The sequence below is a fragment of the Mucilaginibacter sp. P2_A4 genome (assembly GCF_056405015.1).
The window spans coordinates 57,672-114,068 of the sequence record NZ_JBFUCX010000021.1 but is presented as its reverse complement, the minus strand read 5'-3'; the positions used below and the strand labels follow the sequence as shown (position 1 = coordinate 114,068).

Genomic DNA, 56,397 nt, shown 5'->3' with positions numbered 1-56,397 from the left:
GCTTAAAACGGTTATAATACTTTAAAAAACTTCTCGGATCGGTATCATGAGCTGAATAGAAATCTTTGGCAAACCTAAAAATAGTATGTTCACCACGCTTTACCTGTTCATATTCACCGATTAAAAAACGGTACTTGCTCAGGTAATTTCGCTTTAAGGTAAGATCGTTGTTTATGTTCCGCATAACTTTTAGCTTTATTAGTTAAAGCTAATTCTGTTACCGAATTATCTGACCTTTACAATCCCACATAGGCAAATCGAATAGTTAGGTTATACACTTTTCTGTTCGCTCTGTAGAGCAAAGAGATTGCTTCGTACCAATGACGGTCGGTTTAAATGGTTAAATTAAAACAAATGTGCCCGTATCTCACCCCGGGCACATAGGTTATCAAATACCTGATAACATCAACTAAATCCCGGTTACTCTCATTTATACCAGGATACTTTTATCATCTGCACATTTGAAATCTGAAATCTGCACATTTGATCCCCGCACATCAATAAACTATAAAACTCCCCCTCGCCCGGATATCTTCCGATGAACTGCCCACCATTATTTTAAACTCGCCGGGTTCAACAACCTGTTTCATTTGCCTGTTCCAAAGCATCAGTTCCTTGTTAGCCAGTTTAAAATGCACGGTGCCGCTTTCGCCCGGTTTCAGGGAGATGCGTTTAAAGCCCTTTAATGATTTTACGGGTGTAGTAACACTTGCAATAACATCGCGCAGGTAAAGCTGTACAACCTCGGCACCTTCAACCTTGCCGGTATTTTTTATGCTGACACTTACATTTACCGAACCATTAATCGGGATACGCGCCTGGCTGATATGCAAATCTGAATATTGAAAAGTAGTATAACTTAACCCATGCCCAAAAGGGAACAAGGCCGAAGTATCCTGATCAACATATACGTGCCTTGAGGTTGGCTTATGGTTATAATAATAAGGCAACTGCCCTACCGACCGTGGAAATGTCATTGGCAACTTGCCTGATGGGTTGATTTTCCCCAGTAAAACATCAGCTATGGCCAGCCCGCCGGTTTCGCCCAAAAACCACGACTCAACAATGGCCGGGATTTTTTTGGCTACCCAATTGATACATAAAGGCCGCCCGTTAAAAAGCACAACTACTGTGGGCTTGCCTGTTTTATAAATAGCTTCTATCAACCTCGATTGCTGATGATTCAGATCCAGATTGGAGCGATCTTTTCCCTCGCCCACTTCGTTAATATCTTCTCCCAAAACAACTATGGCAACATCGGCAGCGTTAACCGTGCTAATTGCTTTCTGCAGATTTTCGGCTTGCCCCACAGCCGAGGTATCAGCCGGTGAATAACCGGGCTCATATTTAATATCCAAACTATTACCTGCCCTTTGCTTCAAAGCGTTAATAATGGCAACACCCTTACCATCCTTATTGGCATATCCGCCCAAATAAGTACTGGCAGCCAACGGCCCAATAACTGCAATGGAATGCACGTTAGCACCAAGCGGCAACACCGAATTTTCATTTTTCAACAAGCTGATGCCTTCCTGTGCAGCCTGCAATGCTACTGCCCGGCTGGCCTCCGTATGGTTCACTTTTTGAAGTAATGCCTCATCTATATACGGGTTATCAAACAAACCCAACATAAATTTAACCCTCAATACGTTGGATACCGCCCGGTTAAGGCTGGCTATGGCCAATTGCTTACTGGTTAAAGCCTTTGTCATCGCATCCATAAACTGCTGATGCGGAAAATCATAAAACTGCATATCCAGCCCGGCAGTAAAAGTTTGCGCCAGTGCATCGGCCGGGTCTGTAGCTACCTGGTGACTATTCAAAGACATCTTGATGGCCCCAAGATCCGACAGTACGAAACCTTTAAAGCCCCATTCTTTGCGCAAAACATCCTGCAGTAACCAGCGGTTATCCACACAAGGGATACCGTCTATTTCGCTGTAAGCAGCCATTATACCTAAAGCCCCACCCTCTTTAACCGCTTTTTCAAACACATATAAAAATGATGAACGGGCTTCTCTCTCACCCATATTTACGGGTGCCATATTGCTACCCGCTTCGGGTACGCCATGTACGGCAAAGTGCTTGGGCTCTGCTACAACCGCATCCGGGTTGCTTAATTTATTGCCTTGCATGCCTTTTACCATAGCCACGCCATTGGCCGCGGCCAGGTATGGATCTTCCCCATAAGTTTCTTCAACCCTTCCCCAGCGCGGATCGCGCGGCAGGCAAAGTACAGGCCCCAATATCATATTAACACCATGCGCTCGTACCTCGGTAGCAATGATGCGCCCGGCCTTGTGTACCATGGCAGTATCCCATGCACCGGCCAGCGCCATCGGCGTAGGGAAGGTAGTGCTGCCCAGGCTTTCATAGCCATGCAACCCTTCTTCAATGAATAATACAGGGATGCCCAGCCTTGTTTTCTCCAGTGCATGCCGCTGAATCTGGTTGGTAACAGCCGCGGTTAATGGATAAAGATCATGCACCGAGCCGATGCCTTGTGTACCGATATTAATTTTAGCGCTATCAGAAACTGATTCGGCCTCGTGTCCTTTCATGTTGGCAACCTCGTGGCCCCAATACATATCCAGCTGTCTGATTTTTTCGGCGATAGTCATCCTGCTGAGCAGATCCGCTACGCGTTTTTCAACCGATAATTTAGCATCCTTGTAAGGAAGTTTTACCGGTTGATCCGGATTATTAAATGAACAAAAAGTCATCGTTAAAAGAGCCAAAATTGAGGCGTTCTTTTTCTTCATACTTTATAATGTGATAAGATTAATATTTGAATACAATCGATTGGCTTACCTAACAAGCAGGTTAGTTACTTGGTTTATACTTCGGCTAAGCTATGTGTGGACAACTAATAAGTAATTAATAAAGCATTAACAAGAGCTGAATTTTGAGATCTTGCCGATTTTATGAAGAATAATTTTCAAAATTCCACCTAACTTGTCTGCATTTTTTCAAACACGCAACACGCAACACGCAACACGCAACACGCAACACGCAACACGCAACACGCAACACGCAACACGCAACACGCAACACGCAACACCTACTTACCAACCGGCAACGGCACATTCTCCTGCAAAGGCACCTGATGCCTGAGCATTTTAGCAGCATAACCGGTTAGGTACAGGTAATAATCGTTGGGCACATCATCCTCATACTTAACAAAGGTGCTTAAGCCAACCGGTGGATTTTTTGATGCTTTCAGGATGGCAGTGCCTTCATCAACCTCATCAAACATAGCTACGTACAGCATGTCGGCACCGCTTTTTATGGCGCCGTTAATCTGTTTCCAGTAAAAGCGGCCCCGGTTGCGGGGGATTTGGTTTTGAGGACTACGCGGATTCATATTATGCCAGCTAAAGCCGGGAAAAACGGTGGGTACATACTCCACCTTATTGGCTTTGCACCAGGCAATATCATCAACAATCCGCGCCTCAAATTTGGGGTACGAATCTTCATTAAATCTGCCCACAAACCAGGGATGAACAATATCAACCTTCCGCAGCAGATTGTGCAGTTGAGAATCATTCTCTGTATCGTTTCCAAAATCGCGCCAGTAGGTTGGTACACCCAATAAAACAGCGCATCCACCATAAACAGGGTCGTTCTTTAAAAAATCAATGATCCTTTCAGCTTCTGCAAGGCCATATTTGCGGTTATCGTTAAAGCCAACTCCCCATACAGCAATAAGTGGTTTGCCGTTATGATACAGCCAGGTTTGGTTATTGCCACGGTTGGTTAATTTCATACTATCAACCAAATGCTTCCAGTCTTTAATAACCAATGAATCGCCACCGGCGCCCATTCCCGAAAGATCATACATTACCGAAATTGCCCGGTGGTATTTTTCAGAAAATTTAAGCGCGTTACCCAAAACCACATCGTTGTGGTTACGCCCCCTGCCCCGTTGCACATCGCCAATAAAGCGTTGTACAAATACACCATCAACGCCATATTGCTGCATCCATTTAAAATGTGTTTCAATAGATGATGCATCATAGGAGCTATAGAGGTAAGCGTCACTTCCATCGGCCAGCTTAAAGGGCGATTTATAGGTCTTTTTATATTCGCTCACATCGGGCCATACATCAATATTGGTAAAGCCCGGCTCAAACTTACCATGCGATGTATAATGATTCCAACCCCGGCCACCGCCATCTTCAGGCGCATTGAACCAGCCCTGGTAGCCGGCCATCACCAGCCCCTTGTAACTTTTAAATGCCGACGTTTTGCTGTGCTTTTGACCGTAAGCAACAGCGCATAGCAATAGCAGCAAGATGCTAAAAACTTGTTTTTTCATCAGGAGAAAATTTAATATGTTTTGTTTTTATTGGTTAAATCAGATGCCCCAGCTTTTATTTGGTTTTGGCCCCATCTCCAGTTCGAGGGTACCTCCGGAGGTTAATTGTTCATGTGTAAACCAGGGTTTATTTAAAACTTTGCCATTAAACTTTGCGCTTTGGATATACTTGTTGATCACCGAGCAATTATTGGCTATCATTTTAAACTGTTTACCATTTGATAAATTGATAGTAACCTTGCTAAAAACAGGGCTACCAATGGTGTACACCGGCTTGCCCGGCGTAATAGGATAAAAGCCCATAGAGGAGAACACCACAAAGGCCGACATACCGCCGCCATCCTCATCACCGGGGATACCGAAAATGTTATCCTTATACCATACATCAAGCAGGAAACGGATACGCTTTTGGGTTTTCCATGGAGCACCGGCGTAGTTATACAGGTACGGGATATGGAAACTTGGCTCGTTACCCATAGAGTACTGGCCAACTAAACCCGTTGCATCCGGAAATTTAGCCCAAAATTGGTATTTACTCCTATCTAAGCTCTCGCGAAATGTTTGATCAAGTTTAGCCTGAAAGTTATCGTTGCCACCCATTAAATTAATAAGGCCGGGTATATCATGCTGCACCTGCCACAGGTAAGTCCAGCCGTTGTTTTCATCATAAAAATCACGTCCGCCAAGGCCACCGTCAAATTTAGGGTCGATATTAATCCAGTTGCCATCCTTATCTTTAGGGATAAACATCTTTTTATCATCGTTCCACAGGTTTTTATAGTTTAATGCACGTTTGGCAAAAGTGGCCTCATCGTTTGTCTTTTTCAATTCAGTTGCCAGCTGGCCAACTGCCCAATCATCATAACTGCCACCAAGGGTTACGGCAACAGCCTGTCTTTTCTCAAACGAATGAACCAGGCTCACAGTTTCCTTTTCGCCTTTTTGCAGGGCCGGAAAAAATCCTTTGTCATAATAAAAATCATCCAGCTCGCATTTAGGGCCGTTTTCCCATGGCAGCATGGTAGCCTGTGTTGCATTTTTTACAATGCCTTCATATGCTTTTCCTACATCAAAGCCACGAATGCCCTTGCGGTAATCATCCAGGAACATCACGGTAGAGTGGAAACCATTCATGCAGGGGTTATCGCCAAACAATACCGGGAAGGTAGGCATCCAGCCGCTTTGCTGGTACATGTTCACGTAGGAGTTCAACATATCAGATTCCATGGCGGGGTTTAGTATGCTTCTTAGCGGGTGCAATGCCAGGTAGGTATCCCAAACCCAATCATCTACATAAAAAGGCCTGTTACTGTCATGCACCTTTTTATCATACCCGCTGTAATAATGCCCATCCTCGTTAATATTTACCATACGCTCATTACTGCGGTAAAGCGCTGTATAAAACGACCGGCGTTGTGCCACGGTACCACCCTCAATATTGATCTGGTTCACCACTTTTGCCCAGGCGCTTTTGGCCGATGCTTCCAACTTTGCAAAATCAACGCCGGTAAACTCATCCTTAAAATTCTGTTTAGCCTGCTCAGGACTTACGTAGGATATGGCATATTTAAATTCAATATGATCAGGAGCATCAGCCGCAAATGTGATAAATGACCGGGCCCCCTTACCCTCTACCGATGGCTGGTTAGTTAAAGCGCCATCCTTAATTATCCCTGCAGTTCCTTTAGTGCTAAACTGCCCGTAAACGTAAATTTTAATATCGTCATGATAAATTTCTGTACCGGTAAGCTCGTTACCATCTGTAAAGTTCCAGGTTGCAGTTCCCTCATTATAAACATTAAACAGCATACTTTTGGCGGCAGTTTTAGCAGGAAAGGTAAACCTGTACTCGCCAACCTTTTTGCCGGGTGTAAACTCCACAGTAATACCCTTATCAATAAGATAAGTGGAATAGTACCACGGCCGCGTAACTTCCAGGTCATGATCATAAGTCATTTTCTGGTTCCATGATTCAATAGTGAGTGGTTGATTATCGGGCTTTATGGCAAAAACCTCGCCCAACCTATGCGAAACCATGTTGAGCGGGAAGCTTGAAATCTGGTCATCAATATAATCGGCCCTTTTAGGGTACATCCTGATCATTTGATTGGGCAGGTGCATAGTTGGCCGGGTGGGCTCCAATAATTGCCCCACGTTGCCTATCCTTGGGTCAATATACACTAAATTGCCATCGGTGTTTTGCGCGTAGCTTGTACCGGCAGCTGCCATACTGCATAAAGCGCATAAAACAACCGGTTTTAATAAACGGGAAAAATGGTTAACCATCTGCAAAAATTTATAATTGGTTTATAGCCCAAAATTGTTCATAAAGCTTAATGAACTATTAATATTTGATTAATTGGGGAAGAAAAAAACCATTGTAACAGATTTATTCAAGAATTGAATGAAAATCACGATCAAAAGCTTCACCATAAATAACTTTATACTCTTTATTAAAGTTCTCGAAAGTATTTTTTGCAAGCGAGTGTTTGCCAATGTGCGCAAGGGCCTTGCACTTTAATATCATGGCCTCCTCGTTTACCGGATCGAAATAGAAAATATCGTTGGCCAGCTTTATCAAAAACTCAGGATCATCAGCTATCTGAACGCTGTTTGCAAATTGTATATAGGAATCAATGATCTCGTTAGATACTTCGGATTTAAAAGCATCAAGCCATTCGTATTCAATGTTCGATAAAAAATTACCTCTCTGGGTGATATGGGTAAGCTGAATTATCTTTTGTTTGTTAAGCTTGGTTTTGTTGGATACAATGTTGAGGTAATTGTGATAATCAACCAGGATGTTGCTATAATCAATCGCTATTTTCCAGTAACCGGTATCTTTTGATAAATGGCAATGCCCCATTTTATCCAACAACGATTTAAGCTTGGCAATATTTACCGACCGGTTATTACGGGCGCTTTTTTCTGATTTATCAAACCAAAGTATCTCATTCAGCTTTTCGGAGCTTACTCCTCTATCCAGTTTTACCGAGTAGAGCAAAATAACCAGGAACAACTCTTTTAGCAAGGGTGTAAAATACTTGGTGATCTCGTTTCCGTCCGGCGTAAAAAGCTGCAGATCGCCAAATAAAAATATGGCGTTACTGTTGTTGTTATTCCGGGTGTGATCGTCTGGAGCAATTATTATTTCCGGCTCAGGTTGATGAACGGTAACGGGCTGTTCTTCCACACTCTTGGATATCATCGCTGGTATTGCTGAAGCTTTTTTACGACGACGGCTGATCACAACCACCAAAGCTAAACCCAAACCAGCCACACAAACACCTCCTATCCATAGAAGATAGCTACGATTAATCTCTATTACCTTATCGGCCAATGGCTCGGGCGGACTTAAAAGCGAATAGATCTTGATTCGTGTTCTATCGTTTTCTCTAAAAAGGGTTACAGCCAAAAACTTACCGCTGTGCGCAAAATAACACAGATCGGCATAAGCGTGGATATCATGAAAAAGAAAGGGAATAGTATCGCCCACCATGTGGTAGCTTGCCTTATCTAAAGATCCTTCTATGAGTTGAAGACTTGAATTAAATTTGTGCTGCGGAAAAATAAGCCCATAGTATGACCTGTTTTTTTCGTTAACGACGAGGGAATTGGCAAATACAAAATCCTCATTTTTAACATCGATGCTAAACAGTTTTTTAAAGGATTTATCTTTAACAGAAAAGCGCATCATATCATACAAATTGCGCGGGTTTACTATCTGCTGCCCGGATGCACTCCCATAACCGCCAATTACGTAAGCCGTATCGCCGGTTGCATTGGTGCCCAGCCCGGCCAGGTAACGGGGGGTAAACGTATCGCCCTTAACCTTTACTTTTTGCCAGGTATTGGTGATCACATTATATCGTTTAACACTATCCTTATATATCAGCTGCCCATAGCCGCCAATAGTATATACAGAGCTATCTGATTTACTGTAAAACTTATTCAGGTGCCCGTTATTGGTTGCCAGGTTTTTGAAACCTTTGTTCCATTTGCCAGCTTTAAAATCATAGGTAGCAATAGCCATTTGATCTATGTACAAATAGTACAACTTATCGTTACCAAAAACGGCTTGGTCGCCGGGTACCAGCATTTGCCTGCCCGATTGGTAAGCCGTACTTTTTAGCTGCGGTGTTTTATTAACAGAAAAAGTAACCAGCGAATCTTGGGAGATAATGTGAACGGCTTCATTTGCGGCATCAAAGGCCAGGCTGGCATCGCCCGGTACCGTAAATTCCTTTTCCATTTGCCAGTTACGATGACGGGCCTTAATCCATAATGGGTTTGTTATTGTCCCGTTATTTTGGTTCACTGTTTCATTAGCAACACAGCCATCCCATTCATTAAGCGGCCAATTAGATAACAGTTTACCGCTTTGCGATACATTTACGTCCCTTAATTTTATAGGCGGAAGATCGGTTGTTTGATACTGGCGGTAGGCATTAGCACCAAAAAGCAATTTGTAGTTTCTGCTTGGCTTCAGATGAACACCCAATTCAGAAAATGATTCGCGGCCCGAGAACACGGTGATCTTATCATTCTTATAATCTATCAATAGCCGCAGTTTGTTCCAGTGCTCAAATAATAGTTTATCATCAATATTAAAGGAGATCTTGGAAAGCCGTTCGCCTATGATGATTTTAAAGTGCCGGGTATTTGCTTGGTTATCATATACCAGGTCGATATTTTGCTTATTATCGTCAACTATTCTTAATATATACCCAAAATAAATTTCACGATTGGGGATGAAAGACAGATCAAATGAAACTTCAAGGTTATCTTTTGGGGCAACATTACTCAGGCTAAGGTCTAAAGTGGTGCGTTTATCCTGTACTACTTCGTGACTATAAAACCCCAGCCCATACGATTGCGCATTGGCTGGCAATATGAATAGGATATTTAATAAAATAACCGTTATAGTTCCCGATAAAAAAAATCTCATGTTGAATAAGTACACATTAAGTATTGAAACTTAAGTACCCGGCGTATAGTTTAATAATTCAGGTTATAAAAACATGTAATATGTTTGGGTTACATGTGTTATGCTGGCTAAATTACAATAAAAACTATACACATTCAAGGAATATAACTTTATATAAAGTAACAATGCAGTGAAGGCCGGCCCAAAGTAACTGGTATAAATTTAACAAATATTAATACCAATTTACCACAAACATTAAGTGCCTTAACCTTTTGCTCAAACAAAAGCATGTTTCCGATGGGTCGACCCCCTCATCGGCTTATTAATGTTTCGACATATCAACCACATCGGCCATCCGGCTTTGGGGGATAACTTTCAGGTTAACAAGCTTTCCGTTTTCAACCCTCCCTTCTACCGTTGTGTTATAAGGCGCATTAAGTTTAAAATCAGCGTCCCAACCTTTGGGCCACGCAGGCAAAAGCATTATCTTTTTACCATCAACCTGCATCAGCATCAATTGCAGGCCGTTTTCTCCGTTACCGCCGTTATCTTCATCGGGCATGTAATCATTGGCTTTATCCCAAAAGGCCGGAAATTTAAGTTGAGGATCTTTACGGGTAAGCGCAAAACTCACATAGTCCTTGGCCACATCGGCATCGCCTATCATGGCAGCCTGTATGGGGTCCTGAACCCAGCAACCCTTCGAACGCTGTTTACGTGCATTAAATGTATTTACAGCAATATCCAAACCGGGCTTGCCTAAACCATAAATACGAAACGGGTATATGGCATATAATTCGGGATTTTCACTGTTGAAAGATTTTGCGGTTTGTGGGCCGGTGTAGGGCAAAAGCAAAGTTTTACCATTATCATTTACTGTGGGCAAAGCAGGCAGCTCATCATAAAACTTTTGCCATTGTGAACGTGTTTTATCATCTACAATACCGGCAGGTAGTTTTATCAAACGGCTAAGTACGGCATGTAAACCTGCAATATCGGGTGCGGGGTTATGCACTTTCCAAAACATTTCTATAGCGTTATCGGGATCAAGCAAAAGCTTCCCGGTGCTATCCCGGCCAAAATGCTGGTCAAAAAACTGTAGTCCGGCGGTGGCAATGGGCAATAAGGTTTTTTTAGCAAACGCGGCGTCACCGGTGTATTCATAATAATCAAGCATCATCATGCTTAATTCCAATATGGGTGTAAAGTAATGATTGGTATAATTGGCCTTTACATCGGGTCCCATGAAATTCAGTCCGCCCCAAAAAGGTGAGGTTTCTGCAAAATAAGCCCCGGCATGATGGTAATATTGCTGAACCTGGGCAGCATTGGCTGGCAAAATATTGGCATACATCCCAAATAACGGCAGCATCATATCAAAATCACCAGCCATAAGCCTTGGCCAGTACATAGCCCTGCTATTTTGAAACCAATATTGACCGCCCCAGGCACGGAAATCGGCATTTTCATTTTTGGCAGAGTTATCCACCACAAAAATAGACCCGTTGAATTTTATAGGATAAGCCCCCCTACCGGCGCATGCAGTAACAAAGCGCTGCAAAATGTAGCCCTGCGTAACATGATCGGCTTGCTCATCTCCCCGTACAAATACCCAACTGCGCTGCCAAAATTGCCGCCACCATTGCTGATGAGCCAGCCGTGTTTGTTTGAGTTTTAATTTTTCAATTTGGCTTACTTTATTTTGAAGTTTTGATAGCCATTGATCACCACTTTCGGCAACCGACGTTAATGGATAAATAGAGATCAATTGTGAAGAACTTGCCTTGCCCGACTGCAAGGTTGCATCATCCTTATTCACCAGGCCCTTACCTTTAATAATGGCTCCAAAAGTAACATTAGCTAAATGAGGATCGGCAGTTGCCGCGTTATGGTGATACCAGGCTATGCGCCCCTTTTGATTTGTTAAAACGGTATCCGTTAAACCCGAGCGCCAGTTTTCGAGTTTTACGCTTACTGTTCCGGGGGATGCACTATGGGTTTCCACCCTGATCACGGGGTTATTGGCATCAACCCAAACCCTGAGGTTAACCGCGGATGCACCCTCCCCTTCCTGTATCAATATTTCGCCTGTTTTTAGTTGGAGTACCTGTTTAAAAACCGAACCATTAGCTAAAGGATTGGGATTTACAGATACCCTGACAGCTCCAAGCTTCATCAGCACGCCGCCCTGTTTCATCCACTCATCTTTTTGAGCAGCCAATTCGCCGCCCCATGCATCCGTTTTGCTGATGTAGAAAACCAGGTCGCCATTTTTCTCAACCCATAAATTCAGGCCAATATCACCATTACCCAAAGGCATGGATTGCGCCGAACCGGGGCCGGGCGTATCCCAAAGAACATTATATTTATCAAGCAAGGTATCCCCCGGGGCTTTTGGTTTGGCAAAAACGGTGGTGGCAATAATTAAACACAGGAAAACATTAATCAGTACAAAAGGCTTTCTATTCATTTTTATTTAGGTAGATAATTATCCGAAGCATGAAACAATACGTCAGCAATTAACCACGAGCGTTTATACTGTAGTATTTAAACAGCAAAGGAATAAACAGAACTTTATAATGCAGCTTACCCGGTTAATTGATGGTACAAATAAACATCCGCAGCTTAATAAACCATTAAAAATTGATTAACCGAATAACTCTTTAAATGAAATAAGTTTTTTTATAAAGCACCGTAACCTTAGAAGCTCTTTAAAAATAGAGAAAAAGATCGTCATTGCGAGTCGTAAAATCTGGTGGCCTAGGAAGGAGAAAATGACGTAACAAAAATGGCTGTCATCCTGAGCCTGTCGAAGGATAGTGGGCAAAGGCCTCTCCGCGCGAGTCTTCGACAGGCTCAGACTGACAGGCCCACACGCCTCAAAATCCAATACGTCATGGGTAACGATAGTGAAGGATCTATTCGCCGCTATACTTCTTCGCCCTGTACAGTTTGCAAATAGATCCTTCGTTCCTCAGGATGACAAACCTTTTTAACGTCATTTCCCCTTCCTAGGCCACCGGATTGTACCACTCGACGGTCAGTTTTTTTATTTTCAGACAGCCCTTATAGCTCCCTTACCCAAATATTCCGGTAGCTTATCGGCTCACTTTTGTCGCCATGGGCTTGCAATTTAATAGGTTCGGCGCCGTGTTTACGGTATTCGGGCTGGCCTATGTATGGGGTATCTCCTTTTAATGCGGTATTATTTTGAACCAGTACCCCGTTGTGCAACACCGTGGCCCGCGCCGCTGATTTTAGGGTACCATCCTCATTGAAGCGGGGCGCCGTCCATATCACATCATAATATTGCCATTCACCAGGCTTGCGGCAGGCATTCACTAATGGTGGCGATTGTTTATATAAACTGCCTACCTGGCCGTTAACATAAGTTGGGTTGTTATAGTTGTCCAACACCTGCAATTCGTATCCACCGGCTCCCCAGGGCAGGGCTGCCAGGAAAATACCGCTGTTACCGCGTGCCTGGCTTTTACCTGTAATATTTGACGGGATCCTGTACTCAATATGAAGCTGAAAATCCATGAATTTCCGTTTGGTTTGGATATCGCCTGCGGTTTTATCTACCGTAATTGCTTTATCGGCAACTTTCCATTTATGTGCAGACGTGGAATCATTAGTGGCTACCCATTCATCCAGGTTTTTACCATCAAATAAAATAATGGCATCAGATGGTGCCTCGCCCATGTTTCTGGCCGGGGTTACTATAGCCGGTACAGGAGTCCAGTATTCAGTATCTTCTGGTTTGGCGGAGGTTTGCTGCGCATGAGCTGTTATTGCCGAACCGGCCAATAAAGCCGCAAATATTACAAAGTGTTTCATTTTTCAGATTGGTTTTAAATAAGAGTCAAGAATCAAGATACAATTATCTTATTCTTGCACACAATATATTAAGACCCGCCTTGCAGTCTTTTTCTTGATTCTTGACTCTTAATTCTTGATTCTCAACTCTTAATTCTTGACTTCTTAATTCTTGATTCTTTTTATTTCGCCAGTGATTTTATCCAAAGGGCAATTTTGCGGGCATCCTCTTTAGGTACCTGCGGCATTGGTGGCATTGGTGTTGAATAATCGGGCCAATGTTCAGGCTTCGGATTGTGGATCAACTGCACCAATTCATTTACGCTGTATTTTCTTTTTGCTACATCTATATAAGCCGGACCAACCTGGCGTTTATTGGCATTATGGCATGATAGGCACGTATTTTTCAGTAACAGTGGTTTTACTTCATCATAAGTTGGCACTGCATTAGCAACCGCCAAAACCTTTGCACCGGTTCCTTTCTTAGCTCCGGGTTTTGCCGTTGCCAATGCTGCAACATTCACTTTTTTGGATGAGTTGATTGTGCTGACTTCCGCAATGGATAGTTTTTGCCCTTCGGGGATATTATTCAGGGTATAATATGCTGTGGGATGAATCAGGTTAAAATAATTCTCTTTATCGCGGATGCCATCAAGGGTAATGGTGTGGATATAATATTTGCGCAAATTATTGACGATCAATCTCGCCCTTAAACCATCATCTGATACTTTAACTCCAACTATTGGGCATTTTTCGGTATTTACCGGGGGACTACCATACACGCCGTGGTATTTATAAATATAACTCTCTACCGAGTATGATGCTATATCTTCAGCAACCTTCTTATCTACCGGTTTGGTAAATTCAATTTCAAATCCATCGGGCATGGCACGGATGGCCCTCATTTCAAACGGGATTTTATTGTTCCATACCAAACGCTGCAAGCCCATGGTAGCCTCGCCCGCAGAGCCCCAGCCACGGTTGGTTTCGCCTGCTGCCAGCGAACCATCTGGCAACCAGGCCAGTCTTACAATACCCGATTGAAAACCACTCCGGAAAGCCCATGCGGCTCCCTGGTATTCGCCATTAACTTTTTCCAGGAAAATTCTGTCAACCATGCTTTGTCCCTGATCGCATACCAATAACTGGCCTGCAAACGGACCGAAAGCGCCTTCAGGAATCTTTACAATTTCAGAATTGGAAATTCCAAGGATGCCATGCGGCAGCCAAACAACGGGCAATTGCAATTCCGGGATTTCTTTTTTTGCCTCAAACTCGGTTTTAAACTTTTCGTTAACAATATTCTGTGGTTTAAACGGCTGCCCATCTTTATCAAATTCAATCCTCGGGTTGTTTTTGGCAAAAAATTGCTCGGACGTAAGTTTTAATGGCGAGTTTGGCAAATTAGTCCATACCAAACTTGATGGATGCCCCATAAAAGCGCCTTTTTTAACCTGCATAATACTGCCCGATCCAACCCAGTCGCCCTGGTTGTCGGTATACCACAATTCTCCATCAATCATGCTGATACCGCATGGCGAGCGCATTCCGGCAGCCCATGGGGTAACCGTTCCATCTTCTTTAATATTTAAGGTCCATCCCCTGTATGGTACAAAACTTTTAGGGTGCCACCAATCCGGCGGGAAACCAAGGTTCAGGGTAACAAAGAAAGATCCATCGGGCGCTATCTTAGGGCCAAAGCTGTATTCATGATAATTGCCAGATAAAGGCCAGGCATAAATGGTTTCAAAAACATCGGCCTTACCATCCATATTGGTATCAACCAGTTTGGTAAGCTCGCCACGTTGTACTACATACAAAGCCCCATCTTTCCAGGCTGCACCCAAAACCTCATGCAGGCCAGATGCAAACTTGCGAAAGAACGGATGCTGACTGGTAGGGTTCTCTACCATAAAAATATCGCCCCGGCGCGTGGTTACCGCAAGTGTTCCGTTGGGTAAAGTACACAAACCGCCTACTTCCAAAATGGTGCCCTCGGGTGCGGGCACTTTCATAATTTTAAAAAAATCATCCTCCTTCGGCGATTCTGCCTGGGCATATGTTTTTTGTGTAAAGTTTAAAAGAGCAGCAATTATCAGTGTAGTAAATAATGTGGCCCTGTTTATCATTTGTTTTAGTGTGTAATTCATGATGAAGGCTACTTAAAAGATAATGGAATAGGTTAATTTTTTCTGGATCGGGATGATAAGCTCCTGCTTACCCCCCGCCTCGCGAATAATGGGTTTGACTCCTCCAGCGTCATCTATGCGGATATAGTAGGATTTGTTATCAACCGTATATAAGCCATTACCAAGGTCCTCAACACTATCGCCAGTAACAAGGTGTGCAAATAAACCATCAATTGGGTTTTGCAAAGTTATTTCGCGGTGAATGCCCTGCCCCTTGTCCATAACGGTACTGGCATCGTTCACTACTGAACCATAAATGATATACCTGAAAGCCGGCTGATCATTGGCATTTAAAATATATCCTTTAGGCTTATAACCTGTACCAGCGGTATCGGGCGCCCAGGCAGCCTGCGCGTTAGCCAGCTTTTCAATTGCAGGCACCGGTTTGCCCAAATACAGAACAGAGCCGGCGGGCCGCGATGAGCCATCGCCGCGTTCATGCCACATAGGGGTCGCATCTAAGAATCCGCCGCGCCATACTTCAACTATCATTCCTTTATCCAGGTCATAAGTATAATGCACCTGTTCCGCACTGCCCACGTTCACGCCATGCGTAACCCTGATACCGCCCGGCAGATCAGAGAAACTGCGCAAAATGGTATTTGAAGGAGCATTGATCAGGATTGGATCAATAGGATCATTTGAACTTACATTGGCATCGCTCAACAAATATTCGCGGATGCCGGGGCCGGCTACTGTAAGCCCTAAAGAAGGCTTAGCCCAGTCAGCAGTTTTTGAATAAAAAAGCTCGAAATTATGGTCGCCGGGTTGCAATTGAATTTTGCCCGTCCCCCTGTTATCAGCCTGGGGTACAGCATCGGCACCATTAATGTGTAAAGAACCTTTGCCGCCGGGTACACTTAGTTTAAATTCATATTCACCGGCTTCAGCAATCTTCATGTTGCCCGTGTAACGGATCAAAAAGTCGTTGGTTAATTTACCCTGGTTTGATGACAAAATTGTTGAGCTGCCTTCCGCGTCGGGTTTCAGCTTTTTGTAATCAGCTTCGGTAAGTGAGCCGCCTTTGTATACCTGGTATTTTAAGTTTGATAACACCGGATGCGATTTATCAAAACTTGTTATATTAATGTTTTTGAAAGCTACCGCGCCATGATCGACCTGGATGCGTAAAGGGCCGGCAATGTTTTCCTTACTATCGATAGCTCCGCGGGTTGGGCCTGCAAGCTCCACATTATCCTGTATTAAAACACCGTTCAGCCAAACATATATTATTTTTGCGTTTGATATCTTTTGTCCACCTGCGCCAAAGCGCGGTGCCTGGAACGAGATCTTCATATGTTGCCACAAACCGGGTGCCCTGCTGGCATTTTGCCTTGGCGCATGTCCATCATAACCTTGCTGCCCATCTGGTTTGCTATCATCCCAGCGTTCATAGATGCCGCCGTTATCGCCCGATTTGGGGTTAACTACTCCCCAACTATCCAATAACTGAATTTCATACCGCCCCTCAAGATATATCCCTGAGTTTGATCCTTTGGCCATCAGGTAATCCAACTCAATATCCACATCACCATAATTAGCTTTGGTAAACAGGTCCTTTGCACCTTTTTTGCCGGGCAGGTTAACCAGGATACCTGTACCATTCTTAACGGTTAAAATCTCATCCTGCAAAAGATCGGCCTGCACGTTGGTTGCCAGCTTCCAGTTTGATGATGGATCCTGAAAAAAAGACAAATCATTAAGTGATACCTTATTTTGCGCCATGAGGTTTTGAAAACCCAGCACACAAACAAGTAACACCAAAAACCTTTTACGGCTAAAGTTTACAGGAGGGTACTTCATACAATACATTTGATTTAAATTATAATATGGTTTATGTAGTTTAAAGCGAAGAAGCTTTACGATGGCAATTTAGTAAAATTACGCAATCGATTACGAATATTATTTTAACAATAGTTAATCTAAAATTAGCCGGCAAAACCAGGTATTAAAAAAGGCGTCCCCTTTTAACGGGAACGCCTTGTAATCGACTAAATATCAGAATAAATCAGGAATTGAAAAGTTAGTTACCTGGCTATAACTTAGGCAGGTTATTGCTTAAATCCCACATTTTTAAACTTTTGATCAATGTTTTTCCTTCAGCAAATATGGCTACGCCGGTAGCATCATTATCCGGGTAGATCATGGTGGAGATTACCCGTTCACCGCCATTACCAAAAACTTCCAATGATGATCTGTCAAGTAATACCTGTATCCTTACTATACCATTCACCGGCTTTAAAGGTGCTGTTTGAATCAAATTCCTGGAATCTTTATTCCCGGTTTCTGAACCGGTACAATCTACAAACAGTTCCTGTTTGGCGGCATCGTAACCTACTATTACCTTTTTTGATGTCCCCTTTTTTTCGGTTAAAACAAAGCCGGTTTTATGGGAGGTATTCACCTTAAATTCCGCGTCAATCCAGTTGGAATTACTGCTAAAGCGTCCATCTGCAGAAAGTTCAATGTTGCCATCAACAGTCATGTTTTTTTTAGTAAGAACGCTCTTTGCATGCTTTGAAAGCGATCTGCTAATTATCTCAGATGGCGACTGGATCAGCCTTAAACCTTCGCCGGTAGTTTTTAACGACAGATCATGCGGGATAGACATCTGCCCTTTCCATGGAAAGGTTTCTTTCCTGCCGTTTTGCAGCCAACCTAAAAGCACCTTTTTATTTTCGGGTGCATCGCGCCAGGCTATTGCGGCATAAAAGGCATCTCCGTAATCAACGGTCAATACTTTATTAGCATCGTTGTTGTTCTTGAAACTTATGCCGTCAAAGTCGCCAACATAGTATTGCATTAGCGGGCCATGCTCTCCTCCTGATGACACAAAAAGCACCCATTTTATGTTGGATGCATTACCATCAACCACCAAAGGCAGCAGCGATGGGCATTCCCAACCGTTTTTTGTATAACCTGCAGGACCAAAATCACTCAGTTTTGTCCATTGTTTTAAATTTTTTGAACCATAGATCCTTACCATATGCTCATCAACCATGGCTACCGTCATGATCCATTGTTTAGTTGGCTCATGCCAAAAAACATTGGGGTCGCGAAAATCCCTCATGTTAAGATCAATCACCGGGTTACCGGCATATTGGGTATAGGTTAAACCACCGTCATTACTGTAAGCAATAAATTGTGATTCTTTTTTTTGCTTAGGCTGATCGGCAGTAAAAATGGCTACAATAGGTGCCTTGCCATTTTTGCCAAAACCGCTTGTATTGTTTTTATCCAGCACCGCCGAGCCTGAATAGATCCAGGTGGTGGTATCCTTTGTCATTATTTCGGGTATTGCAACCGGCAGGTTATTCCAATGTACCAGATCGTTACTGGTGGCGTGCCCCCAGCTCATGTGCCCCCATTTATTTTCGGATGGGTTATGCTGATAGTATAAATTATAAGCGCCATTCAGGAATATTAAACCATTGGGGTCATTAGTCCAGTTTTTGGGCGGGGTAAAATGATAGGCAGGCCGCCATTGCGGGGTTGGCACATCCTGGGCAAATGCCGTACGGCTTACAGCAACAACAAAAAGGCAGGTTATTATAACGCTGTTAATAAATTTCATAGGGTAGATGGATTTTATTTATTCCAGATAGATTTTAAAGGCGTAATTTTAATGCTTTTTATATTCAGTTTCTCATTTGCTGTTATTGCCAGATCGGTAAAATCTCCGTTAGGGAAATAAACAGCTGTCATGGTGGTTAATCCCCCATCTGCAAATACCTCAACCGATGCCTTATCAACTACAATAGTAATATCTGAATTTTTAGCAGCCGTAAATCTTGGCGCTTTAGCTTGCCCTGCAAAATCCTTTTGAAAATCAACCTTCCCGGATTTTGTACGATCAATAAAGTATTGATCTTTTGCTTCATCATAACCTATCAGGAGTTCTTCGCTTTTTTTGTTTGATAGTTTAATGGTGTAGCCCTTTAATTGCGCCATACTCAATTTTAATACATACTGGCTTTTGAAGCCCGCTATCTTTGATGACAGATCAAGCGTTTTATTAACCGATAGGTTGTTTAAAGCTAAACTCTTTACATTTATATTAGCCAGTTCAGGAACTGGTGTTGATGCAATTACGATGCCTTGCTTGCTTTGCTTTAATTGCAGATCGCGCGGAACTGTCATGGCGTTGCGCCATTTTTCGGTTGGTACCTGGTTGGCATATTCCCAGTTACTCATCCAGCCTAAAAATATTTTGCGGCTGCCAGTGTTTCCCCAGGTTATGCCGGCATACTCATCCGGGCCGTAATCCAGCCAGCGGGTTTGGGTATCCATTGGTGTAAACTTGCTGCCGTTATAGCTGCCTATAAAATATTGCGTGGCCGATCCTCCGTTTGGCCCTCCGGGATTAATGTTTACAATCAATACCCAGTAAGTTTTGCCATTCAGCTTTAAAGGGAACAGGTCAGGGCATTCCCATACCCCGCCATGCGCTCCCTCTCTTAAACCAAACTCACTCTCCTTCTTCCAGTTTTTCAGATCAGACGCTGAGTAAAAAGTGATATGATCTTTGGTAGCCAAAGTCATTACCCATTTTTTTTCTTTTGCATACCACATTACTTTAGGATCACGAAAATCCTTGATACCTGGATTTTTCAATACCGGGTTGCCCTTGTACTTCGTCCAGGTGTTTCCTTCATCCAGGCTATAAGCAATACTTTGGTTCTGATAATTATCTTTACCGGCTTTCTCCCCCTTAGGGTCGTGATGCGTAAAGATAGCTACCATGGGAATCTTTCCCTTTTTGCCAAAACCCGAAGTGTTGTTAGAATCAACTACGGCGCTGCCAGAGAATATATAGCCCAAACTATCGGGATATAAAGCTATCGGTAACTCTTTCCAGTGGATGAGGTCTTTACTTACCGCATGCCCCCAGTGCATTGGGCCCCAAACAATATCCTTAGGGTAATACTGGAAAAAAAGATGGTAAGTGTGGTTAAAGTAAACCATCCCATTGGGATCATTTACCCAATGCGCCTTTGGCGAAAAATGTAACTGCGGGCGGTACTGCTCGGTATAAGGTTTTGGCAAATCCTGAGCTTTACAAATACATGTTACTGTAATAAAAGCAATCAGCATTAATATGCCACATTTTGTTTTCATAATTTAAGCTATTAACAGGTTATATTATTTGGCAGGGCATTCAAGAAACTTAAATAAATATATCATAAATAACAGGCATCCCGGCTCAATTTATTAAGCCGGGTGCCCGTTAATTTTATATAACAATTTTAATAACCAGGGTTTTGTTTATATAAACCGTTGGTAAATGTAATTTCTGATTGTGGAATTGGCAGGTACTCATCTCTCCCGGCAGTAAACTTAGCCGTTGCTAAAAATGGCCTTCTAACTTTTTCAATGTTAATATAGTCGTTTAAAGTTTTTTCTGCAATTCCCCATCTCACTAAATCAAAGAAACGTGCCCCTTCGGTTGCAAACTCCAGGCGCCTTTCCCATTGTAATGCTTTACGTGCATAATCCTGATTCCAGTTTGCTATACTATAGGGCTTTACATTATAGGTTGACGGAAAAGTGCCGTCCAACTTTTTAAGCCGCCCTGTACTTGCCGCGGCACGGTTGCGTATCTGGTTAATGAGTGGCAAAGCGCTTGCCTGCTGCCCCAGTTCAATATAGGCTTCGGCCTGCATCAGGAGTACGTCATCGTACCTGATGATATCATAATTTTTTGCCGACCCCATAAACGGACCAAGCTTAAAGTATGATGAGCTGGTAGCCAATTGCTGGTTGCGCATGGTATGGAAATTCCCATAAACACCAGGATCACGTACCCAGCTGTTGCTGAATGGCTTTGTGTTATCATATTTGTACGGGTGGCCATCGATACCAACGGTGTGATCTAATCGGGGGTCCACAGTAACTTTTGTTAAATCGGCTATACTACTGTTAAAGGTATCAAAATTGGGTAAACCATTTACATCAGTTGTATGCGCGTTTACTAAGTTTTGACTTGCAGCATGAAATCCGCAGCAGCCGTATTGTGGTGCCCCATGCGGATAATTTAATCCATCCTCAAAATTCATACGGCCGGCAGTAGTGCCGTCATTAATGGTAAACTGTATCGCGAATACAGATTCAGGGCCGTTTTCAGTTTCTGGTAAAAAATCATCAGCAATATCACTGCTTAATGAGTATTTACCCGATGCGATAACGGCCTGTGTAAGATCAACCACCTGCTGCAGCCTTGTTTTGTTGATATTGGTTACATGATGCTTATCATCCTGCTCATAGGCTTGGTATAAACGCAGTTTAGCTAAATAAGCCTGGGCGTTTAATTTATTGGCCCGCGCCAGCTGGGTTTGGGTAGTTGGCAAATTATCAATGGCATATTGAAAATCGGCTGCAATCTTATTCCATGCATCCTCATTTGGTAACGTGTTTGAAACTTTCAGGATATCATCCGCAGTCGCGTTTTCGTCAAAAATTGGGATATTTTTATAAAGTAGCTTCATAGTAAAATAACTATGGGCGCGTAAAAACCTCAATTCTGCCAAACGTATTTTTTTGTTAGGGTAATCGGTTTCAGATAAAGAATTAACCGCTCTTAGCGCGACATTTGCCCTCGAAATAGATTTGAACAAATTTTTCCAGGTGCGTGAAACAAAGGCATCCATAGATGGGGTTACCAGGTTGTAATGCTCCAAAGCATCAACTTCGCCTACGTCGCCGGTACCGCCGCCGCCTTTGTAAGCATCATCTGAGCGAACGCTGCCGTATGCCCAGTCGCTGTATATAGGGCCTATCATATCGCCGTTGCCAATAGCGGCATAAGCCGCGGTTATCAATCCCTCTACAGCCGTAGGGGAAGTAAGGTCTGAGGTGGATAAGGCTCCTTTTGGAGTATAGTCCAGTGCTTTTTTACAGGAACTAAGAATGATTAGCCCCGACAAAATTGTTGTTATAAATATTTTCGTTTTCATATCGAATATTTTAAAATGATGCGTTAATACCAAAACTGAAGACCTTAGGGATCGGAACCTGATCAAGGCTCAATCTTTCCGGATCCGGACTTAAATACTGCTTACTCTTAAATGTAAACACGTTCTCAGCCATAGCAAATAGCCGTAGCCTGGTAAAGACCGCTTTCGGTACAATGCTATACCCGATCTGAATATTTCTCACTTTGAAATAAGATGTATTTACAATGAAATAATCGGAAGTTCTGCCTTCATTGTTGTTGTCTTTAAGCGTTAAGGCTGGTACATTCGTGTTGGTATGCTGGGGTGTCCAACCTTCAAATACCCCCGGGCCCACGTTTTCCCGGCTATGCATCAGGTTGTTATAAAAGGTATAAATATCAAATCCTTTTCTCCCTGCAACACCCGATCCAAATATGGATAAATCAAACTTTTTGTAAGTCAGATCAATTCTTGCGCCATATTCCAAAGCTGGTAATGAAGTTCCGATCCATGTCTGATCATAGGTATCAATTTTATTGTCATGATTGATATCCACATAACGAACTCTTCCTGGCCCGGCACCTATTTGAGCGGGCGCTGCGTCCACTTCGGCTTGAGATTGGAAAAGGCCTGCGCTTTTGTAGCCAAAAATGTCAAATTGAGAATGACCAATGATCGTGTTATCTATATTACCAGCATAGGCAGGTCGAACATTTTCAGGCAAAACGGTAATCTTATCCCTGAAGTGCGAAAAGTTTAGGGTTACGTTGTAATTAAAATCACCCGATTGCTGCCCATGATAAGTCACTAAAAACTCCCAGCCTTTATTGGTTTTTGAAGCACCATTAACTGTTTTGCTTTGACCTTCGCCCAAGGCTGATGCAACCGGGGGCGTAATCAATATATCAGATGTTTTTCTTGAGAAATAATCAAATGAACCAGATATTTTATCATTAAACAGGGCAAAATCTAACCCACCATTAATTTCATCTGTAGTTTCCCATTTAAGTGCAGGGTTTGCCGCTTGTGTTTGAACAAATCCGGAAGGTAAAGCTCCGGTATTAGCTCCTGACAAGGAATATGCGGTGCCAACATTCATATATTGTTCCCAAAAGCCGGGCGTCAGTTCGTTCTGGGAAGTGCCATATCGCGAGTAGTAAAGCAAGTAGCGCGACAGATCGCCAATTTCCTGGTTACCAACACGGCCCACACCAAGTCTTGCTTTTAATTCAGAGAAAATGCCGTTATTCTTCATAAAACCTTCCTTATCAATTCTCCATCCCAAAGAAGCTGACGGGAAAATACCATATTGATTATTCGCACCAAACCTGGAAGAGCCATCCCGGCGAATAGTAGCGGATGCTAAATATTTGCCGTCGTAATTATAATCCAGGCGGCCGAATTCAGAAAGCAACTTGTTTCCCAGCGAAGTGCCGGTAACGATTGTTTTTCCTATTCCTGCGTCCAATGTGAAATAATCCTCGGTCTGAAGGGTGTAACCTTCTTTTTTGGTAGTTTGATAATCAGTGAATGTTTTAACGTATTCTGTACCAACTAAAAATTTGAAGTGATTCTTTGCATTCAAATCAAGGTTATACCTGATTGTATTTGACAGCGTAGTGCTTAAGTAATGATTTTGATCAAAAAACAAACTGTTTGTAGTGTTGCTTAAAGCACCTTCAGTAAAAGTTGGTGTAATTACCTTGCTTAAATAGTTGGCATTATCAGCGCCAAAATTAGATTTAATAAATAAATTCTTAATTGGCTGGATTTCCAGGAAAACGTTCCCAAATGTGTTTAAACGGTTGGCGTTATTCCATTTCGCCAGGTCCTGCATGTGCAGGGGGTTGTTCCTGTCAGAGTATCCCGCGCCCGATTCGCCGGCGTAAGTAACACCATCTTTTTGGTATACAGGAATAGTAGGTGCCAGTGTCACTGCCAAAGACGGGGTCGAAGCACCGCCAATGTCCTTAGTTGTAAGCGTTTCATTGGAATTGGTAATTTTTAAATTAACACCAAAAGTTACTTTGCTGTCAAAGGCGCGGGTTACAGCGTTGATACTACCCGTAGTGCGCCCATATTTCGTAAACCTTACCAGGCCGGTATTTTTTATGTTTCCGAAATTAATTTGCAGCGACGAATTTTTGTTACCTACCGAAGCGGTGAAATCATTGTTGTAAACAAATGCGGTTTTGTATAATACGCTTTGCCAATCGGTATCGCCTACGGGGGTATTGGTATTGCCACCTACAAATGGTTTGGCGGTAACACTATTTAAAACCGGGTTGCTATAGTTATTGTTCCAGTCAAAATTATAAATTTCTCCATAGCCTTCGGTAGGGTTTTGCCCGTCATTTACCGAGGCCTGCCATAAGGCTTTGCCCCTGTCAGCGGCGTTCAGCATTTTAAAACGCAATGATTTTTCGGACTGGACAGATGTACTGTTATTAAACTGAAACTGAACTTTGCCATCGGTATTACCACCGTTTTTGGTGGTAACAATGATAACGCCGTTTGATGCCCGAGCTCCGTAAATTGATTCGGCCGATGCGTCTTTCAATACCTGTACCGATGCGATGTTTGAGGGTGATAAATTTTGAAAAACCTCGGGCCTGGTGGTGGGTATTCCATCAATAACATACAAAGGATTGTTATTGCCCAATGTGTTCGCTCCCCTGATCAGGATCCTGCTGGTTGAGCCGTTGGCCGATCCATCTTTTTCGATATACAAACCCGCAACCCTGCCCTGTAAGGCCTGCATGGTATTGCCCGAACTGTTGTTTTTTACCGGTGCTAAATCCACAACTGCAACCGCGCCTGTTAAGTCCTTCTTTCTTTCAGATGTATAACCGGTTACAACCACTTCGTTAAGTGTATTTTCCGCATCTTTAAATACTACATGAAGCACTTTAGTATCAGCGGTGATAGTCATCAGCATCGGCTTTGTGCCCACATATGAAAACCGTAAAGATTGCCCGGTTGCTACAGAGATACTGAACTTTCCGCTGGCATCTGATAATGTTGATTTTTGGGTTTCAACAACCACTATGGTAACGCCATCCATTGGTTTTGATGCGTTATCCAATACAGTCCCGGTAATGATCCGGGATTGTGCATATCCCTTGCTTATTAGCAGTATAAGAAAGGAACAGATAAGTAATAATTTTCTCATTGATTTTGATTTAGTATATTTTGGTTTGCTTTGGTTTATTTAAAACATTTTGTTTTTAAAGTCTTCATACTCTTTGATTTTATAATCCGGACAACCTCCTTTCTTTGTTGCAATAAAGCCGCCCATCGCTATTGCGTTTTTCAATAAATTTTCTGCTGATAGGCCACGGTAGTGACTGGCAATAAATGCCGCTAAAAAGGAGTCGCCGCTGCCAATAGTATCTATTACTTTTACCTCGCGGCCCGCTACATGGTAAGCTTTATCGCCCTTGTAATATGATGCGCCAAACTCACCCTTGGTAACCACAATTTCGGGGATGTTAAAATGATCCCGGATAAATTTGATCTGTTCCGATTCTTTCCCGAATGATCCCCTGAATAATCCCTGCACCATTTCCAGTTCGGCCTGGTTAAACTTTACAATGTCGGCCTTATGAAGCAGCTCATCCAACAAATCGCGACTGATAAAAGGCGGCCTCAGGTTAATATCAAACACCTTGATCGCATCGCTTTCCAACAGTTCAAACAAGGTATTGCGTGATACACTGTTGCGTGACGCCAGGCTGCCATACACCAAATAAGTTGATGGCTTTAGCTGTTTGATGATGTGCTCGCTATCATTAATAAAATCCCAGGCTACCGGGAAAACGATCTCGTACGATACCTCGTTACCATTATTCATGCTGGCAATTACCTGGCTGGTTGGGTGTTCAGTGTCCGTTTGCAGCAAATGTTTAGGTATTCCCCAGCCGTCAAGCAGACTTTCCAGTTTTTGGCCGTTAACATCGTTACCTATTTTGCTTACCAGGCTGGCCGGTACACCCAATTTATTCAGGTGGTACGATACGTTTAGCAAAGCTCCACCAGGTTGCGGGCCATCTGGCAGTACATCCCAAAGAATCTCGCCATAGCAAATGGCCGGGGTTAATGTTTCTGTTTGCGGGTTCATCATCATTCAATTATTAATGCATTACCATATTGGTTTCAATCTGCTCCAATGAGCGTCCTTTAGTTTCGGGCATAAACCTCCAGACGAAAATGAGCTGGCAGATCATCATTGTGCCGAAAAATGAAAAGGTGATTGCTCCACCCAGCGACTCGGCGAGGTAAGGGAAGCAAAAAGCAATTATCGCGGCCATAACCCAATGGGTGGAACTGCCCAGCGTTTGCCCTTTTGCGCGCACCTGGTTAGGGAAGATCTCGGATATAAACACCCAGATAACCGCTCCCTGCGAAAAGGCGAAGAAAGCGATGAACATCATCATATAAACCGGTATGGCAAAGCCGTTAAAATTGCCCGAGTAAAAGGTGAATGCCACCAGGAATAACGATGTTATAAGTCCGAAAGAACCTACAAGCATCAATGTACGGCGCCCTACCTTATCAATAATATTAATGCCCAATAGGGTGAATATAAAATTGATAAGCCCGATGCCCACCGTTGAAAGTAATGAGGAATGTGCACCAAGCCCGGCCATTTCAAATATGCGCGGTGCATAATATATGATGGCATTGATGCCCGATACCTGGTTAAAAAACGCAAACAGCACAGCCAGTATAACCGGGGTTTTGTACTGCCCCGAGAACAGGCTGGTATTTGAAGCACCGGCATGCAGATTGGAGTTTTGGATGGATTTAAGTTCCTGATCGCAGTTGAGCGGATTTATGATCCTTAATATCTCGAGCGCCCGGCCAATCTCGCCTTTTTTTAGAATAAGCCAGCGCGGGCTTTCGGGTATAAAATAGATGAGTGCCAGGAAAAGTAAGGATGGAAATGCCTGTACACCCAGCATCCAGCGCCAGGAGGTTTCGCCGCCCTGGCTAATGAGATAGTTGGACAGGTAGGATACAAGGATACCTAATACCACATTAAACTGAAACAAGCCAACTAACCTTCCACGCCTATCGGCAGGCGATACTTCTGATATATAAATGGGAGCTGTAACTGAGGAGATCCCCACGCCAAGGCCGCCCAATAGCCTGAAAACTAAAAATATGTACCAGTTATCGGCAAGCGCGGTACCTATTGATGATAATAAATAGGCGGCGGCCACAAAGTATAAGGTATTTTTCCGTCCGAAAATATCTGATGGCCTGGCGCCTAAAAGGGAACCTATTACGGTACCTATAAGCGCGATAGATATAGTAAGCCCATGCTCCACAACAGAAAGGTGCCAGAATTGCTGAATAGATTTTTCGGCGCCCGATATCACTGCGGTATCAAACCCGAAAAGGAAGCCACCAAGGGCTACCACCATGGACCAGGCCAGGACGGAATGTTTTCTCATAATAATTATAAAAGGTGTTAATTGGATTTACGATTGCAAAGTAGGTCCATTTGCAAGGCGGCAGTTATTGATTTTATACCAAAACAGTACAAAAATCAACATCTACATAAATAACTGATTTACAGACGAATAAAATTAAAATTCAATTCTGTTTTAACAAGATGTTTGTTTTTGTTACGTGCTTATTTCAGTTTTGATACATATTGATGCCCTGAAAACACCGGCTGCAACTTCCGCGGTTTGTATTGTAAAAACATTTATCGATACATTTGTGTAAGAGCATCCCAAAAGGCATTGCATTCACCAATAAACCGTACTTAAACGATTACTTAATATCTGACCCCTGATTGATTTAATGGCTTTGAATTATAACCTGCGCAACATATTCCTGTTACCCGTATTGATACTGGTGCTATTTACCGGCTGTAAAAAAGCCGATAAAACATCACAGTATACTATAGGTTTTTCGCAATGTGTGGGTTCTGATCTTTGGCGGCGTAACATGCTGGATGAAATGAAAATGGAACTGTCATTACATCCGGATGCAAGGTTTATTTATGCTGATGCTGATAACAGCAGTAAAAAACAAATTGAGCAGGTAAAGAAAATGCTGGATGAAGGCATCGACCTGCTCATCATATCACCTAACGAGGCGCAGCCGCTTACCGGTATAGTTGAGCAAATCTATAATAAAGGTATCCCTGTTATTGTTATCGACCGTAAAACCTCCTCAGATTTGTATACAGCCTATGTAGGTGCCGATAACTACCAGGTTGGTAAAATGGCCGGTGAATATATTGGCGCTAATCTTAAAGGCAAAGGCAATGTGATAGAGGTAATGGGATTGCCAGGCTCCTCCCCCGCAATTGAAAGGCATCGGGGATTTAGCGTTGCTTTATCAAAATTTAATAATATACACATTAAAGCACAGGTATATGGCGATTGGCTGAAAGATCATGCCCAAAAACAGCTAAACCTGATAACCCCGGCCTTAAAAACTGCCGACGCCCTGTTTGCGCATAATGATGTAATGGCAGGCGGATCCAGGGAGGTACTTAATAGCCTGCACTTAGATCACCATGTTAAAGTTTTAGGGGTTGATGCTATGCCGGGGAACGGTGGTGGCCTGCAAATGGTGGCATCCAAAACTATTGATGCCAGTATGATGTACCCCACCGGTGGCAAAGAAGCTATTACTACAGCTTTCAGGATCCTGAATAAAGAATCGTTTGCTAAGGAGAACATCCTGCAATCGCTGGTAATTGATTCAACCAACGTACAACTGATGAAGCTGCAATGGTACAAGATCAACAGTCAGCAAAAGGACATTGAGCGGCAGCAATCTCTGATAAAAGAGCAGCGTCAGGTTTATAACAGCCAGCAATTGGTTTTAAACATCATTGTAATTACGCTGGTGCTGGCAATTGTTTTTGGAGGACTTGCATTTTACTGGCTGATGGAAAACCGCAAGATCAACAAAAGTCTGGAAACCAAAAACAACGAGATATTATTACAACGTAACCAACTGATTGAAATGTCGGCACGTGCCGAGGCCGCAACCGAAGCCAAACTGAATTTTTTCACCAATATTTCACACGAGTTTAGCACCCCCTTAACCCTCATTCTTTCACCCGTTGAAGATATGATGGGCAATGAAAAACTCAACAAAGTTGCCGGCAAAAATTTAACACTCATTCATAAAAATACATTCAGGTTACTGAGGCTGGTAGACCAACTGATAGATTACCGTAAAATAGAATACGACAAGCAACAAATAAATGCATCGCCCAATAATTTGGTTGAGTTTGTAAGTGATATATTGGATAGCTTTAAGCATAATGCCCAAAAACGGAATATCAGTTTAAACCTGGCATCATCAGCAAAAAACATAACCGTTTGGTTTGATGCCAACATGCTGGATAAGGTTTTCTTTAACCTGGTATCAAATGCGCTTAAATTCACAAAGGATAACGGCAGGATACAGGTAATATTTACTCCGAATACCGAATCTGTGGAGATAGCCATAAACGATAACGGCATAGGTATGGAACCCGAAGAAGCAGAACACGTTTTCGACCAGTTTTACCAGGCTGATAATGGTAACAGTAAAGGTTCGGGACTTGGGCTCTCCCTCTCAAAGGAAATAGTAAATCGCCATCATGGCAGCATTACGGTAAGCAGCAAAAAATGGCAGGGCACAACTTTTACCGTAACCCTGCCGCTTGGCAACCTTTACGCCTATAATACCGATAAAAATAGCCCGGTGATCAACGCGTCAGTTCTTGACGAACGTTCCCGGATCTATACAACCGACCTTGAACAAGGCGAAATAAAGCCCGATCCCAATTTACTTGAAACACCCAAAGAGCTATCCATACTCATCATTGAAGATAACGCCGACCTGCTAAGCTACCTGAGCGATAAACTGGGCGAGGACTATGAAATATTTACAGCCAATACCGGCACGCAGGGATTATCAGAAGCATTTGAAAAAGTTCCCGACCTCATCATATCTGATGTGGTGCTGCCAGGCATATCGGGCAAGGTGATTACTCAGAAACTTAAAACAGATATCCGTACATCACATATTCCCGTTATACTACTAACCGCACAGGCCGGCGTTGAACAACAAATAGATGGCATCCGCAGTATGGCAGATTGTTATATGGTGAAGCCCTTTAGCTATGACCAGCTGCTGGAAACTGCAAAAAACCTCATAAAAAACCGGTTAATACTCAAAGAACACTTTACCAGCGACGTTAGTCATGGCAAAATACCGGCATCAAAAAATATCGACAAAAAATTCCTGAATGATTTTGCCGGTATTGTTGAGCAAAACCTGGCCAACGAAAACTTTAATGTCGACGATATTTGCAAAACCATAGGCATTTCACGGGTGCAGCTTTACCGTAAAGTAAAGGCCCTGCTGGGGTGCAGCATTACCGATTATATTTTAAACCGAAGGTTGAAGAAAGCCAAATACCTGCTGGTTCATGAGGCGTATTCCATATCTGAGATTACTTACATGGTGGGCTTTGCCAGTCCCAACTATTTTGCAACTGTATTTAAGGCAAAGTATGACTGCACACCAAGCGAGTTTAAACGCAGGCAGCATTTGTAAATGTTAAAGGCAGCATTTTGTTTTATTATCAAATTAAATTTTGTAAGTTTATTTTTAAATAACATCTTTAGGCAAACCTTTGTACTTAATCCAAAATTGAAAAAGTTTATTGCCATAATGTTACTAAACATTCACCTGCTAAACATTGGCGGGCAACTGGCAATACATCAATACCTGGTTTATAAAACAAATAAGTTTTTTACAGAACAAACCCGCAAAGGTCTTTATAACGTTAAGGATCTTACCGAAATAGCTATACCGATAAACTTACCCAACATTCACGATTGGAAACATTTTGAAAATATAGCCGGCCAGATACAGTTTGGCAAAACCAACTACAACTACGTAAAAATGAAAATGACCAGGACTGCCATCCACCTGATGTGCATTCCTAATTATGAAATTACCCAGCCGGTTGATAAAAACGTGGTGAATGCCAAAGGCGTAAAAGATATCCCGGTACCTCAAAAAGATCATGTTCCGTATGGCAAAATAATTATACAGGAAAACATCAGTTTCTCCTTTGTACAATTTGAGTTTTATTGCCCTATAAAAAATTTACAAGAAAACGTTGTACAACCCGTGCAACCATTGGTTCATTATCACCAGGATATTCCTGAGCAACCACCTAAAACTTCCTGTTAATCCCCCGCCCTGTTTTAATTCATTTTCTGGATTTGCTTTACAGTACTGTTGATTTTTACCAGGATTTGCCTGCGCGTTTAATAATTCTCGCTTGCCTTTAAATTTAGGTTAGGGAGAAAAACATGTTGGCAGCATTCCGATAAAAAGTCTCTTTGCACGTAAGCCATCTTCCAGACCATTTTCAAATCTTCAAATAACCAAATGGCCATGCCTTACATATCTCTTGAATCTCATTTACCGGGAATTACCGGCCTGCTTGAATACAGCAAAGAAACTGCTGAACCTATCCGCGATTTGACGCAGATCTTACTGCGCGGTCCTTCAACCCTATCAGAAGGCGACCGTGAACTGATAGCTACCGTTGTATCTCACGGTAACCAATGCAAATTTTGCACCACAGCCCACACCGCCGCCGCCGACTTATATATCGGTGAAACCGAAACGGCTCAAAAAATAAAGGAAAACATTGAAACAGCGCCGATTACCGAAAAGATGAAAGCGCTGCTTACCATTGCCAAACTAACAGGCCAAAGTGGTAAAAATGTAACCACGCAACATATTGAACGGGCGAAGGCTGCCGGCGCAACAGATATCGAAATTCATGATACGGTACTGATAGCCGCCCTGTTTTGCCTGTATAACCGCTATGTTGATGGCCTGGCTACAGCCCTGCCCGCTGATGCCGGATACTACAATGTATTGGCCGACAGATTGGTTAACCACGGCTATACCCGCCTGCCGCAAGGCTATGATCACCTTAAAAAATAAACCCCATCCTAATAACCCTATCCTAATTAAATTAAACACCAAATCACAATGAAAAAACTTTTATTCATCTTATTACTACTCACGTCAATCAACCTGTTTGCGCAGGAAACCAAAATAACGGGTACTATAACCGATGCCACAACCGGCTCGCCTATTGTTGGCGCAAGCATCAGTGTTAAAAACAAGCTTGCCGGCACCATAACCGATTCAAAGGGTAATTACAGCCTTACTGTAAATAAAATCAAGCTACCGTTTACACTGGTAATATCGGCTGTTGGCTATGAGTTACAGGAAAGCCCTATAACCTCGCTGGCTGGTACCATCAGCCTAAAACTGCAACAAAAATCTATTGTACTTAATGAGGTGGTATCATCTGCCACCCGCATTAACCAAAGCATTTTGCAGTCGCCGGTAAGTATCGAAAAAATGAGTTTGAAGGCCATCAGGGAAAACCCTTCTTTCACCTTTTATGATGGCTTGCAAAGCTTAAAAGGACTTGAAGCAGTAACCAGCAGTTTAACTTACAAGCAGATTAATACCCGCGGTTTTAACAGCACCGGTAACAGCCGTTTTTTACAACTGGTTGATGGGGTTGATAACCAAACACCCGGCCTCAATTTCTCAGTAGGTAACTTGTTTGGCGCATCGGATATTGATATAGAAAGCGCGGAGGTAATTCCTGGCGCAGCCTCGGCCCTATATGGCCCGGTAGCTTTTAATGGTTTGTTATCATTAAAAACCAAGGATCCTTTTAAATACCAGGGTTTAACCGTACAGGTAAAAACCGGACTTAACCATTTTGGCGAATCGGTTGTAAAACCACAGGGTTTATATGATTTTGCCGCACGATATGCCAAAGCGTTCAATGATAAATTTGCTTTTAAAATTAATGCGTCATACCTAACCGGCCGCGATTGGTATGCTGATAACTACACAGATGTAAGCGCATCAACACCGGTTGCGCAGCGTGGCCCAAACAATCCTGGTCGCGATGCATTGAATATTTATGGCGATGAAGTATCACGTACCCTGCCAGGTATAGGCTTGGTTTCAAGAACCGGTTACGAGGAAAAAGACCTGATGAACTACAATGTATACAGCCTGAAATTAAATGGTGCATTACAATACCGCATCAGCAATAACCTGGAAGCTATTTACCAGTACAACTATGGTCGCGGTACCGCAAGCTATACCGGCAGCAGCCGTTTCGATCTTAATAACTTTGTATTGCAAACACACAGGGTTGAGTTAAAAGGCAGCAACTTTTTTGTTCGTGGCTATTCGGTTGCCGAAAACTCCCACGACTCCTATAACACCCGGTCGCTGGCACAATTCATCAACCGCGATTGGGTTAAGGATTTGAGCGGTAACACCGTAACTCCAGACAAAGCCGATGATACCTGGTTTACCCGTTACGCAGCAGCCTACAATGGCACCGCGAATGGTGTAACCGCTCACGATAATAATGCCGCCAGAACTTTTGCCGACCAGGGTCGTTTTTTACCGGGCACAGCAGATTTTAATGCTGCAAAGAATGCATCAATCCATAATTATGGCTTAAGCGGTGCAGGCGTTTTTAGTGCCAGTAAATTTTATCATGCAGAAGGTCAGTATGATTTTACCAGCGCTATCAAAATATTTGAACTGCTTGCCGGTGGCAGCTTCCGCGATTACCGCATGTTTACAAATGGCAGTTTGTTTGATGATAAAACCAACCGCGTAACCATCCAGGAGTACGGCGCGTTTATGCAGGCCGCCAAAAAGCTGTTTGATGATAACCTGAAGCTGACGGCCTCTGTACGTTATGATAAAAATGAAAACTTCAAGGGCAGCTTTACACCACGTTTCTCGGCAGTGTATACGGTTGATAAAACCCATAATTTCAGGGCATCATACCAAACCGGTTTCAGAAACCCAACCCCGGTTGATCAGTTCATCCACCTTAATGTAGGCCCTATTACCATATTGGGTGGTGCACCTAACAACAGCAAAGGTTTAAATGTATATGAAAATTCATTCACTGCTTCGTCTGTAAGTGCATTTGGCGCAGCGTTTGGTGCAGCGATGCAAGCCGGCACACCATTTCCGCAGGCGGTGGCAAATAATAAAGGGTTGCTTAAAAAATCAAATGTGGCCTACATTAAGCCCGAGCAACAAAAAGCCTTTGAGCTGGGTTATAAAGGCTTAGTTGCCGATAAATTATTAGTAGATGTAAATTACTATTACAGCAGCTATACCAATTTTATTTTGAACACCGTAGTTATACAACCACAAAACCCTATCCTGGCTGCTGATGGAACTATAAATACTGCTGCCGCGAGTGATATCCCTAATGGAAAGGTTCACGCTTTCCAGCTGTATACCAATGCGCCGGATAAAGTATCTGCACAAGGAGCAAGTGCCGGTTTAACTTATTTGTTTGATAAAGGTTATGCCTTAGGAGGCAACGCTACCTTATCTACATTTAACCTGCGCAATGCCAATCCAAACAATATAGCCGCATTTAACACACCAAAATGGAGCACCAATGCCACTTTTGGCAACAGCAATGTGGTTAATGACTTTGGCTTTAACCTGGCCTGGCACTGGCAAAGCGCCTATGACTGGTACGGAACATTTAATGGCACCCGCCCCGGCCGTGTTGATGCCTATTCAATGGTTGATGCCCAGGTGAGCAAAAAGTTGCCAAAATTCAAATCAACAGTTAAATTAGGGGGTAGCAATATCTTCAACAAGCACATCTACCAATCATATGGTTCGCCCGCTATTGGCGCCATTTATTATGTATCAATAGTATTTGATGATCTATTAAAATAAAATAACATGAGCACCATTGTAATTGATGAGCAGGTTGCAAAACCTCAAGCAGATATCACCACGGCTTACCGGGTAATATTATTCGTGATTTGTTTTTTTAGCAGCGCATTTGGCGGTACGGTATCTACCCTCATGTCGGTTTACCTGCCCGTAGTGGTGAAGGATTTGCAGGGCGACCTGCCTCCCGGCGAAATAAACTCCATCAGTGGGTATATCAACGCCATATTCATTTTTGGCTGGGCCTTAGGTGGTTTTACGTGGGGAGTTATCAGCGATAAAATGGGCCGTAAAACAGCGCTTTTAATGGCCATTGGCTGTTATGGTATTTTCACCATACTAACCGGGCAAATGCCAAACTGGTGGGGCGTTGTACTTTGCCGTTTCATGAGTGGTTTTGGCGTAGGTGGTGTATTAGTAACCACCATTACCCTGGTGAGCGAAGTTTGGCCTGCAAAAAGTAAAGCAGTTGTTATCGGTATATTATCTATCGCTTTCCCTGTGGGGATCTTTTCGGCAGGGCTTATCAATTACGTGGTTTCTTCATGGCGATCAGGGTTCCTGATCGGGATCATTCCATTAACGTTGGCGCTTATCGGTGCCTGGCTGTTGAAAGAATCACAAAGCTGGCTCAACTACCGTAACGATATTGCCAACAGGAACAATCCGTTAAATAAACTTTTATCAAAAAGCCATCGCCGTGAGTTGATTGTTGGCTCTTTAACCTTTGGCACCATGCTTATTGGTTTATGGGCCATTTTCTCCTGGCTGCCAACCTGGGTGCAAAGCCTCATCACTACCCATGATGCCGCCAAAGAGCGCGGCCTGAGTATGATGTTTTTAGGTATGGGCGGCCTAACCGGCGGTTTCCTATCGGGCTGGTTGGTTAATCTTTTAACCCTGCGCAGGTCAATGCTCATTTGCTTTGCAGTTTGCGCAGGTATGTCATTCATCCTGTTTAAAACCAATACTACCTTTACGCCGGTGATATATGGCGAAATTGCCATACTGGCCTTGTTCTTTGGAGCAAGCCAGGGTGTGCTATCAGCGTATATACCGCAGCTGTTTTCAACCGGAATCAGGGCTACCGCCACAGGATTTTGCTTTAACATCGGCCGTATATTTACGGCTACCGCTGTATTGTTTGTAGGCATACTGGTATCAACCCTGGGTGGCTATGGTAATGCGATATTCATTTTTTCGCTGATATTTATAGTAGGGCTATTGGTGGTATTGTTTGGGCACGAAAAGCAAGCCAAAAACTGAAAACCTAAAGCAGAAAGCAAAGAAATAATTCAAAATAAAAATTCACTAACTCAATAATTCACTAATTAAAGAATATGGCACACATCAATGTACCCGAAGGTGTTCCGGGCATCCGCTCACTGGTTATGTTTAGGCCCGAAACCGGTAAGCCGCTGTATGAGCTGGCCCAGGTATTGTTACGCGGCGAATCAACCCTGACAGAGGCCGAGCGCGAGCTGATAGCCGCCTATGTATCCTACCGTAATAATTGCACCTTTTGCTATAGTAGCCACGCGGCTGCGGCAAGGTATCTTTATGAGGACGAGGCCGCCATTGTTAACGAAGTTTTAAAAGATATGCAACAGGCTCCGGTAAGCGATAAGCTAAAAGCTTTATTAAACATTGCCGGTAAAGTGCAGATATTGGGCACAGAAGTTAAACAGGCCGATATTGATGCCGCTCGTGAACTTGGCGCTACCGACCGCGAACTCCATGATACGGTATTGATAGCCGCATCATTCAGCATGTTTAACCGTTATGTTGATGGACTGGCAAGCCTTACCCCTACTGATCCCGAGGCGTATGCCGAAATGGGTGTACGTATGGCGAAGGGCTACGCTTTACCACCACAACCGCAGCAATAAAATTATTCATTGATAGATAAACACATTATGGCACATATTGAATTAAATAACGATCTACCCGGCATCAGGGGATTAATGTTTTACAGACCCGAAACCGAAGCCCCTATGAACGCCCTCGCCGAACTTTTGCTGCGCGATGAAAACAACACGCTAACCCGTGGCGAACGCGAGTTGATAGGAACTTATGTATCCTACTTAAATGATTGCTTTTTTTGCCAAAACGTACACGGCGCGGTAGCCGGCCATTATCTTGGCTGCAGCATGGATGATATAGATGCCATCAAAGCCGACTTTACATCGGCAGATCTATCGCCTAAAATAAAAGCGCTGCTGGCTATCGCGGGCAGCGTGCAAAAAGGGGGCAAACATGTAACTCCAGAACAGGTAGAGGCCGCCAGAAATGAGGGAGCGACTGACAAGGAGATTCATGATACCGTATTGATAGCTGCCTCTTTCTGCATGTTTAACCGCTATGTGGATGGACTGGGCACCTGGGCACCGCAAGACAGATCCTTTTATGTAAACCGTGCGCCTCAAAGAGCGGTTGAGGGCTATGTGGGCAGTATTTTAAAATAACATTTTTTAACCCAAACCATATCAAACACACAAGGCCCTGCAATTGCGGGGCTTTATGTGTTTTAAGCAATATCTAATAAAATTTATTGTAACAACGCTTAATGTTACCGATCAAAAACTATTCGGCCTTTATTGTTACTGGGCCAACCAGGCCGGATTTTAACAGCGGTGAGTCTTTGCTGTAAAACCTATTGGTCGAAAACGTGAACCTACCGCTGGTACGGGGCAAACCTTTTACCAGCCAATCTGGCCAGGTATCATTCTTTATACCATCATCAGGCAGTTTTTCATCTCCAATAAGTCGGTTGGGCCATAAGTTTACCACTTCTATTTCCAGCTTATTATTCGTTTTTAATACGGCATCTGTAATATCAACTTTCCAGGGAGCTGTCCACAACACACCCAGATCCTTCCCGTTCAATTTAATCCGGGCCATATTTTTAATCTCACCCAGATCAAGGTAAAGTCTTTTAGTTTTTTGCGACGCGGTGCTCACTGGCAGATCAAAAACTTTATGGTAAACGGCCGTACCCGAGTAGTATTTGATACCATCTTCGGGGCGCGATGTCCAGTCTGTCAATTCATCAAACTTAATGTTTTTCGGCCCTCCCCATTTAGGATCGAACGTGACCTGCCATGGGCCGGTTAAAGTTTTTAATACCGTAGTGGCAACAAAATTTTCATGCGCCATTAATACCAGCGGATCGTTTTTAGCAAACACGATAAAAAAACTTTCATAAGCCGATAATTTCAATGGTACAGAAGTAAGCTGCCCTTTCACGGTATATTCTGGTAGGTTCTTAATCTCGCCGGTAATAGCATCCCATAATTGCGGAGCGCCTGTAATGCTTCTGAATGATGCTAAAGTACTCACCGGTTCAGCTGTCCGATTCGATACAAAATAAATATCTTCATTGCCAGTTGTTCTATGGGTGTATCTTAATTGGCCGTTAGCTTTAAAATCCTGCTCAACGTTCATCGACTGGAGTATTTTAGCTGTCAGTTCATATTCTGGATAAAGGTCATTAATCTGCCTGCTCAGTTCGCCTCCCCATATTACTTTGCCTTTACCATAAGCGTGTTCGGTTTGTATAGCTGGTTCTGACAAGCTATCCCAAATCATTTTTGCCATGGTGCTGACCTGCACATCACATGCAGGATACCCCGATAATCCCGGTGATTTTAAAGGAGCTGAACCAACCACAGTAGCGCCATCAGCCACTAACGATTTAATTTTTTGCAATAACGCAGGTGTCATGGTTTTAACGGCAGGTAGCACCAGCAGCCGGTAACTCGCACCTCCCGGAAACATGATCATCCCGCTCTCCACACGCGCTTTATACAATTGCCCCGGTGAGCAGCCATCAAAATTATACCCTTTTCTATCGGGCAATACAACATCCCCATCCATTGCTGATGATGGCGACCTGAAAACATGCGGCGAACCTTCAGGCGTTAAGTAAAGTACATCGGCCACAGATCTTCCCTGTTGCAAAATATACTGGCAGCGCGAAATATAATCATGATAACTGCCCACCATTGGCCACCATGTTTGGTTTCTGTCCCAATGAACACCGTATGGCCCCATGGTTGAGCCGGGCCTCAATGAATCGGCCAGGAACTGGTTTTGGAAAGTGTGGTAAACAAACCGGTTAATACCTGTGGCAAAAGCCCAGTCGCCCTGGTTTTTCATCGAGCCGGGGTATTGTTTCCAGCCCTCATTATCCTGTGCTGTAAATGCCTCTGCCGGAATTAATGACTGGCCATTTACATGCCCTATCGAAGTTGATTCTATACAACTGAACGAAGAGTTAAATCCAAGTCCTTTGCTCCAAAATTCGGCCATAGGTACATCAGCTACCGAGCCCAGTTCCAGGTCGGCAGTTGGGTTCATATCGTAAGGCTCTATGGATAGCTGCATGCCCATTCTGTGCGCGTATGTTTTCACTTGCCCTGCATGGTTTTCCAATACAAGCTCCTGTGCGGTTTGGCGCAGATCCCACAAAAAGCGCTCACTTATTTCATCGCTCTCCACCATATTGCCCGCATAAACCGGGTAATAAGGCAAGGGGTCGTAACCCCTTCGTTTTGTAAATTCTTCACGAAAGCGGGGAGTCCAGTTCTGCGAGCCCATCTCCCAGCTATCCATATGCAACCTTTTTAAGCCGCCTGCGTCGGCCGCATCGGGCTTACGTGTTTTACGCAACAATTTACCTACATAATTATCCAAGTGGGCGTTCAATGCTACGGTATCAAGCTTATCGGCCTCGAAACCCAGGCCGGGTACAGGTGCGGGCCGGGTGATGGCGCCGTTATTGCGCCGGCCTAAGCGCATAATTGTCCAGTTACCTTTTGGTACTTTCCAATTGAGCGTGCCATCGGGTTGTAGTTTCCCTGTCAGATCAATTATCTTACTTTTATTGATCACAGCCGCCTTAGCTGGTTCGGCATATTCAACAGCCGATGGCAAAAACTGCTTAACTCCTTGCACCGATGAATATGGGGCCCTGTAATACAAAGCCTTTTCATCTATATCAGTTATTTTGGGCGATGGCAATGATGGCGTTGGATAAGCCAATACCGCCACATCTTCATAAAAATCATTCCACTGTTTTTTTAGCTCGGGCGTAAAAGCTCCTTCACCAAAGTAGGGCGGTTTTGGGGCCGGCACCGATAAAACAAGAGCCTGTTTTGTACCTCCAGTCACATTGATGGTACTGCTAACCAGGTGTTGCATAGACTGCGACACTGGCACCCATGGCCCGCCACTCCCCGTCCATCCGGGGCCAATACCCAATGTAATTTCGATACCCAGCCGTTTGGCTTCGCTTACGGCATGGGCAAACATGTCCTGCCATTTCTCACTCAAAAAATCAACCGGCCCGCGGGGGATGCCCACATTAACCTCCAAAAAAATAAGATTACCTATCCCCGCCTTTTTCATGGCTTCCAGATCGGAAGTGATGGATCTGGCCGACATATTGCCATCCATAAAATACCAGTACACACCAGGTTTGGCCGAATCCGGCGGGTGAACAAAACCAGCTTTTAAGTTGCTGACCTGTGCATAAGGTGCATTTAAACCCATCAAAAAGGCGATAAAACAACTCACCACAATTTTATACATAAAGTTTTTTTTAGGTTGATATACTATGGGATAACGAAGATAATAAACCGATGATTTAAAGGCATCCCTATCCATCCTGAAAACCGTTTTAATTAACATATAATATTTATTTTTAGCGCAGCACTTACCAGGCCCTAAAAATGAAAACCAAAAACAGCTATCCAATCTACCTAAAAGGCATTGCTCCGTTCCTGATGCTGGCACTTGTCCTTATAACACAGTCTGCCCTATCCCAAAGTAAAAAAAGGGCTGCGACGCCCTTGAACACGGTTACCAACTTTGATAAGGATGGCAAACAGGTAACCCGCTTTAGTACTGTTGGCGACGCTATTGATGCGCACGATGGCGAGATAGCCCTGTTCAACGGTGTTTATTACCTGTATGGTACCAGTTATGATTGCGGCTTTGAGTGGGGAAACAAAAGCGCGCCATTTTGCGGTTTTAAAAGCTATTCATCAACAGATATGGTGAACTGGACCGATCGTGGCTTCCTGTTTGATGCGCAAACTCCGGTATGGCAAACCCGTTGTAACGGCAATACCTATGGCTGCTTTCGTCCCCATGTTATTTATAATCAAAATACCGCCTTGTATGTGCTTTGGATAAATGTTTACGATAACGTATCCGGCTACAGGGTGTTCACCGCAAAAAGCCCGGTGGGCCCTTTTACAGAAGTTGCCGAGCCTAAACTGGCTGTAAATGCTGATGCCCCCGCGGCTGGTTTAAATAATGGCGACCATGATACTTTTGTTGATGATGACGGCACAGCCTACCTTGCCTACACCGACTGGCGCACAAAGGGCAGCATTATAGTTGAAAAATTAAGTGATGATTACCTGACCGGAACCGGCGAGGTTGCTAAAGGAATTACCAAAGGCGAAACCGAAGCACCGGGAATGTTTAAGCGCAATGGCATTTACTACATAGTATATTCAGATCCTAACTGCGGCTATTGCTCTGGCACCGGGGCATCATACTGCACAGCTTCATCGCCGTTAGGGCCATGGTCTGATGGGAAAAAGATCAGTGATAACTCTTGCGGTGGTCAGCCATCTTTTGTATCGACCATAAAATTGGGTTCGGGTACGGTTTTCCTCTTCGGCAGCGACCTGTGGAATAATGCCGCCAAAAACGAAGCGCTGGCCAATTACTATTGGGCGCCATTAAAATTTAATGCCGACGGTTCGATTATTCCCATGACCTGTGATCAGGCTTTTAAGGTTTCGACACTAAACAACAGAACCGGCAACAACCCTGATGTAGTAAATTATAAGATCACATGTGACATCAGCAAAAGCGTGCGGCGATCACAGTCGTTCACACAAAACTCTTCGGGTGCTTTAACATTTAGCCTCACAACATTCAAAACCGGTTATCCAGATGCCGGCTTGCAGCTTACAATTTATAAATCAAATGGTGCTGGCCAACCAACCGGCGAGCCATTGGGTACACAAACCGTCCCAGCCAGTAAAATTGGCTGGTCAGCAAAAAAAATTGACGTATCGCCCCACATGCCATCCATAAAACCAGGCAAATATTGCGTTGTGATAAGCTCGACTGCAACTACAGGATGTTACGGGCTTGCTTATCGCGACAGCAAAAAACCAAATTTTATAGAAAGTTATAGTAATGATGGCGGTAAAACATTCATCTCAGAACCCCACAGATCGTTAAAATTTGGATGGACCATCTCAAATAACTTTAAATAATCAAACCCCAAAAAAATAATCAACAAAAGCCTCATAAATATATGGCTGCAGATCTTCCATGTGGGAAGGCTTTATTTACATTCGTTTGCTTTTCATCAAACTAAAATCCTACCTTGTATCAACCAATTAGTTATGAAAAGAAAAACCTTTATCCGTTTAGGCGGCACACTTATGGCTACACCTTTTTTATCTCCTATCATCAGTTTGGCCGATCAGGCCCCATTGCAAAACTGGGCGGGCAACCTTACTTACAGCACGGCCAACGTGCAATACCCACGCTCGGTTGCCGAGGTACAACAATTGGTTAAAAAACATGGCAAGCTTAAGGCTTTGGGCACGCGGCATTGCTTTAACCGCATAGCCGACAGTAAGGACGACCTGCTATCGACCAAAGAACTAAATAAAGTGATTGCCATCGATAAAAAAGCGATGACAGTTACCGTAGAAGGGGGTATCAAATACGGCGAACTGGCTCCCTATCTGCATAAAGAAGGTTTTGCACTTCATAATTTGGCTTCGTTGCCGCATATTTCGGTTGCAGGCTCTATCACCACGGCCACGCATGGCAGCGGTGTTAAAAATGGCAACCTGGCCAGCGCCGTTACCGCTTTGGAAGTAGTTATTGCCGATGGAAGCATTGTGCATTTTTCAAAAGCTGCCGACCCTGAAAAGTTTAACGCGGTAGTGGTTGGGTTAGGTGCCATAGGCATCATAACCAAAGTAACACTGGCTATTGAGCCAACCTATATGATGCGTCAGCGTGTATTTTTAAAGATGCCCATGGCGCAGGTAAAACAACATTTTGATGCCATAGTATCTGCAGGTTATAGTGTGAGCTTATTTACCGACTGGCAAAGCGACAGCATCAACGAGGTTTGGATAAAAAGCCGCATTGCTGAAAAAGACCATAATGAGCCCGAGTTTTATGGCGCAAAAGCAGCCACCAAAAACCTGCACCCCATATATGACCACCCTGCCGAGAGCTGTACCGACCAGATGGGCGTACCCGGACCGTGGTATGAACGCTTACCTCACTTTAAAATGGGCTTTACCCCAAGCAGCGGTAAAGAACTGCAATCAGAATATTTTGTACCGATAAAACATGCGGTGGAAGCAATTGAGGCAATTGCCAAATTAGGTAAACAGGTTGGTCCGCATTTGTTTATAACGGAGATCCGCACAATTGCAGCCGATAGTTTGTGGTTGAGCCCTTGCCATAACCAAACCTCAGTTACCATCCACTTTACCTGGAAACCCGAAACAGAAGCTGTTACCAAACTGCTGCCCGTTATTGAGAAAGCACTTGCACCATTCAACGCCCGGCCACATTGGGGCAAGGTGTTTACGTTGGATCCTAAAGTGTTGGCTTCCCGCTATGAAAAATTGACCGCGTTTAAAAAGATAGTCGCGGAATATGACCCGCATGGAAAATTCAGGAACCCGTTTTTGGATCATAATATTTACGGGGTGTAATGGTATGTTTTTTTGACAACTATGGTAAGTAAATATTTTAATATTTATCTTACCTTTCTGCCAGTAAAGCCTTGTCATGTCCCGTTTGCGCTATTTGCTGCTGTTTATTCTTGTTATTACTTTCTATAGCGTTCATGCTCAGCAGGATATGAACCTGCATTTGAGCGATACGTTTCTGCCCGGTAAAAATGTTCTGAAAGTAAAACGCGATTTTCTTGATCCATATTTATGGGTTTTAACCCAAGGCAACGGCGTTTATCGGATCAACAGCATTACCGGCGATGTTGCGGATTACAGCAGTCAATTTACAGGTTACAGCAATTTCAACTTCATTGATATAGCGAGCGATAGCAAAGATGCAGTATTCGTTGCTACCAATAGCAGCAACGTACTTAAATACACTGGCAGCGGTATTGAAGTTATCGGTAACTCAAAGGGATTAACAGGCGATATAAATTCCATCGGCTTTAATTACACACAATCCGTATTTAGCCAGGGATCAGGATCAGGCGATATCGGCAAAGACGAATTGATGATAGCTACAACGGATGGTCTTTATCCTTATTCTAAGAAGAACGGAACGGTGAGGCGTGTCAACATGGTTAAAACCGATATGAGGTTGTTTGAAAGCACCTACCGCTCGCTAATGTTTACTGATGTTATTACCAGCAATACCTATCCCAATAACGCAAAGTATTACGAAGTTGCCAATTTCTATACTTCTTCTTTTGAGTATACAGGTTATATATGGCTCGAGGGGGATAAATTTGGCAAAACGCTTAAGTCTGCCTACTACGGTAATGCCGGTATTTTTGACGCCTACAACCAGCAATTCCCTTATACCGGCAATCAGTTTTGGTCAACAGAAAATGGCTTATTCCAAAACAGGTGGAGCGGTTCAAATACTACAAACAGCCCATATAATCACTACCTCAACGGTGTAAATATTAACAAGATCACTTCTATTTTTGGTTTAATTAATGTAAAAAGCCTAACGCAAGAGAATTATTTACTTGGAACCGACCAGGGTTTGTATTTTTCAAATTCAAACAACAAAACCCACGACAATCTTTTCGATTATTCATTTCAGCATTATGACGGCTTAGGCAATAAGGTGATCAATGATATTTGTGTTAACGCCACTTCTTACGCGTCGCCAATATGCGAGGACGGAGTTTGGGTTGCCGCCCAGGACGGATTGTATCTATTAAAGCCAGATTATGGCGCTTACATCGACCAAACTCAACGATTAAAGGGGATTTATATTGATGGCCAAGACCCCAGTCTAAATGAGTTTCAGGTATGCGGAAATATTATCTTAAGCGCACGGCTCACCTACTCAAATTATGTTGGCGGCCTGGCACAATGGTATAAGGATGGCATAGAGATTCCAAACGAAAGCAAGGACAAGTATACCATTACCAGCGCCGGCGACTATTACGCAATTTTATATGATCCCTGTTCAGCTCTCCACTTTGAATCCAATCACATTAAAGTAACTCAAAATGCCGCCCCGGCATTTACCTTCAACTACCCGGATATACTAGTTTATTGCGCCGGCTCAGCCGCTTCATTAAAAACAGATGATAAACCGGCTTACCAGTACCGATGGTACAAAGATGGCGTCCTAAACGGCAACACAACCGCCACACTTAATAATATAACCGAAACCGGTAAATACAAAGTAGAAGTAAGCGCCTGCGAAGGCAACTGGGTACCCTCAAAAGAGGTACAGGTAAATTTTATTACTGTACCAAAGCCCGATGTATCGGCCGATAAAACATCATATTGTGATGGCGATCTGGCTACACTATCGGCAGCCGTACCCATAGATGGTTCACAGATCATCAACTGGACAACTTATCAATACAAATGGTACAAGGATGGCGCTCCAATAAGCGGTACCGGTTCATCTATAAAAGTTAACCAAACAGGAAAATATAATGTGGAAGTTACCGGCTGTTCGGGCTCCGCGTTATCAGATGAAGTACAGATAATTTTTGATAAACCGATACAACCGGTACTTGTTGCCGATAAAGCGGCTTATTGCATAGGCGACAACGCGAAGCTGAGTATAAATACCAGCATTGACCCTCTTTACACCATAACCTGGTTCAGGGACGGAAATATATTACGTACCGAACTGGGCAAAACGAGCATAACACCCAATCAACCGGGAAACTATACCGTGAATATTACTAACAGTACAACCACCTGCAAAATACTTTCAGCTGCTTATCCTTTAAGTTTTACCCCTCCCCCTACTATCAGTATACAACAAATTGTAAATACTACTTTATGCGATGGCCAAACGGTAGACCTTAAAGCCTCCTACTCCAGCGGCAACATCCGGTGGACCACCGGTGCCACAATCGACAAAATAAGCGTTAAAAACTCGGGGACTTATAAAGCAACTATTGCTACCGTTGCTGGTTGCGAGGTAACAGAATCTACAACGGTACAATTTTTACCAAACCCCTCTCTAAATGTTCCTTCGGCCACACTTTGCCAGTTTACTAAGGAAAGCATTACACTTACGGCCCCCGATGGCTTTGTTAAATATGAATGGAACGGGCAGGCCGGCAACACTACTTTTTCTACTGATAAACTGGGTCCGGTAAATTTAACCGTTACAGATAATAACGGCTGCAAAGCCACACAAACCATCAACATCAGTAGCCATTGCGATGATATTCACATTCCAAACACATTTTCGCCAAACGATGATGGCCGTAACGATAACTGGGTAATTGCCGGCCTGGAAGGCGATTTATCAACTACAGTTAAGGTTTACAACCGTTTAGGCAGCCTGGTATTTCAATCAAAGGGCTATGCCTCTCCGTGGAATGGCACCTTCAATGGGAAAAAGTTGCCTGCCGCCGTGTATTACTACGTAATCAGTACGCAGGAAGCCAAACAGGTGCTCAGCGGATGGGTAACAATACTCTATTAATAGCAATACTTGCCGCTCAACCTTCGGCAAATCACAAGGATAGGACAGGGCGAATAATTATCAGATAGATTTTTCTTAGAGGCTGTCTAAAAATAAATAAAAAGATCGTCATTGCTGTAAGGTACGAAGCAACGACGGTTGGTTTATGAGAATACAAACATCGCCCGTTATGATGATATTGCCATTTCCCTCCCGCTAACCATTACCTTTTGCACATCAACACTTCCGTAAACCACTTTCATTGAGGGCTTGCCTGCTTTTAAGCTTACGGTACCAAAACCAGTTTCGGTACTCAAAAAACTGGTAAAGTCGCCAACTTTTGAATCAATATGCAAAGTTTTGGTAACGGCATCAAATCTTACACCGGTGAGGGCCTGCAGGTACCCATAACTGGATAGTGCACGTGCATACCAATGGCCGCACTCGTACTCATTAAAAGGATTGCGAACCTTCCCATCATACCTGTCCCGTGATGCACGGAGTACGTTCAGGCCTTCCTTTACATTCCCGGTTAGCATTAAATGTGATGCTATCTGGTGCTCAATGCCTGTCCATACTTCGTCGCTATAAACAAAGGGCAAGGATAGCTTCCCCCCTTTAGGCCAGGTACATAATAGCAAACCGGCCTCGTTGCCCAAAGCAAAAGAGGGCCGCTGCGGGTTAGCGTGTTCGCTCAGGTCGGTTTTAAAATTGTATTTATATACGGATTGTAGGTGGCTGTTTATTTTTTTACTATCAATAACATCATCAATACCACACATACGGCCTATCCAGGCGCCAAGTACCCCATCGCTAAGGCAGCCTTTACCATATTGATATTTGGGGCCTTCCTTTTTTAGCAAGGTTTCGGCTTCTTTGGAATAAGCGCCGCCATATGATTTTTCTTTGGAGGGATCTTTTGCATTTAAACCGGTATAGTTTATTTCCTGGATAAAGAACTCGCCGTTATACAACTCACCCTCTATCATGGTTTTACCCTTTGCCTGCAAGTCATGATAGGCAGATACGTCCTGTTTTAAAAACTCCCCCATGGCAATAAAACTATGCAGCGCCCCCAGGTAAAAACTTGTATGCATTCCATCGGCACCCCAAAATTCAATATCGTAAGTATTATGGTGCGGCTCTTCAATCACCCCCTTATGGCGCGGATCCCAGGTTTTGATGCAATAATCCATGCTCACTTTCACCATGGGGTAGATTTTTTTAAGCCAGGTATTGTCCCCGCTGATGCGCCAATCCCGGTAAACTTTCATAATGCCACCCAACTGGCCGTCGGCAGCCGAATGAAAATCGTGTGCTACCGGTTGGATAGGTAAGTTGGTCCTAAAAGTTTGATGACCATCTTCGGCCTGGTCTTCACAAAATTCGGTAGCCCGCAAGCTCCGCTCCAACGCAGGGAATAAATGCGGAATGGCCTGGGCATAATTCCAAACATGGGTACATGAGCCATGGCAACAGCCAGAATCATCGCCACAGCCTTCAAAATTCCACAAACGCCCATCAAACTGCCGCATTACCGTTGGCGATTTTAATATGGATAAATTACAGGCAACAGCTTCTATCACCTCGGGCGGCAAAGTGCTGGCATAAAATGCTTTGGTAAATAATTGCGATTTGGCTTTTAGCGTGTTATAATTTTGCGCCCAATAACCGGCCACATCTTCAATACCATTAAAACGGCTGCTATACCATGGCTTGTAAAATTTACCGTCAAAATCCTTATCGTACTTGTCAAGGCCAATATCTGCAGGCGAATTACAACAACCGCTTGCCGGATCGCAGCCCTCTTTCTTTTTACCGGGCGTACCAAACGTAAGTTGTGTTTTGGGCGAGTACCAGGCCATCATAACCCTTATCGTTTTTTGCTTGCCGGGTGCAAGCTCAAAAGGCACGTAAAGACTGGCACCGGGCGCATCTGCAGGTACCGGCGGATTATCAACTACAAGTCCGTCCCTTATCGCGTTCCAGGCCATGGTAAAGGGATCCCACCAACCACCTCTGAACCAGCAGTGATCAACCACAGTTTCCTTATCATCAGTAAATATGGTAAAATCAGCAGGAAAAGTTGTTTCACCATTTCCTGTTCCTCTTAGGGTAAAACCTTTATTGGCTGGCAGTATACTGTCTTTACCTTTTTGCTCGCCAAAAAAATTCCTCGAATTGAACGAAAACACCGCGCTAACTTTAGCAGCGCCGGTATTGGTGAACTTATATTCAAGAGCTCCTATAGGTAAGCTGGAATTATCATCATCGGTTGGGATAAAGGGGCTCCAGCCAGAAAGTTCTATTGATAGCGGTATATCTTTATCCTGCAATTGAATATGGCAAAAAGGAAACTCTGTTTTAAAAACGGCGCTGTGAAAGCGTGGCAAACCGGTAGTAGAACCTGTAAGACCATTACCGGCATCCCTGATACCAAACTTTTTCCAGTTAGGTACAGGTCCCTCTAAAAGTTTAGCGCCATGAGTTATTCCTTTTACATGAATAGCGGCAAACATGCCCGGCTCGTTAAAAATATCGGGCTTGTTTCTTACAGACATGTGAGAGATTGCTCCCGTACCCTCTATACAAAACATGCCAGCTCCCATACCGCCAACCGGGAACGCTACCCTGTTAAGATTATCACCGGTGTATGGAGCATTGTAGGCCCGCCTTAAAACCTTTTTTGAACCATCTGAAATTACAGCATCAGCCTCTTTTGCGTCTGCCAGGTTTACTACAGCGGCTGGCATCATAGCCATAGCTCCGCCAACGCTAATCTTTTTCAGAAAGCTTCTGCGCCCTTTTTGATCCTTCATGATTTAAATTCCCGGTTTATAAGAATATATAGAATACCAACTTATCACAAATTATTTAAAAATCATAATGTTTTGTCGATGCTTTACATTGGCCCATGCAATTGTTAACGACGATAGCGTTAAATCGCGCCTGCCTTTTATTTTGGATACAGGCTTTGGTAAATTAGCTTGAAAATATCACCATGGCAACTCATTAGATCCCGTATCATGAAAGCGAAAAAATTTATCAGAAGCGGTCCTCATCTCCCGGTAAAAAACCTGGTTCCAACACTTGCCTACTATCGCGATGTTCTGGGCTTTTATGATGAATGGGGCTTTGGAGATAAAGATGGCGGAATAAGAAGAGACGATATGAGGTTTCTTTTTGCCGAAAACGCCGAATTTACCTCCGCGATTAACAATTCCAAACACCGCCTGCCGCTGATGTGGTTTGTTGATAATATCGACGAGGTTTACGCAGAACTGCAAGACCGGGAAATTGAAATAGCCGATACTTTAAAAACTCATCCATACGGCTTAAGGGAATTTGTTTTTATTGATATCAACGGGTATTATATTAGAGTAGCAGAAGGAGTTGAATCATAGCATACATATTCTTGCGAAGAAGATATGGGCCAAAGTTTTTAATACCATATTAGCGCCCTAATTATACATTACAATAACCTTTTCAACCTCCCCATCAGCATTAAAAAACAAATTTTCGACCGCGTTTTTGCCGCTATCGGTGTTATGATAATATATACTGATGCTGTTTACACCGGTGAGCACCTCCAACAGCTCAAAATACAGGTTGGGCAGTTTACTCAGGGCGGTTTCCCAATAAAGCCTTACATTATTTTTGCCCGATATGATGCCACCACAATCGGGATATATTTTCAGGGCATACGGCGTTTGGATGCTAAAATCATCTGTATAATGCGTCATCAGGGTATCTAAATCCTGTTTATTCCAGCCGCTAATCCATTCGGCAGCAAATTGCAATGCAAATTGTTGATCTATCATTATTTATATTCAAAAAGGTTCATCTTCAACAGCTATCGTAAACGAAAATACAGGCTGCAACATTTCTTCGCGTCCGTGCATATAAATTTATCAATTTTTACGTTTAGTGTAACTTTAGCCCTTTAACTTTGTCCTATCAAAAAATCACCCAATAACAAATTGGGGCATCACATGAATAAAACATGCCCATTTTAAGCAGGACTCAGCCTTATACAGATCAACAGCTCCTGGAATTGATGAGGACTGATGACCGCGATGCCTTTACCGAGCTGTACAACCGCTATTGGGATAAAACCTTTGCCGTAGCCATGCACCGCCTAGATGATGAGCACGAGGCCGAAGAAGTAGTACAGGAAGTATTTTTAAGTATATGGCAGCGCCGGGTAAACCTGGAGTTAACGCATACTTTGGCTACTTATTTATCAACCGCCGTAAAGTATAAAGTAATTAATCATTTAGCCAGGCAGTATCGCAACCAATTGCAGATTGATGAATTAACCTTTAGCTCGCCCCAAACACAAGACAGTACTGCCGATTGGCTTCATGAAAAAGAACTCCGTAAACAACTTGACCACAGCATTAGCCAGCTTCCGGAAAAATGCCGCATCGTTTTCCTTTTAAGCCGCGAAGAAAATAAAACCTATGCCGAGATAGCTGCCGAGCTGAACATCTCCCCAAAAACAGTTGAGGCGCACATGTCAAAAGCTTTAAGCACCTTAAGGCAAACGCTCAAAGTATCGCTGCCGGTACTGCTTTTCCTCATCCACGACATAACTTAGAACGATGAGACATTTTCACCTAACACGGTGAGACATGATAAGCGCCATATTAAGAAATGATTTTGTTAAATTGCCAAAAGTTGTGTTTTATAGTTCAATTGCCATGAATAATTCATCATCTATTGCCATGACCACTATATCAACGGAGAATAATTATCTCACACTTATTAATATTTTTACCGTAAACCCGGCTGATCAGCAACAACTGATTGACTTGTTGATACAGGCCACCCAAATTGTCAAAGAACAACCCGGGTTCATTTCGTCAAGCCTTCACCGCAGTTTAGACGGTGGAAAGGTAACCATGTATGCACAATGGGAAAGCATTGATCATTATAATCAAATGCGGAGCAATTCCTCAGCTTCACCATTCCTGGAACAGGCGATGAAAATTGCCAGTTTCGAGCCTGGTATGTACGAGGTAGTCGCTTCATTTACACCATCATCATAAGCTATCCAACAATTGGCACTCATTATTTAGGCTGCTTTTCACTGTAAAATTTGCTATTTGATTAAAAAGAAAAAAGCGCCAATGTCTCCTCGGGCTGTGTTATTCTGTCTCTTTGGGTTATCCAAAAATAAATTTCATTTTGCACTAAGGGTATTCCCGTTTGGTATTGACTATATGTGTAAAGGTCAAAATAATTTACCATGGAAAACAATTCCTACAATCCGAAGGAGCTTGCCCATAAGCTGGAACAAGGCACCATAAGCCCCGAAGAAAAAGCGTGGTTTGAGCAATGGTATGCGGGCTTCAATGATGAGGAAGTATTGTTATCCGGCTCAAAGCATGCAACTGCTGAGCAGCTTAAGGATAGTATCTTCAACCGCATCTCGGCAAAAATGCAAGTGGCTGCGCAGCCAAAGGGTAAAGTAATTTCTTTATGGCGAAACATAGCCGCTGCAGCGGCTATAGTATTGCTGGTTGCCTTTGCCGCATTTTACAAAAATGCCATTTTAAACCTGGTTGACCCAATAAAAGAGATACAGTTGAGCAGCAACGCCGGGCAGCACAGGCAAATCAGTTTGCCCGATGGTACCAGGGTGTGGCTCAGCCCGGGAACCCGCATCAGCTACCCGGATAAATTCAGGGATAAGCAACGTTTGGTAAAACTGGAAGGTGAGGCCTTTTTTGAAGTTAAGCATGATGCCAGCCATCCATTCATCATTCTGTCAGGCTCCATCAAAACCGTGGTATTGGGTACCAGCTTTAATGTGTGGGCTTATGCTGATGCCAGCACTGCCGAGGTAACCGTGGTAAGTGGCAAAGTGGCCGTAGCTTCATCGGCAGGGAATAAAACAGGGCAAGAGATCATGGTTGCCAGGCAAAGGGCTGTTTTTAACAAAACCAACGGCTTGCTGGTTAAAGAGAATTATCCGAACGCAGCTAAATTTCTCGGCCAGCGTAATGGCTACTATGATTTTGAAGGGGCTACCATGCAAACAGTTGCCGATGAACTGGCCAGGCAATATGGAGTACATATCAGTGTAGACCCACGCATAGCCCAGGGCTTATATTATGGCCACTTAAACACCACCCAGCCAATTAGTAATGCGCTTAATATGCTTTGCATCGTAATGGATAATGCCCACTGGAACAGGGTCGACAATAATTATTATCTACAGAAACTGCCATCTAAAAATTAACCTTTTCAAAAAACATCTGGTTAATGTTAATTAACCGGGTAACTAATCAATTCAACCCCAATACATGGCCAAAGCCCTGTATCCTTATTCAAAAACTGCTACAAACAATGAAAAACAATTACGCGACATGGTTCTCCATGTTGATTTGCCCCCTGATGCAAATATCTGCATGGTTCCGAACGGCACTATGCGCACTGTTCCTTTTAGCAATAGTGCATCCACAAGTTCATGCTCAAAGTCCGCTTGATAAAACCATAACCATCAATATTAACAACGAACCACTTAAACAGGCATTAGATAAAATTACCGCAGCCAGCGGTGTAAGATTTACCTATAATGAAACGGTTGCCAAAAGCGATGTAAAATTGAGCATCAATGCCCAAAACCAACCGTTGGGCAACATTTTAAAAAAGGCGCTTGCACCCTACCCATTTACTTTTACAGTGCTTGATCAGGATATTATGATTAAATATGATGCTGCCAAATTAAAAAAGCAGACCGCCACCCCCACTGGCGGAAAATTCACCATAAGCGGCACCATTAAATCGGCACAATCCGGCGAAACCATTATTGGGGCAAGCATTAAAGCTACAGATGCAAACCAGGGTACATCAAGCAACGAATACGGCTTTTACTCCCTTACCTTACCAGCCGGAGATCATGAACTGGCTGTAAGTGCTATCGGCCAAAAAACTACACTGGTAAATGTATCATTAACTGCCAACCAACGCCTCAATATTGCCATGGATAACAACGAGCAGGCGCTGCAGGAAGTAACCATCACTGCCAAAGCAGCCGGTACCCGCGACCTGGCCAGTCCGCAAATGGGGGTTGAACATTTAAGCATCCAGGAAACCAAAAACATCCCGGTATTATTGGGCGAGCGCGATGTGATTAAAACTATACAGCTCCTGCCCGGCATCAAATCTGCCGGTGAAGGCAACGGTGGCTTTTATGTACGCGGCGGCGCATCCGATCAAAATCTTATCCTGCTTGATGAGGCCCCGGTTTACAATGCATCGCACCTGCTGGGCTTTTTCTCCACCTTTAACTCTGATGCCATCAAGAACATCAGCATTTATAAAGGCGATATGCCGGCTCAGTATGGCGGCAGACTTTCGTCCGTGCTGGATATTAAAATGAACGATGGTAATAACCAAAAGTTTGGCGTAAGCGGTGGTGTGGGGTTGATAGCGGCAAGGATTAATGTGGAAGGCCCTATCCAAAAAAATAAATCATCCTTCCTGATCTCGGCCCGAAGAACCTATGCTGATGCTTTCCTGGCTTTTTCTAAGGATTCTATCGCTAAAAAAAGTCAGCTTTATTTTTACGATATCAATGCCAAAGCCAATTATATTTTAGGCGATAAAGATCGTTTATTTCTTTCGGGATACTTTGGCAAGGATGTGTTAAAAGCCGGTGATATAGCAGGCATTAACTGGGGTAACACAACCGGAACACTTCGCTGGAACCATATTTTCAACAGCCAGCTGTTCTCCAATACCTCACTCATCTATAGCAATTATGATTACAAGATCAATATCAAGGAGGATGTAAATGAGTTCAACATCTTTTCTCAAATAAAAGATCTTAACCTAAAAGAAGATCTGCAATATTATGCAGGCGATAAAAACACCATCAGTTTTGGGTTCAACGGCGTTTACCATACCATTAAACCCGGGGAAATTTCATCAACCGGTAATTCGGGCATTCAGTCGCAAAACCTGCAAAACAGGTACGCGCTGGAGGATGCCGTTTATGCTACCAATACCTGGAAAGCTACCGACCGCTTTAGTTTAACCTATGGCTTGCGTTTATCGGCCTTTACCATCCTTGGCCAGGGCGATTATTACAGCCTTGATGCCGACGGCAATATTACTGACACAAAACATTATACATCTGGCCAGGTGGTTAAAACTTATGTAAACCCGGAGCCACGCATAGCGGCAGCATACTCTTTAAACGAGTACAGTTCGGTAAAAGCATCATATGCCCGTAATGCGCAGAATCTACACCTGATCTCCAATTCAAATTCCGGTTCGCCAACAGATAAATGGGTAGCCAGCACCAACCTTATTAAGCCGGAAATTGCCGATCAGCTTTCGGTAGGTTATTACCGCGACTTTAAAGATCACCAGTACGAATTCACCTTTGAAACCTATTATAAAAAGCTGCAAAACCAGGTAGATTACCGTAACGGTGCCAACGTTTTCACCAATCAGCCTATAGAAACACAGCTGCTTTACGGAAAAGGCCGGGCTTATGGCGCCGAGTTTTTGCTGAAAAAGAAAACCGGGCGTTTAACCGGCTGGATCAGCTATACGCTATCAAAAACCGAACGCAAGATAGATGGCATCAACAATAACGAATGGTACAACGCCCGGCAAGACCGTACCCATGACATTGCCGTTGTTGCCATGTTTAAAGCCACAGAAAAATGGACCCTATCGGCCAATTTTGTTTATTATACCGGGGATGCAGTAACCTTCCCTAACGGCAAGTACCAGGTGGATGGCGCTACCTATTACTATTACACCAACCGCAATGCCGACCGGATGCCCGCCTACAACAGGCTGGACCTAGGCGCTACACGCCAGTTAAAGAAAAGCTCGAAATTTGAATCGGACCTTACCTTTAGTTTGTATAATGCTTTGGGTAACCATAACGCATACCGTATATTTTTCCGCGATAACAAGAACGACCCAAGTCGTACAGAAGCCGTAAGGACTACCCTATTCACTTTTGTACCATCTATTACCTATAACTTTAAATTTTAACCTGATGCATTCTACTATAAAATATATAATACCCGCGTTATTTGCAGCATCATTAAGTTCCTGCGAAAAAGCTATCAACCTGAAGTTAACCGACGCTACTCCCAAATATGTTATTGAGGGTGTGCTGACCAACCAAAGCGGTGGATGCAAAGTAAGCCTGAGCCAAACCAAAAACTTTACTGATAATAACGATGTAATTGGTGTAGATGGTGCCCAGGTAAGCATAACCGATGATAATGTTGTTTATCCGCTTACGCCAACCAATACCGGAGTTTACCAAAATACCACCCTGAAGGGCGCATACGGCCATATTTATAAATTGAGTGTTACTGTTGCCGGTAAATCATTCACTTCAACCTGTGCTATGCCTGCGGCTGTAGCTTTGGATAGTATTTACCTTGTAAAAAGCGACTTTGGCAACAATAAAGATGGCACCATACGCAAGTTTGTAACCGTAAAATACCACGACCCTGCAGCTACCAAAAACTACTATCGTTTTGTGCAATACGTAAATAACCGCAAGGAAGAATCGATATTACTTGATAATGATGAATTCACTAACGGCCAGGAAGTGAACACCAGGCTAAATTTCAATAACAGTAATGATGACCCGGCAAGGGATATTCGCCCGGGCAACCAGGTAATCATCGAAATGCAATGTATTGACCCGGCTGT

At 43.5% G+C, this 56,397-nt stretch carries 34 protein-coding genes (1 of these 34 cut by a window edge); 16 read left to right on the top strand and 18 right to left on the bottom strand.

Annotated elements, in window-relative coordinates; genetic code table 11:
• The 15 genes from AC1DYB_RS27940 to AC1DYB_RS27870 form a co-directional block, all read right to left on the bottom strand.
• On the bottom strand, nucleotides 1–184 hold a 184-nt coding region (locus AC1DYB_RS27940; protein ID WP_477439886.1), incomplete at its 3' end, for a hypothetical protein.
• A gap of 313 nt (nucleotides 185–497) precedes the next feature.
• Nucleotides 498–2,762, bottom strand: coding sequence for a glycoside hydrolase family 3 N-terminal domain-containing protein (locus AC1DYB_RS27935; protein WP_477439884.1), 2,265 nt, complete (start codon nucleotides 2,760–2,762; stop codon nucleotides 498–500).
• Between the two features lie 299 nt (nucleotides 2,763–3,061).
• The gene (locus tag AC1DYB_RS27930; RefSeq protein WP_477439882.1) at nucleotides 3,062–4,318 is read right to left on the bottom strand and encodes a glycoside hydrolase family 99 protein; all 1,257 of its coding nucleotides are present in this window, start codon (nucleotides 4,316–4,318) and stop codon (nucleotides 3,062–3,064) included.
• Between the two features lie 39 nt (nucleotides 4,319–4,357).
• Entirely contained in the window at nucleotides 4,358–6,604 is a 2,247-nt protein-coding gene (locus AC1DYB_RS27925) for a GH92 family glycosyl hydrolase (protein WP_477439880.1), read from the bottom strand.
• Nucleotides 6,605–6,707: 103 nt separating this feature from the next.
• The gene (locus AC1DYB_RS27920; RefSeq protein WP_477439878.1) at nucleotides 6,708–9,266 is read right to left on the bottom strand and encodes a galactose oxidase; all 2,559 of its coding nucleotides are present in this window, start codon (nucleotides 9,264–9,266) and stop codon (nucleotides 6,708–6,710) included.
• A 301-nt stretch (nucleotides 9,267–9,567) separates the two neighbouring features.
• The gene (locus AC1DYB_RS27915; protein WP_477439876.1) at nucleotides 9,568–11,715 is read right to left on the bottom strand and encodes a DUF5703 domain-containing protein; all 2,148 of its coding nucleotides are present in this window, start codon (nucleotides 11,713–11,715) and stop codon (nucleotides 9,568–9,570) included.
• A 596-nt stretch (nucleotides 11,716–12,311) separates the two neighbouring features.
• On the bottom strand, nucleotides 12,312–13,085 hold the full coding sequence (locus tag AC1DYB_RS27910) for a 3-keto-disaccharide hydrolase (protein ID WP_477439874.1): 774 nt from the start codon (nucleotides 13,083–13,085) through the stop codon (nucleotides 12,312–12,314).
• A 161-nt stretch (nucleotides 13,086–13,246) separates the two neighbouring features.
• Nucleotides 13,247–15,214, bottom strand: coding sequence for a c-type cytochrome (locus tag AC1DYB_RS27905; protein ID WP_477439872.1), 1,968 nt, complete (start codon nucleotides 15,212–15,214; stop codon nucleotides 13,247–13,249).
• A 12-nt stretch (nucleotides 15,215–15,226) separates the two neighbouring features.
• Entirely contained in the window at nucleotides 15,227–17,056 is a 1,830-nt protein-coding gene (locus AC1DYB_RS27900) for a 3-keto-alpha-glucoside-1,2-lyase-like domain-containing protein (protein ID WP_477439870.1), read from the bottom strand.
• A gap of 232 nt (nucleotides 17,057–17,288) precedes the next feature.
• Entirely contained in the window at nucleotides 17,289–18,827 is a 1,539-nt protein-coding gene (locus AC1DYB_RS27895; RefSeq protein WP_477439868.1) for a glycoside hydrolase family 32 protein, read from the bottom strand.
• A 14-nt stretch (nucleotides 18,828–18,841) separates the two neighbouring features.
• Nucleotides 18,842–20,371, bottom strand: coding sequence for a glycoside hydrolase family 32 protein (locus AC1DYB_RS27890; protein WP_477439866.1), 1,530 nt, complete (start codon nucleotides 20,369–20,371; stop codon nucleotides 18,842–18,844).
• 128 nt (nucleotides 20,372–20,499) lie between these two features.
• On the bottom strand, nucleotides 20,500–22,206 hold the full coding sequence (locus AC1DYB_RS27885; protein ID WP_477439864.1) for a RagB/SusD family nutrient uptake outer membrane protein: 1,707 nt from the start codon (nucleotides 22,204–22,206) through the stop codon (nucleotides 20,500–20,502).
• A 10-nt stretch (nucleotides 22,207–22,216) separates the two neighbouring features.
• A complete protein-coding gene (locus AC1DYB_RS27880; RefSeq protein WP_477439862.1) occupies nucleotides 22,217–25,357 on the bottom strand; it encodes a SusC/RagA family TonB-linked outer membrane protein in 3,141 nt (1,046 codons plus the stop codon).
• A gap of 39 nt (nucleotides 25,358–25,396) precedes the next feature.
• Nucleotides 25,397–26,311, bottom strand: a complete 915-nt coding sequence (locus AC1DYB_RS27875) for a carbohydrate kinase family protein (RefSeq protein ID WP_477439860.1) — start codon at nucleotides 26,309–26,311, stop codon at nucleotides 25,397–25,399.
• Between the two features lie 7 nt (nucleotides 26,312–26,318).
• The gene (locus AC1DYB_RS27870) at nucleotides 26,319–27,644 is read right to left on the bottom strand and encodes a sugar porter family MFS transporter (protein ID WP_477439858.1); all 1,326 of its coding nucleotides are present in this window, start codon (nucleotides 27,642–27,644) and stop codon (nucleotides 26,319–26,321) included.
• A 355-nt stretch (nucleotides 27,645–27,999) separates the two neighbouring features.
• Here AC1DYB_RS27870 and AC1DYB_RS27865 point away from each other — a divergent pair, with 355 nt between their 5' ends.
• From AC1DYB_RS27865 to AC1DYB_RS27835, 7 genes are all read left to right on the top strand, one after another.
• Nucleotides 28,000–30,765: a substrate-binding domain-containing protein gene (locus tag AC1DYB_RS27865; protein ID WP_477439856.1), complete on the top strand. Its 2,766-nt coding sequence runs from the start codon at nucleotides 28,000–28,002 to the stop codon at nucleotides 30,763–30,765.
• Between the two features lie 117 nt (nucleotides 30,766–30,882).
• Nucleotides 30,883–31,410, top strand: coding sequence for a hypothetical protein (locus tag AC1DYB_RS27860; protein WP_477439854.1), 528 nt, complete (start codon nucleotides 30,883–30,885; stop codon nucleotides 31,408–31,410).
• A gap of 207 nt (nucleotides 31,411–31,617) precedes the next feature.
• The gene (locus AC1DYB_RS27855; RefSeq protein ID WP_477439852.1) at nucleotides 31,618–32,178 is read left to right on the top strand and encodes a carboxymuconolactone decarboxylase family protein; all 561 of its coding nucleotides are present in this window, start codon (nucleotides 31,618–31,620) and stop codon (nucleotides 32,176–32,178) included.
• A gap of 48 nt (nucleotides 32,179–32,226) precedes the next feature.
• Entirely contained in the window at nucleotides 32,227–34,995 is a 2,769-nt protein-coding gene (locus AC1DYB_RS27850; RefSeq protein WP_477439850.1) for a TonB-dependent receptor, read from the top strand.
• Nucleotides 34,996–35,001: 6 nt separating this feature from the next.
• Nucleotides 35,002–36,258, top strand: a complete 1,257-nt coding sequence (locus AC1DYB_RS27845; RefSeq protein ID WP_477439848.1) for an MFS transporter — start codon at nucleotides 35,002–35,004, stop codon at nucleotides 36,256–36,258.
• A 74-nt stretch (nucleotides 36,259–36,332) separates the two neighbouring features.
• Entirely contained in the window at nucleotides 36,333–36,881 is a 549-nt protein-coding gene (locus AC1DYB_RS27840; RefSeq protein WP_477439846.1) for a carboxymuconolactone decarboxylase family protein, read from the top strand.
• Between the two features lie 27 nt (nucleotides 36,882–36,908).
• On the top strand, nucleotides 36,909–37,457 hold the full coding sequence (locus tag AC1DYB_RS27835; RefSeq protein ID WP_477439844.1) for a carboxymuconolactone decarboxylase family protein: 549 nt from the start codon (nucleotides 36,909–36,911) through the stop codon (nucleotides 37,455–37,457).
• Nucleotides 37,458–37,575: 118 nt separating this feature from the next.
• Here the strand turns inward: AC1DYB_RS27835 and AC1DYB_RS27830 are convergent, their stop codons facing one another.
• A complete protein-coding gene (locus AC1DYB_RS27830) occupies nucleotides 37,576–40,683 on the bottom strand; it encodes a glycosyl hydrolase (RefSeq protein WP_477439842.1) in 3,108 nt (1,035 codons plus the stop codon).
• Nucleotides 40,684–40,724: 41 nt separating this feature from the next.
• Between AC1DYB_RS27830 and AC1DYB_RS27825 the strand changes: the two genes are divergently transcribed.
• The 3 genes from AC1DYB_RS27825 to AC1DYB_RS27815 all read left to right on the top strand — a co-directional run bounded on the left by AC1DYB_RS27825 (nucleotide 40,725) and on the right by AC1DYB_RS27815 (nucleotide 46,719).
• Nucleotides 40,725–42,293 (top strand): family 43 glycosylhydrolase, encoded by a 1,569-nt coding sequence (locus tag AC1DYB_RS27825; protein WP_477439840.1) that lies wholly within the window; start codon nucleotides 40,725–40,727, stop codon nucleotides 42,291–42,293.
• 132 nt (nucleotides 42,294–42,425) lie between these two features.
• Nucleotides 42,426–43,766, top strand: coding sequence for an FAD-binding protein (locus AC1DYB_RS27820; RefSeq protein ID WP_477439838.1), 1,341 nt, complete (start codon nucleotides 42,426–42,428; stop codon nucleotides 43,764–43,766).
• 76 nt (nucleotides 43,767–43,842) lie between these two features.
• Complete coding sequence (locus AC1DYB_RS27815; protein WP_477439836.1) at nucleotides 43,843–46,719, top strand: T9SS type B sorting domain-containing protein; 2,877 nt, start codon at nucleotides 43,843–43,845, stop codon at nucleotides 46,717–46,719.
• Between the two features lie 167 nt (nucleotides 46,720–46,886).
• Here the strand turns inward: AC1DYB_RS27815 and AC1DYB_RS27810 are convergent, their stop codons facing one another.
• Complete coding sequence (locus AC1DYB_RS27810; protein WP_477439834.1) at nucleotides 46,887–49,517, bottom strand: GH116 family glycosyl hydrolase; 2,631 nt, start codon at nucleotides 49,515–49,517, stop codon at nucleotides 46,887–46,889.
• Between the two features lie 207 nt (nucleotides 49,518–49,724).
• Between AC1DYB_RS27810 and AC1DYB_RS27805 the strand changes: the two genes are divergently transcribed.
• A complete protein-coding gene (locus AC1DYB_RS27805; protein ID WP_477439832.1) occupies nucleotides 49,725–50,102 on the top strand; it encodes a VOC family protein in 378 nt (125 codons plus the stop codon).
• Between the two features lie 57 nt (nucleotides 50,103–50,159).
• Here AC1DYB_RS27805 and AC1DYB_RS27800 read toward each other — a convergent pair whose 3' ends face one another.
• On the bottom strand, nucleotides 50,160–50,519 hold the full coding sequence (locus AC1DYB_RS27800; RefSeq protein ID WP_477439830.1) for a YybH family protein: 360 nt from the start codon (nucleotides 50,517–50,519) through the stop codon (nucleotides 50,160–50,162).
• A 182-nt stretch (nucleotides 50,520–50,701) separates the two neighbouring features.
• Here AC1DYB_RS27800 and AC1DYB_RS27795 point away from each other — a divergent pair, with 182 nt between their 5' ends.
• The 5 genes from AC1DYB_RS27795 to AC1DYB_RS27775 form a co-directional block, all read left to right on the top strand.
• Entirely contained in the window at nucleotides 50,702–51,298 is a 597-nt protein-coding gene (locus AC1DYB_RS27795) for an RNA polymerase sigma factor (protein ID WP_477439828.1), read from the top strand.
• Nucleotides 51,299–51,332: 34 nt separating this feature from the next.
• Nucleotides 51,333–51,749 carry an antibiotic biosynthesis monooxygenase family protein gene (locus AC1DYB_RS27790; RefSeq protein WP_477439826.1) on the top strand — a complete coding sequence of 139 codons (417 nt, stop codon included), beginning with the start codon at nucleotides 51,333–51,335 and terminating at the stop codon, nucleotides 51,747–51,749.
• Nucleotides 51,750–51,949: 200 nt separating this feature from the next.
• The gene (locus AC1DYB_RS27785) at nucleotides 51,950–52,945 is read left to right on the top strand and encodes a FecR family protein (protein ID WP_477439824.1); all 996 of its coding nucleotides are present in this window, start codon (nucleotides 51,950–51,952) and stop codon (nucleotides 52,943–52,945) included.
• Nucleotides 52,946–53,052: 107 nt separating this feature from the next.
• The gene (locus tag AC1DYB_RS27780; protein ID WP_477439822.1) at nucleotides 53,053–55,722 is read left to right on the top strand and encodes a TonB-dependent receptor; all 2,670 of its coding nucleotides are present in this window, start codon (nucleotides 53,053–53,055) and stop codon (nucleotides 55,720–55,722) included.
• Nucleotides 55,723–55,726: 4 nt separating this feature from the next.
• A protein-coding gene (locus AC1DYB_RS27775) for a DUF4249 domain-containing protein (RefSeq protein ID WP_477439820.1) crosses the window boundary here: on the top strand, nucleotides 55,727–56,397 show its 5' portion. Its footprint extends 148 nt past the window's final position; only the first 671 of its 819 coding nucleotides appear in the window; its start codon is at nucleotides 55,727–55,729; its stop codon lies beyond the right edge, outside the window.

Bases quoted from the DNA above. Each gene is read 5' to 3' on its own strand.
- AC1DYB_RS27845 (WP_477439848.1), top strand. From the start codon at position 35,002: ATGAGCACCATTGTAATTGATGAGCAGGTTGCAAAACCTCAAGCAGAT.
- AC1DYB_RS27900 (WP_477439870.1), bottom strand. From the start codon at position 17,056: ATGAAGTACCCTCCTGTAAACTTTAGCCGTAAAAGGTTTTTGGTGTTA.
- AC1DYB_RS27795 (WP_477439828.1), top strand. From the start codon at position 50,702: ATGCCCATTTTAAGCAGGACTCAGCCTTATACAGATCAACAGCTCCTG.
- AC1DYB_RS27875 (WP_477439860.1), bottom strand. From the start codon at position 26,311: ATGATGATGAACCCGCAAACAGAAACATTAACCCCGGCCATTTGCTAT.
- AC1DYB_RS27800 (WP_477439830.1), bottom strand. From the start codon at position 50,519: ATGATAGATCAACAATTTGCATTGCAATTTGCTGCCGAATGGATTAGC.
- AC1DYB_RS27920 (WP_477439878.1), bottom strand. From the start codon at position 9,266: ATGAGATTTTTTTTATCGGGAACTATAACGGTTATTTTATTAAATATC.
- AC1DYB_RS27790 (WP_477439826.1), top strand. From the start codon at position 51,333: ATGATAAGCGCCATATTAAGAAATGATTTTGTTAAATTGCCAAAAGTT.
- AC1DYB_RS27895 (WP_477439868.1), bottom strand. From the start codon at position 18,827: ATGAAATTTATTAACAGCGTTATAATAACCTGCCTTTTTGTTGTTGCT.
- AC1DYB_RS27830 (WP_477439842.1), bottom strand. From the start codon at position 40,683: ATGTTAATTAAAACGGTTTTCAGGATGGATAGGGATGCCTTTAAATCA.
- AC1DYB_RS27780 (WP_477439822.1), top strand. From the start codon at position 53,053: ATGAAAAACAATTACGCGACATGGTTCTCCATGTTGATTTGCCCCCTG.
- AC1DYB_RS27815 (WP_477439836.1), top strand. From the start codon at position 43,843: ATGTCCCGTTTGCGCTATTTGCTGCTGTTTATTCTTGTTATTACTTTC.
- AC1DYB_RS27880 (WP_477439862.1), bottom strand. From the start codon at position 25,357: ATGAGAAAATTATTACTTATCTGTTCCTTTCTTATACTGCTAATAAGC.
- AC1DYB_RS27840 (WP_477439846.1), top strand. From the start codon at position 36,333: ATGGCACACATCAATGTACCCGAAGGTGTTCCGGGCATCCGCTCACTG.
- AC1DYB_RS27835 (WP_477439844.1), top strand. From the start codon at position 36,909: ATGGCACATATTGAATTAAATAACGATCTACCCGGCATCAGGGGATTA.
- AC1DYB_RS27870 (WP_477439858.1), bottom strand. From the start codon at position 27,644: ATGAGAAAACATTCCGTCCTGGCCTGGTCCATGGTGGTAGCCCTTGGT.
- AC1DYB_RS27860 (WP_477439854.1), top strand. From the start codon at position 30,883: ATGTTACTAAACATTCACCTGCTAAACATTGGCGGGCAACTGGCAATA.
- AC1DYB_RS27825 (WP_477439840.1), top strand. From the start codon at position 40,725: ATGAAAACCAAAAACAGCTATCCAATCTACCTAAAAGGCATTGCTCCG.
- AC1DYB_RS27885 (WP_477439864.1), bottom strand. From the start codon at position 22,206: ATGAAAACGAAAATATTTATAACAACAATTTTGTCGGGGCTAATCATT.
- AC1DYB_RS27785 (WP_477439824.1), top strand. From the start codon at position 51,950: ATGGAAAACAATTCCTACAATCCGAAGGAGCTTGCCCATAAGCTGGAA.
- AC1DYB_RS27855 (WP_477439852.1), top strand. From the start codon at position 31,618: ATGCCTTACATATCTCTTGAATCTCATTTACCGGGAATTACCGGCCTG.
- AC1DYB_RS27915 (WP_477439876.1), bottom strand. From the start codon at position 11,715: ATGAATAGAAAGCCTTTTGTACTGATTAATGTTTTCCTGTGTTTAATT.
- AC1DYB_RS27865 (WP_477439856.1), top strand. From the start codon at position 28,000: ATGGCTTTGAATTATAACCTGCGCAACATATTCCTGTTACCCGTATTG.
- AC1DYB_RS27925 (WP_477439880.1), bottom strand. From the start codon at position 6,604: ATGGTTAACCATTTTTCCCGTTTATTAAAACCGGTTGTTTTATGCGCT.
- AC1DYB_RS27890 (WP_477439866.1), bottom strand. From the start codon at position 20,371: ATGAAAACAAAATGTGGCATATTAATGCTGATTGCTTTTATTACAGTA.
- AC1DYB_RS27810 (WP_477439834.1), bottom strand. From the start codon at position 49,517: ATGAAGGATCAAAAAGGGCGCAGAAGCTTTCTGAAAAAGATTAGCGTT.
- AC1DYB_RS27820 (WP_477439838.1), top strand. From the start codon at position 42,426: ATGAAAAGAAAAACCTTTATCCGTTTAGGCGGCACACTTATGGCTACA.
- AC1DYB_RS27935 (WP_477439884.1), bottom strand. From the start codon at position 2,762: ATGAAGAAAAAGAACGCCTCAATTTTGGCTCTTTTAACGATGACTTTT.
- AC1DYB_RS27910 (WP_477439874.1), bottom strand. From the start codon at position 13,085: ATGAAACACTTTGTAATATTTGCGGCTTTATTGGCCGGTTCGGCAATA.
- AC1DYB_RS27805 (WP_477439832.1), top strand. From the start codon at position 49,725: ATGAAAGCGAAAAAATTTATCAGAAGCGGTCCTCATCTCCCGGTAAAA.
- AC1DYB_RS27930 (WP_477439882.1), bottom strand. From the start codon at position 4,318: ATGAAAAAACAAGTTTTTAGCATCTTGCTGCTATTGCTATGCGCTGTT.
- AC1DYB_RS27850 (WP_477439850.1), top strand. From the start codon at position 32,227: ATGAAAAAACTTTTATTCATCTTATTACTACTCACGTCAATCAACCTG.
- AC1DYB_RS27905 (WP_477439872.1), bottom strand. From the start codon at position 15,214: ATGAATTACACACTAAAACAAATGATAAACAGGGCCACATTATTTACT.